The organism is Curtobacterium sp. BRB10, from assembly GCF_031844325.1.
In the GTDB taxonomy this organism is placed as follows: Bacteria; Actinomycetota; Actinomycetes; order Actinomycetales; family Microbacteriaceae; genus Curtobacterium; species Curtobacterium poinsettiae_A.
The window spans coordinates 340,459-395,451 of sequence record NZ_JAUZVA010000005.1 but is presented as its reverse complement, the minus strand read 5'-3'; the positions used below and the strand labels follow the sequence as shown (position 1 = coordinate 395,451).

Annotated in this window: 62 protein-coding genes and 1 pseudogene (1 of these 63 only partly in view); 32 read left to right on the top strand and 31 right to left on the bottom strand. The window is 67.5% G+C overall.

All coding sequences use genetic code 11. The features are described 5' to 3' along the window. Positions 1-574: the 5' portion of a TetR/AcrR family transcriptional regulator gene (locus tag Q9R26_RS13425; RefSeq protein ID WP_262137019.1), read on the bottom strand. 29 nt of this gene lie to the left of the window's left edge; the window shows 574 of its 603 coding nt (coding positions 1-574); its start codon is at positions 572-574; the stop codon falls past the left edge of the window. A gap of 154 nt (positions 575-728) precedes the next feature. Between Q9R26_RS13425 and Q9R26_RS13420 the strand changes: the two genes are divergently transcribed. The 4 genes from Q9R26_RS13420 (at position 729) to Q9R26_RS13405 (ending at position 4,693) form a co-directional block, all read left to right on the top strand. Beyond that, a complete protein-coding gene (locus Q9R26_RS13420; RefSeq protein ID WP_311227532.1) occupies positions 729-1,673 on the top strand; it encodes a chlorophyllase/cutinase-like alpha/beta fold protein in 945 nt (314 codons plus the stop codon). After that, positions 1,670-2,647: an SDR family NAD(P)-dependent oxidoreductase gene (locus Q9R26_RS13415; protein ID WP_311227531.1), complete on the top strand. Its 978-nt coding sequence runs from the start codon at positions 1,670-1,672 to the stop codon at positions 2,645-2,647. Before Q9R26_RS13420 ends, Q9R26_RS13415 begins: the two co-directional genes overlap by 4 nt. 70 nt (positions 2,648-2,717) lie before the next feature. Next, on the top strand, positions 2,718-3,173 hold the full coding sequence (locus Q9R26_RS13410) for a GNAT family N-acetyltransferase (RefSeq protein WP_259580498.1): 456 nt from the start codon (positions 2,718-2,720) through the stop codon (positions 3,171-3,173). A 53-nt stretch (positions 3,174-3,226) separates the two neighbouring features. Continuing rightward, the gene (locus Q9R26_RS13405; RefSeq protein WP_311227530.1) at positions 3,227-4,693 is read left to right on the top strand and encodes an SDR family NAD(P)-dependent oxidoreductase; all 1,467 of its coding nucleotides are present in this window, start codon (positions 3,227-3,229) and stop codon (positions 4,691-4,693) included. A gap of 25 nt (positions 4,694-4,718) precedes the next feature. On the opposite strand, the gene Q9R26_RS13400 is transcribed toward Q9R26_RS13405, so the two are convergent. From Q9R26_RS13400 to Q9R26_RS13365, 8 genes are all read right to left on the bottom strand, one after another. Further along, positions 4,719-5,177 (bottom strand): MarR family winged helix-turn-helix transcriptional regulator, encoded by a 459-nt coding sequence (locus tag Q9R26_RS13400; protein WP_209133201.1) that lies wholly within the window; start codon positions 5,175-5,177, stop codon positions 4,719-4,721. Continuing rightward, on the bottom strand, positions 5,174-6,433 hold the full coding sequence (locus Q9R26_RS13395; protein WP_311227529.1) for an FAD-dependent monooxygenase: 1,260 nt from the start codon (positions 6,431-6,433) through the stop codon (positions 5,174-5,176). The genes Q9R26_RS13400 and Q9R26_RS13395 overlap by 4 nt, the downstream gene beginning before the upstream one ends. Before the next feature lie 608 nt (positions 6,434-7,041). Further along, the gene (locus Q9R26_RS13390) at positions 7,042-8,028 is read right to left on the bottom strand and encodes a RelA/SpoT domain-containing protein (RefSeq protein WP_311227528.1); all 987 of its coding nucleotides are present in this window, start codon (positions 8,026-8,028) and stop codon (positions 7,042-7,044) included. Between the two features lie 8 nt (positions 8,029-8,036). Beyond that, positions 8,037-9,074 carry a nucleoid-associated protein gene (locus Q9R26_RS13385; protein WP_311227527.1) on the bottom strand — a complete coding sequence of 346 codons (1,038 nt, stop codon included), beginning with the start codon at positions 9,072-9,074 and terminating at the stop codon, positions 8,037-8,039. 396 nt (positions 9,075-9,470) lie between these two features. Then, positions 9,471-10,304, bottom strand: a complete 834-nt coding sequence (locus tag Q9R26_RS13380; protein ID WP_311227526.1) for a hypothetical protein — start codon at positions 10,302-10,304, stop codon at positions 9,471-9,473. Positions 10,305-10,827: 523 nt separating this feature from the next. Beyond that, positions 10,828-12,174: a hypothetical protein gene (locus tag Q9R26_RS13375; RefSeq protein WP_311227525.1), complete on the bottom strand. Its 1,347-nt coding sequence runs from the start codon at positions 12,172-12,174 to the stop codon at positions 10,828-10,830. Positions 12,175-12,387: 213 nt separating this feature from the next. Continuing rightward, positions 12,388-12,945, bottom strand: a complete 558-nt coding sequence (locus tag Q9R26_RS13370; protein ID WP_311227524.1) for a hypothetical protein — start codon at positions 12,943-12,945, stop codon at positions 12,388-12,390. A gap of 35 nt (positions 12,946-12,980) precedes the next feature. After that, complete coding sequence (locus Q9R26_RS13365) at positions 12,981-13,781, bottom strand: hypothetical protein (protein ID WP_079238243.1); 801 nt, start codon at positions 13,779-13,781, stop codon at positions 12,981-12,983. A 408-nt stretch (positions 13,782-14,189) separates the two neighbouring features. On the opposite strand from Q9R26_RS13365, the gene Q9R26_RS13360 reads away from it, so the two are divergent. The 8 genes from Q9R26_RS13360 to Q9R26_RS13325 all read left to right on the top strand — a co-directional run bounded on the left by Q9R26_RS13360 (position 14,190) and on the right by Q9R26_RS13325 (position 19,595). Continuing rightward, positions 14,190-14,783: a hypothetical protein gene (locus Q9R26_RS13360; RefSeq protein ID WP_079238242.1), complete on the top strand. Its 594-nt coding sequence runs from the start codon at positions 14,190-14,192 to the stop codon at positions 14,781-14,783. Further along, positions 14,776-15,093 carry a hypothetical protein gene (locus Q9R26_RS13355; RefSeq protein ID WP_058741009.1) on the top strand — a complete coding sequence of 106 codons (318 nt, stop codon included), beginning with the start codon at positions 14,776-14,778 and terminating at the stop codon, positions 15,091-15,093. The genes Q9R26_RS13360 and Q9R26_RS13355 overlap by 8 nt, the downstream gene beginning before the upstream one ends. Beyond that, complete coding sequence (locus tag Q9R26_RS13350; RefSeq protein ID WP_079238241.1) at positions 15,059-16,114, top strand: hypothetical protein; 1,056 nt, start codon at positions 15,059-15,061, stop codon at positions 16,112-16,114. Before Q9R26_RS13355 ends, Q9R26_RS13350 begins: the two co-directional genes overlap by 35 nt. Beyond that, a complete protein-coding gene (locus tag Q9R26_RS13345; RefSeq protein WP_071295108.1) occupies positions 16,114-16,389 on the top strand; it encodes a hypothetical protein in 276 nt (91 codons plus the stop codon). The genes Q9R26_RS13350 and Q9R26_RS13345 overlap by 1 nt, the downstream gene beginning before the upstream one ends. A gap of 40 nt (positions 16,390-16,429) precedes the next feature. Further along, on the top strand, positions 16,430-17,293 hold the full coding sequence (locus Q9R26_RS13340) for an antitoxin VbhA family protein (RefSeq protein WP_079238240.1): 864 nt from the start codon (positions 16,430-16,432) through the stop codon (positions 17,291-17,293). Beyond that, positions 17,290-17,535, top strand: a complete 246-nt coding sequence (locus Q9R26_RS13335; RefSeq protein WP_141399070.1) for a hypothetical protein — start codon at positions 17,290-17,292, stop codon at positions 17,533-17,535. The genes Q9R26_RS13340 and Q9R26_RS13335 overlap by 4 nt, the downstream gene beginning before the upstream one ends. Continuing rightward, positions 17,535-18,563 carry a hypothetical protein gene (locus tag Q9R26_RS13330; RefSeq protein ID WP_079238238.1) on the top strand — a complete coding sequence of 343 codons (1,029 nt, stop codon included), beginning with the start codon at positions 17,535-17,537 and terminating at the stop codon, positions 18,561-18,563. The genes Q9R26_RS13335 and Q9R26_RS13330 overlap by 1 nt, the downstream gene beginning before the upstream one ends. Before the next feature lie 870 nt (positions 18,564-19,433). Further along, positions 19,434-19,595 carry a hypothetical protein gene (locus Q9R26_RS13325; RefSeq protein ID WP_158521907.1) on the top strand — a complete coding sequence of 54 codons (162 nt, stop codon included), beginning with the start codon at positions 19,434-19,436 and terminating at the stop codon, positions 19,593-19,595. A gap of 25 nt (positions 19,596-19,620) precedes the next feature. Here Q9R26_RS13325 and Q9R26_RS13320 read toward each other — a convergent pair whose 3' ends face one another. From Q9R26_RS13320 to Q9R26_RS13305, 5 genes and pseudogenes are all read right to left on the bottom strand, one after another. Further along, positions 19,621-19,887 (bottom strand): hypothetical protein, encoded by a 267-nt coding sequence (locus tag Q9R26_RS13320; protein ID WP_079238237.1) that lies wholly within the window; start codon positions 19,885-19,887, stop codon positions 19,621-19,623. Positions 19,888-20,033: 146 nt separating this feature from the next. Continuing rightward, positions 20,034-20,771 carry a hypothetical protein gene (locus Q9R26_RS13315; RefSeq protein ID WP_311227523.1) on the bottom strand — a complete coding sequence of 246 codons (738 nt, stop codon included), beginning with the start codon at positions 20,769-20,771 and terminating at the stop codon, positions 20,034-20,036. A 26-nt stretch (positions 20,772-20,797) separates the two neighbouring features. Continuing rightward, positions 20,798-21,430, bottom strand: a complete 633-nt coding sequence (locus Q9R26_RS13310) for a DedA family protein (RefSeq protein WP_079238236.1) — start codon at positions 21,428-21,430, stop codon at positions 20,798-20,800. Positions 21,431-21,646: 216 nt separating this feature from the next. Continuing rightward, a pseudogene (locus Q9R26_RS18620) lies at positions 21,647-21,697 on the bottom strand (hypothetical protein); the annotation flags it as partial. Positions 21,698-21,701: 4 nt separating this feature from the next. Next, positions 21,702-22,349 carry a hypothetical protein gene (locus Q9R26_RS13305; RefSeq protein ID WP_202818728.1) on the bottom strand — a complete coding sequence of 216 codons (648 nt, stop codon included), beginning with the start codon at positions 22,347-22,349 and terminating at the stop codon, positions 21,702-21,704. A 358-nt stretch (positions 22,350-22,707) separates the two neighbouring features. Here Q9R26_RS13305 and Q9R26_RS13300 point away from each other — a divergent pair, with 358 nt between their 5' ends. After that, on the top strand, positions 22,708-23,688 hold the full coding sequence (locus Q9R26_RS13300; RefSeq protein ID WP_158521906.1) for a HAMP domain-containing sensor histidine kinase: 981 nt from the start codon (positions 22,708-22,710) through the stop codon (positions 23,686-23,688). Beyond that, positions 23,685-24,344, top strand: a complete 660-nt coding sequence (locus tag Q9R26_RS13295; RefSeq protein ID WP_079238234.1) for a response regulator transcription factor — start codon at positions 23,685-23,687, stop codon at positions 24,342-24,344. Before Q9R26_RS13300 ends, Q9R26_RS13295 begins: the two co-directional genes overlap by 4 nt. 200 nt (positions 24,345-24,544) lie before the next feature. Here the strand turns inward: Q9R26_RS13295 and Q9R26_RS13290 are convergent, their stop codons facing one another. Then, the gene (locus tag Q9R26_RS13290) at positions 24,545-25,291 is read right to left on the bottom strand and encodes an ABC transporter permease (RefSeq protein ID WP_079238233.1); all 747 of its coding nucleotides are present in this window, start codon (positions 25,289-25,291) and stop codon (positions 24,545-24,547) included. Between the two features lie 277 nt (positions 25,292-25,568). On the opposite strand from Q9R26_RS13290, the gene Q9R26_RS13285 reads away from it, so the two are divergent. From Q9R26_RS13285 to eno, 6 genes are all read left to right on the top strand, one after another. Beyond that, entirely contained in the window at positions 25,569-26,075 is a 507-nt protein-coding gene (locus Q9R26_RS13285) for a universal stress protein (RefSeq protein ID WP_079238232.1), read from the top strand. Continuing rightward, on the top strand, positions 26,072-26,815 hold the full coding sequence (locus tag Q9R26_RS13280) for a 2,3-diphosphoglycerate-dependent phosphoglycerate mutase (RefSeq protein ID WP_079238231.1): 744 nt from the start codon (positions 26,072-26,074) through the stop codon (positions 26,813-26,815). Before Q9R26_RS13285 ends, Q9R26_RS13280 begins: the two co-directional genes overlap by 4 nt. 80 nt (positions 26,816-26,895) lie before the next feature. After that, positions 26,896-27,315, top strand: coding sequence for a CrcB family protein (locus Q9R26_RS13275; protein ID WP_246328677.1), 420 nt, complete (start codon positions 26,896-26,898; stop codon positions 27,313-27,315). Beyond that, positions 27,312-27,683 carry a CrcB family protein gene (locus Q9R26_RS13270; protein ID WP_079238230.1) on the top strand — a complete coding sequence of 124 codons (372 nt, stop codon included), beginning with the start codon at positions 27,312-27,314 and terminating at the stop codon, positions 27,681-27,683. The genes Q9R26_RS13275 and Q9R26_RS13270 overlap by 4 nt, the downstream gene beginning before the upstream one ends. A gap of 32 nt (positions 27,684-27,715) precedes the next feature. Then, positions 27,716-28,201, top strand: coding sequence for an inorganic diphosphatase (locus Q9R26_RS13265; protein WP_079238229.1), 486 nt, complete (start codon positions 27,716-27,718; stop codon positions 28,199-28,201). 136 nt (positions 28,202-28,337) lie between these two features. After that, complete coding sequence (gene eno / locus Q9R26_RS13260) at positions 28,338-29,672, top strand: phosphopyruvate hydratase (protein WP_079238228.1); 1,335 nt, start codon at positions 28,338-28,340, stop codon at positions 29,670-29,672. Here eno and Q9R26_RS13255 read toward each other — a convergent pair. Then, a complete protein-coding gene (locus Q9R26_RS13255; protein ID WP_079238227.1) occupies positions 29,657-30,583 on the bottom strand; it encodes a LysR family transcriptional regulator in 927 nt (308 codons plus the stop codon). The genes eno and Q9R26_RS13255 overlap by 16 nt on opposite strands. Positions 30,584-30,719: 136 nt before the next feature. Between Q9R26_RS13255 and Q9R26_RS13250 the strand changes: the two genes are divergently transcribed. Together Q9R26_RS13250 and Q9R26_RS13245 are read left to right on the top strand one after the other, a co-directional pair. After that, complete coding sequence (locus Q9R26_RS13250; protein WP_254700853.1) at positions 30,720-31,817, top strand: TDT family transporter; 1,098 nt, start codon at positions 30,720-30,722, stop codon at positions 31,815-31,817. Continuing rightward, positions 31,814-32,398, top strand: coding sequence for a uracil-DNA glycosylase family protein (locus Q9R26_RS13245; protein ID WP_079238225.1), 585 nt, complete (start codon positions 31,814-31,816; stop codon positions 32,396-32,398). Before Q9R26_RS13250 ends, Q9R26_RS13245 begins: the two co-directional genes overlap by 4 nt. 139 nt (positions 32,399-32,537) lie before the next feature. On the opposite strand, the gene Q9R26_RS13240 is transcribed toward Q9R26_RS13245, so the two are convergent. The 10 genes from Q9R26_RS13240 to Q9R26_RS13195 form a co-directional block, all read right to left on the bottom strand. Then, positions 32,538-33,176 (bottom strand): cation diffusion facilitator family transporter, encoded by a 639-nt coding sequence (locus Q9R26_RS13240; protein ID WP_079238224.1) that lies wholly within the window; start codon positions 33,174-33,176, stop codon positions 32,538-32,540. Continuing rightward, complete coding sequence (locus Q9R26_RS13235) at positions 33,173-33,520, bottom strand: helix-turn-helix transcriptional regulator (protein ID WP_079238223.1); 348 nt, start codon at positions 33,518-33,520, stop codon at positions 33,173-33,175. The genes Q9R26_RS13240 and Q9R26_RS13235 overlap by 4 nt, the downstream gene beginning before the upstream one ends. A gap of 131 nt (positions 33,521-33,651) precedes the next feature. Beyond that, the gene (locus Q9R26_RS13230) at positions 33,652-34,389 is read right to left on the bottom strand and encodes a cytochrome c biogenesis CcdA family protein (protein WP_099051938.1); all 738 of its coding nucleotides are present in this window, start codon (positions 34,387-34,389) and stop codon (positions 33,652-33,654) included. After that, positions 34,386-34,877: a signal peptidase II gene (locus tag Q9R26_RS13225; RefSeq protein WP_158521905.1), complete on the bottom strand. Its 492-nt coding sequence runs from the start codon at positions 34,875-34,877 to the stop codon at positions 34,386-34,388. The genes Q9R26_RS13230 and Q9R26_RS13225 overlap by 4 nt, the downstream gene beginning before the upstream one ends. A 20-nt stretch (positions 34,878-34,897) precedes the next feature. After that, positions 34,898-35,512, bottom strand: a complete 615-nt coding sequence (locus Q9R26_RS13220; protein ID WP_079238222.1) for a cadmium resistance transporter — start codon at positions 35,510-35,512, stop codon at positions 34,898-34,900. A 198-nt stretch (positions 35,513-35,710) separates the two neighbouring features. After that, the gene (locus Q9R26_RS13215) at positions 35,711-36,517 is read right to left on the bottom strand and encodes a M23 family metallopeptidase (protein WP_123937981.1); all 807 of its coding nucleotides are present in this window, start codon (positions 36,515-36,517) and stop codon (positions 35,711-35,713) included. A 269-nt stretch (positions 36,518-36,786) separates the two neighbouring features. Next, entirely contained in the window at positions 36,787-37,392 is a 606-nt protein-coding gene (locus Q9R26_RS13210) for a DUF305 domain-containing protein (protein ID WP_079238220.1), read from the bottom strand. A gap of 103 nt (positions 37,393-37,495) precedes the next feature. After that, on the bottom strand, positions 37,496-37,939 hold the full coding sequence (locus Q9R26_RS13205; protein WP_096897504.1) for a hypothetical protein: 444 nt from the start codon (positions 37,937-37,939) through the stop codon (positions 37,496-37,498). Between the two features lie 95 nt (positions 37,940-38,034). Beyond that, the gene (locus Q9R26_RS13200; RefSeq protein ID WP_079238218.1) at positions 38,035-38,349 is read right to left on the bottom strand and encodes a metal-sensitive transcriptional regulator; all 315 of its coding nucleotides are present in this window, start codon (positions 38,347-38,349) and stop codon (positions 38,035-38,037) included. Between the two features lie 38 nt (positions 38,350-38,387). Next, entirely contained in the window at positions 38,388-39,065 is a 678-nt protein-coding gene (locus Q9R26_RS13195) for a hypothetical protein (RefSeq protein ID WP_123937983.1), read from the bottom strand. Between the two features lie 92 nt (positions 39,066-39,157). On the opposite strand from Q9R26_RS13195, the gene Q9R26_RS13190 reads away from it, so the two are divergent. The 4 genes from Q9R26_RS13190 to Q9R26_RS13175 are packed head-to-tail and all read left to right on the top strand — an operon-like array spanning position 39,158 to position 42,478. Continuing rightward, a complete protein-coding gene (locus tag Q9R26_RS13190) occupies positions 39,158-39,415 on the top strand; it encodes a heavy-metal-associated domain-containing protein (protein ID WP_243648838.1) in 258 nt (85 codons plus the stop codon). Beyond that, the gene (locus tag Q9R26_RS13185) at positions 39,412-41,613 is read left to right on the top strand and encodes a cation-translocating P-type ATPase (RefSeq protein ID WP_079238216.1); all 2,202 of its coding nucleotides are present in this window, start codon (positions 39,412-39,414) and stop codon (positions 41,611-41,613) included. The genes Q9R26_RS13190 and Q9R26_RS13185 overlap by 4 nt, the downstream gene beginning before the upstream one ends. Before the next feature lie 31 nt (positions 41,614-41,644). Then, positions 41,645-42,121, top strand: a complete 477-nt coding sequence (locus Q9R26_RS13180) for a DUF4396 domain-containing protein (protein WP_202818786.1) — start codon at positions 41,645-41,647, stop codon at positions 42,119-42,121. Between the two features lie 39 nt (positions 42,122-42,160). Beyond that, positions 42,161-42,478: a thioredoxin family protein gene (locus tag Q9R26_RS13175; protein WP_311227522.1), complete on the top strand. Its 318-nt coding sequence runs from the start codon at positions 42,161-42,163 to the stop codon at positions 42,476-42,478. Positions 42,479-42,615: 137 nt separating this feature from the next. Here Q9R26_RS13175 and Q9R26_RS13170 read toward each other — a convergent pair whose 3' ends face one another. Genes Q9R26_RS13170 through Q9R26_RS13155 form a run of 4 tightly spaced genes read right to left on the bottom strand, consistent with a single transcriptional unit; the run spans position 42,616 to position 47,229 of the window. Further along, entirely contained in the window at positions 42,616-43,980 is a 1,365-nt protein-coding gene (locus Q9R26_RS13170) for an FAD-dependent oxidoreductase (protein WP_079238214.1), read from the bottom strand. Positions 43,981-44,000: 20 nt separating this feature from the next. After that, positions 44,001-44,417 (bottom strand): arsenate reductase ArsC, encoded by a 417-nt coding sequence (locus tag Q9R26_RS13165; RefSeq protein ID WP_079238213.1) that lies wholly within the window; start codon positions 44,415-44,417, stop codon positions 44,001-44,003. 20 nt (positions 44,418-44,437) lie between these two features. Continuing rightward, complete coding sequence (locus Q9R26_RS13160) at positions 44,438-45,835, bottom strand: arsenic transporter (protein ID WP_079239172.1); 1,398 nt, start codon at positions 45,833-45,835, stop codon at positions 44,438-44,440. 5 nt (positions 45,836-45,840) lie between these two features. After that, entirely contained in the window at positions 45,841-47,229 is a 1,389-nt protein-coding gene (locus Q9R26_RS13155) for an FAD-dependent oxidoreductase (protein WP_311227521.1), read from the bottom strand. A gap of 116 nt (positions 47,230-47,345) precedes the next feature. Here Q9R26_RS13155 and Q9R26_RS13150 point away from each other — a divergent pair, with 116 nt between their 5' ends. Next, complete coding sequence (locus tag Q9R26_RS13150) at positions 47,346-47,699, top strand: metalloregulator ArsR/SmtB family transcription factor (RefSeq protein ID WP_079238211.1); 354 nt, start codon at positions 47,346-47,348, stop codon at positions 47,697-47,699. 15 nt (positions 47,700-47,714) lie between these two features. Here Q9R26_RS13150 and Q9R26_RS13145 read toward each other — a convergent pair whose 3' ends face one another. Further along, the gene (locus tag Q9R26_RS13145) at positions 47,715-48,146 is read right to left on the bottom strand and encodes a MerR family transcriptional regulator (protein WP_079238210.1); all 432 of its coding nucleotides are present in this window, start codon (positions 48,144-48,146) and stop codon (positions 47,715-47,717) included. Positions 48,147-48,232: 86 nt separating this feature from the next. On the opposite strand from Q9R26_RS13145, the gene Q9R26_RS13140 reads away from it, so the two are divergent. From Q9R26_RS13140 to Q9R26_RS13120, 5 genes are all read left to right on the top strand, one after another. After that, a complete protein-coding gene (locus Q9R26_RS13140; protein ID WP_079239171.1) occupies positions 48,233-49,189 on the top strand; it encodes a bile acid:sodium symporter in 957 nt (318 codons plus the stop codon). A gap of 385 nt (positions 49,190-49,574) precedes the next feature. Then, positions 49,575-49,802, top strand: coding sequence for a hypothetical protein (locus Q9R26_RS13135; protein WP_079238209.1), 228 nt, complete (start codon positions 49,575-49,577; stop codon positions 49,800-49,802). Positions 49,803-49,922: 120 nt separating this feature from the next. Continuing rightward, positions 49,923-51,287: a Mu transposase C-terminal domain-containing protein gene (locus tag Q9R26_RS13130; RefSeq protein WP_145954456.1), complete on the top strand. Its 1,365-nt coding sequence runs from the start codon at positions 49,923-49,925 to the stop codon at positions 51,285-51,287. Then, positions 51,284-52,096, top strand: a complete 813-nt coding sequence (locus Q9R26_RS13125; protein WP_079238208.1) for an AAA family ATPase — start codon at positions 51,284-51,286, stop codon at positions 52,094-52,096. Before Q9R26_RS13130 ends, Q9R26_RS13125 begins: the two co-directional genes overlap by 4 nt. A gap of 335 nt (positions 52,097-52,431) precedes the next feature. Further along, the gene (locus tag Q9R26_RS13120; protein ID WP_111042541.1) at positions 52,432-54,915 is read left to right on the top strand and encodes a DEAD/DEAH box helicase family protein; all 2,484 of its coding nucleotides are present in this window, start codon (positions 52,432-52,434) and stop codon (positions 54,913-54,915) included. The last annotated feature ends 78 nt before the right edge of the window (positions 54,916-54,993 follow it).

The following is a 54,993-nucleotide window of genomic DNA, read 5'->3' as shown; positions in this document are numbered from 1 at the left end:
CCTGCCGCAGCCCGGTGACCAGGAGCGTCACGATCGTCCGGACGTCGTAGTCGGGGTCCTCGGGGCTCCACGCCACCAGGTCGCCGACGGCCCGGAGCAGCTGGTAGGGCGGGGTCGGCGCTGCCACCTCACCGGACTCCCGCGCGGCGTCGAGCAGCCGTCCGAGCACGGGCACGAGCTCGTCGACGAACAGGGTGTGCAGCGCCGTGAACCCGTCGGCGTCGCCCTCCCAGACGCGCGCCAGACCGTGCTTGGTTCCGAGGAAGTCGACGAACTGGTGCACCCAGCGCAGCAGGGCGGCGAACGGTGTCGGCTCGGAGTCGAGCAGCGCCGGCCCCGCGTCGACCAGGGCCTCGATCTGGTGCCGGTAGACGGCGACGACCAGGTCCGAACGGGTCGGGAAGTGCCGGTAGAGCGTGCCCACCCCGACACCGGCGGCGGCGGCGACCTCGCGCACCGGTGCTCCGACGCCCGAGGCCGTGAAGACCGCGGCAGCGGCGTCGAGGATCGTGCGCTCGTTGCGCTCGACGTCGCGACGGCGACGCGGCACGGGGTCGGTCGACGGGGTGCTCATGCATCGATCATCGCACGCCACCGACGCGATGCGGAACAGCGATCCGCTTTCTCTTGCAATCCGGATCGTTGTTCCGTATCGTTCCGGAACGTCGCTCCGTTTCGAGTGACAGTCGCTCCGTCCGAGGGCGACACCGCTTTCAGGAAAGGCCCCCATGGCACCCACAGCACCTCGACCGCAGGTCATCAGCGTGCGCCCCGTCACGCTCTCGGCCCCTACACGCGGTCAGGACCTCGAGGTCCGCATCACCGCACCGACGACCGGCACGGACCTGCCCGTCATCGTCTTCGCCCACGGCTTCGGCCAGTCCATGACCGGCGGCGACCCGCTGGTCGACCACTGGACCGCGAACGGCTTCGTCGTCGTCCAGCCGACGTTCCTCGACGCGAAGGCCTACGGACTGACGCTCGACGACCCGCGGTACCCGACCATCTGGCAGACACGGGTCGACGACCTCGAGTGGGTGCTCGACGACCTCGACCAGATCATCGACGCGGTCCCCGGCCTCACCGGACGCGTCGACACCGCGCGCATCGCGGCGGTCGGACACTCGTGGGGCGGACAGTCCGTGGGCATGCTGCTCGGGGCCCGCGTCCTGGACGCCGACGGACGGCCGGGTGAGGACCGCACCGACCACCGCCTGCGTGCCGGGGTCCTGCTGTCCACCACGGGGATCGCGCGCGGCGACCTCGTGCCGTTCGCGCAGGAGCACTTCGCGTTCATGAGCCCCGACTTCAGCCGACTGCACACCCCGTCGCTCGTCGTCGCCGGCGATCACGACCAGTCCCAGCTCTCGACGCGAGGCCCGGACTGGTTCACCGACGTCTACCACCTGAGCCCCGGTGCGCGGCACCTGGTGACCGTCCACGGCGGGGAGCACCTGCTCGGCGGGATCCAGGACTACGAGTCGACCGCCACCACGGACGAGAGCCCCGAGCGTGTGGACCTCGTCCGCCGCACCACGACGGCGTTCCTCCGCACCGAGCTCGGCCTCGACCCCGACGCGTGGTCGGCGATCGCCGACGCCGTCGGCTCTGCTGCCGCCGTCGGCTCTGCTGCCGCCGTCGGCCACATCGAATCGAAGGAGCACCACTCGTGATCACCGACCAGCACCCCCTGCCCACTCCGTTCACCGCCGCTTCCACCGCCGCCGACGTCCTGCACGGCGTCGACCTGACCGGCCGGAACGTCGTCGTGACCGGCGGACACAGCCGGCTCGGACGCGAGACCAGCCGCGCCCTCGCGGCGGTCGGCGCCGACGTCACCGTCGCGTCCCGTGACGTCGACCGGGCATCGGCAGCCGTCGCCGACATCCCGGGCATCCACGTCGAGGCCCTCGACCTCACCGACCCGGCGTCGGTCGATGCCTTCGCCACGCGCTGGTCGGCCTCCGGCCGCCCGCTGCACATCCTCGTGAACAGTGCCGCGATGCTCTTCACCCCGGACCGCCGGCTCGACGGGCGCGGCAACGAGCTGGCGTTCTCGACGACGCACCTCGGGCACTTCCAGCTCACGCGGGCGCTCCTCCCCGCCCTCCTGGAGGCCCGTGGTGCGCGGGTCCTGACCGTCACCTCCGGCGCTGCCCGGTTCGGCGAGATCCGGTGGGACGACCTGACGTTCGCCCGCGGGTACGACCCGGTCACCGCCTACGGGCAGTCGAAGCGGGCGAACGTCCTGTTCACGGTGGAGCTCGACAGCCGGTACGCCGACCAGGGCATCCGTGCCTTCGCCGCGCACCCGGGCGTCATCATCGGGCCCGGCCCCCACGACCCGACGGTGCTCGCGTCGTACCGCGAGCAGGGGCTGGTCGACGACCACGGGGTGACCGTCATCGACCCCGAGGTCGGCAAGAAGACCGTCGAGCAGGGCGCAGCGACGCTCGTGTTCGGTGCCGCGAGCCCGCTGCTCGACGGCGTCGGCGGGGTCTACCTGAAGGACAGCGACGTCGCCGTGATCGACGACCGGGTCCTACCCCTCACCGCGGACCGCATCCCGTCGGACGCGAACTCGGCGATGCTCGACGCCGACGATGCCCGGCGACTGTGGGAGGTCAGCGAGGGACTCCTGGCCTGATCGTGGTCGGCCGGGGGCCTCGTCTGCTCATCGTCCTCGTCGTCCTCGTCGTCCTCGCTACTGTGTGACGGTGCTGACCGTGCGGATCGAGAGCCCCCGGCAGGACGACGTCCTGCACCTGCTGCAGCAGGGCGACGACTACGGACTGAGCCTCTACGCGGCCGAGAACTACCACGCCCTGGACGTCGACGACCTGGACCGGCCCGACGTCACGTTCCTGGTGGCGCGCGAGGACGGTACCGCCCTCGGCACGGTGGCGCTCGTCGACGCCGGTGACGGCACCGGCGAGGTCAAACGCATGTTCGTGAGCGACGCCGCGCGCGGGCTCGGCGTGGGGACGCGGCTGCTCGACGCCCTGCACGACCGCGCCCGTGCGGTCGGCATCGGGACCGTCCGGCTCGAGACCGGCCTGCCGCAGGCCGCGGCCATCGCGCTGTACCGGAAGGCCGGGTACGCGGACATCCCGCGGTTCGGCCCGTACGTCGACGACCCGACGAGCGTCTGCATGGAGCGGCAGCTCGTCTGATCGGCGCGCAGCAGCTCGTCTGATCGGCCCTCGGTCCCGACGTAGGATCGCGTGTGAGCTCCGAGCACCCCGAACCCAGCGGCATCGACCCCGACGACCTGAGCGTCGCGCTCCGGGTGCTCGAGCAGCTGCCGTCGATCGACGAGACGCATCCGGACTTCATCCGGGTCCGCCAGGCCACCGCGAAGATGTTCAAGGCGGTCAAGCGTGCGCACCGTCTCGAGAAGCGCAGCGTCATCGCCGAGGCCGACCGCCGGGTGATCGCCGCCACCGCCACAGGTGCCGCCGACCGGATCGACGACGAGACCCGCGGCGTCCCGATCAGCGCCTCGACCGCGTCGACGACCGCCGGCACGCTGCTGAAATCGCGGCCCTGCTACATGTGCAAGCAGCACTACACGGTCGTCGACGCGTTCTACCACCAGCTCTGCCCGGCGTGCGCCCGCATGAGCCACGCGAAGCGCGACGCCCGGACGGACCTGACCGGCAAGCGGGCGCTGCTCACCGGCGGCCGCGCGAAGATCGGCATGTACATCGCCCTCCGGCTGCTGCGCGACGGCGCCCACACCACCATCACCACGCGGTTCCCCCGCGACGCCGTACGCCGGTTCGCGAGCCTGCCCGACGCCGCCGACTGGATGGACCGGTTGAAGGTCGTCGGCATCGACCTGCGCGACCCCGCGCAGGTGATCGGACTCGCCGAGGACGTCGCCGCATCCGGTCCCCTCGACATCCTGATCAACAACGCCACGCAGACCGTGCGACGATCGCGCGGGGCCTACCAGCCGCTGGTCGACGCGGAACTCGCGCCGTTGCCCGACGGTCCGCTGCCCGAACTCGTGACCTTCGGGCACACGAACGACCAGCACCCGCTGGCGCTCGCCCGCTCGGTGGCCGCGCACCCGATCCTCGCTGCCGCCGCTGCCCGAGCCGACGAACTGACGGAACAGGCGATGGCACCGGGATCGAGCTCGCTCGAACGGCTCGCCCTGGGCACCGCGATCGACGCCGGCGGCCTGGTCCCCGACCTGCACGACGAGAACTCGTGGACGCAAGCCGTCGACGAGGTCGACCCGCTCGAGATGCTCGAGGTCCAGCTGGCCAACACCACGGCACCGTTCATCCTGATCTCGAAGCTCCGCCCCGCGATGGCCGCGAGCACGGGACGCCGCACCTACGTGGTGAACGTCAGTGCCATGGAAGGCGTGTTCGGCCGCGCCTACAAGGGGCCGGGACACCCGCACACGAACATGGCGAAGGCCGCCGTGAACATGCTCACCCGCACGAGTGCACAGGAGATGTTCGAGACCGACGACATCCTGATGACGAGCGTCGACACCGGCTGGATCACCGACGAACGGCCGCACCCCACGAAGGTCCGGCTCGCGGAAGAGGGCTTCCACGCGCCGCTCGACCTGGTCGACGGGGCGGCCCGTGTCTACGACCCGATCGTCCGGGGCGAAGCGGGCGAGGACGTGTTCGGCGTCTTCCTGAAGGACTACGCGCCCAGTTCGTGGTGACGGGCGGCTGACCGGACCGGTCCCGTCAGCGCTCGGGCGCGGCCGTCTCCTGCGGCAGGACCGCGGCGAACCGCAGCAGGAAGTCCCGCACCACCGTCAGCGTTGCGTCGTCGTACGAAGCGAGCGCCGCGTCCAGTTCTGCGGCGCGAGCCCCGAGGAACCCGCTACTGCGCTCTCGGGTCAGCTCGGTGACGCGGAGGGTAACGATCCGGCGGTCCGTGCTCTCACGGCTCCGCTCGATCAACCCGCGCTCCTCGAGTCGGTTGACCAACGCGTTCGCCGCACCCGAGGTCATCCCGATCCGCCGGGCGAGACGCGTGCCGGTCATCGGCTCGCCCTCGTTCTCGGCCCAGAGGATCTCCCCCAGCGCGACGCCGTCCGACGTCGGCAGCTCCATCCACGCCGCGAAGTGCAACGCCGACTCCTGGTACCGGACGGCGTAGTGGCGGAGCGCCTCGAGGGTCTGGGAGCGCAGGTCGGTCATGCGACCGATTCTCCCGCGTTCGGTGCCCCCTGCAGTGTCGGGTAGTGCGGCAGGACGGGGACGTGCTTCTCGCTCGTCAGCAGGTACTTCTGGGCGAAACCGCGGACCGGACCGAGGGACGCAACCCGGAACACCGTCCGCATCGCGCGGACTCCGGCCGTCGACGACGGGTGCAGCAGGCGTGCACCGCCGCGGGGCAGGCCCTGGGCGCTGTCGGCGTACCCGCGGAGCAGGTCCTCGTAGCGCACGAAGGCGTCCGCGATCGCGAAGCCCGTGCCGGGCTCGATCGTCCGTGCCAGTTCCCCGGCCAGGATGTGTGCGCCGACCAGAGACAGTGTGGTGCCCATGCCGGTCGGCCCGGAGCCCCAGGCAGCGTCACCGAGCAGGGCGATCCGGCCCTTGCTCCACCGCGACACGACGACCTGCTCCATCCGCTGCGTGTAGAACTCGTCGGGCCGCTCGGTGAACCCGTCGAGGATCCGCTCGGTCTGCCACCCCGCTCCCCGGAAGCGCTCGCGCAGGATCCGCAGCTGCACGTCGACGGGGAGCTGCTCGAAGCCCATCGGCTCCGACTCGAACGACATGCTCGCCCGGATCGTCCCCTCGTTGTCCGGGCGGATCGACGCCACACGTCCACGCGGTGCCGTGTACCAGTCCCAGTGGTCGGTGTCGCTGCTGATCCGCTCGATGGTGCCGTACGTGATGCTGACACCGAAGTCGCGGTACTCGGTCTCGTCGGCGAACAGGATCCGGCGGCTCCGCGAGCTCCTGCCCTCGGCGACGACGACCAGGTCGAACCGCTCCGGAGCGCCGCTGTCGTACCGGACGTCCACCCCGGTGTCGTCCTGCTCGGCCCCGGTGATGAAGTCCCCGTAGCGGCGCTCGATCGTGTCCGGCAACGCATCGACGAGGATCCCGGCGAACGTCCCGCGCAGGATCTCGATCTCGGCGGTCGGGCCGTCCTGCCCCTCGGCCTTCGGGAACGTGGCGTACGGGGTGCCGTGCTCGTCCACGTACCGGGTACCCGCTTCGCCGGTGAGGTGCCGCATGACGGTCCCGCGCAGGCCCATCCGCTCGAGGACCTCACGCCCGAGGCCCCGGACGTCGATGTTCTGGCCGGTGGTCCGCTGCTCCGGTGACCGCTCGAGCAGTGTGACGTCGAACCCCGAGCGGTCGAGTCCACACGCGAGTGCAGGGCCGGCGATGCTCGCTCCGGTGATCAGGACGCGCGGGCGGTGGTGTGGCGTGGTCGCCATGAGTGGTCCTCTGCTCGTGGGGCGGCAAGTACCGCCCGATGACGAGCATACCTTCACTGTGATATCTCTTCGCAGAGAAGACAATTGACCTGGGAGACGTCACCTCGAGACGGGGGCCGACCGCATCCTCAGGCTTGGAGCTGCCGCCCCGTGACCCTCGACGCGCCATCGACGAATCCTTCGAAGAGTGCACGAGCCGACAGGTCCCCCCCCGATGTCGAGGTGCGTCGGAACGGTTCCCCGCTCGTCGGACACCATGAGCTCGGCGTCGCCCGAATCCCGTACGAGCAAGTCGTAGGCGACCAGATCGGACTCCACCAACAGGTGGGTGCTTCGGTTGTCCCGGTCCTCGGGGGAGCGCCGCAGCTCGGTGGTCACGGCGTCGGCCTCGAGCTGCGCCATCAGGAGCGAACCCCAGCGGTGGAAGTCTTCCGAGATCGACACTGCGCGCACCCCTTCTGCTCCCACGGCGACAGAGGAGCCCGCTTCCCCGCCCGCGAGGTGTTCGGCTTATTCGCGGATGCCAGTGGTGGCGCGGATCGCGGATCCCAGAACGACCGGCGTTCCACGGGTTTCGGGGATCTGTTCCACGGGCCCTCGGCCTTGGCTCACTCCGGCAGGGTCACGCCGTAGGCAGCACACGTGCGCCGGACGATTCCCTGGTACTCAGTGTCGCGCATGACGTCAGCGAGAGCGTACGGCGCAGCGACCGCGCGTTCGAGGACTGCCAGTACCTCCGGCAGGTTGAACAGCCAGTCTCTACTGTCCAGGTAGTCCTGCCGCCTAGGAGACCTTTCCGCCAGGAGCGACTCGAGCCGCTCCCTCTCCGACGCGACGAAGGCTCGAACCTGATCCGCTGCTTCCCGAGGATCAACGTCGAGATACAGAGCGAACAGCACGGCGGCGAGTTCGAGGTCAGCTGGCGGCACGCCATACTCTCCAACGAGCCCCTCGTACATGCCTTCGAGTAGCTCGTAGAACCGAGCTGGGCGGTATGCCGCCTGCTTGCGGCGCTTCCGAAACATCCGCTGCACGTCGTCGTCAAACATCTCTACCAGCACCGTCAGTCGGGCGATGACACGTCGCATCCGCTTGGGTGGTTCGACGAGCCCCTTGTAGAGCAGCTTGTGCGACACCACTGACCAGGCGTCTTCCGCACGGGTCCGTATTTGGATCTCGGCGAGCACTTTGCCTCCGGTGCTGTCGCTGAACAGGTTCGACGACACGAGGAAGTGCGTCCCCGAGTAGTACAAGCGCTCCGCATCACCTGACTTGACGTCACGTTCAACCAAGTCCCAGGGCCCGGCCGCGAGTGCACGATCAACCGCACGAACGTCGGCACGCGTGGACGTGACGATTCGCACTCCCACCTTGTCCGTAATCGAGGCCCAGCTACGCGGGGCACCCCCGCTGCCCCGCGCCTTCACGACGAGGCTTCTGATGTCCTTCACGCGCGATGAGACAACTGCGTCCAGCACCTCGCTGGGAATCAAGCTACGCGCAGTGCGCTCGTACGCAGCCTTTGCGAGCTCCAAGGTCTCCTGCGAGTCCCTGTAAATGGAAGCAATGTCTTCGTTTCCCTGCTGTTCAATCACGGGCGTGATCAGCGGCTCGGAGGGCGACGGAAGCTGTAATCGTCCAGCTCGCCTTTGACAATGATCCGCGGCCCGAGATCGGAATCGTTCTCCGTAGTGATCGTCCCATTCTCCAGGGCCTCTGACGAGGCGCTAAGAGTGACACCGGTCGACGTTTTCAGCCGAAGGCCTCCAATCTGTGCCTTGACTAGGCGAGTGTCCTTCGCAAAAGTCGTCGAGGCGACTTGGGACGGCAGAGTGGCGGCGAACGCGTCTCTGTCCTCCGCATCCAAGAACGAGCTGATGAACTGAGCCGGGCTTATGGTCTGCGCTGGGGATTCAAGCACCGCAACGGCGGCGGTTCCGTATCGCATCCGCTTTTCGGCTGGGAGGTCGGCTCGATTGACCAGTGCCTCTAGAGCATCCACGAATTCCTTCATTTGCACTTCGGCACGATGGGTGAGGTCGCAACCGAGAAAACGCTGGAGGAAGTAGTCAGCGAAAGACGCTCCGTTCTGCTTGTCGACCATCAAACCGCGAACCTTCCGATCGTGGTCAAGGTGGAAGAACGCAATTTTATACACCCGCGAGTTCTGTCCCATGATCAGTTCCGTCAGGTGCTCGACCTCGAAAACCGCCGCTCCCTGTGACATCTCATGACGAAGCCGAACGCCTTCCTGATGCTCCGCCTTCAAGATCACGAAGCGCTGTCCGGAGGAGACTGTGGCGAGCGAGGCCATGAAGACGCCGGCTGGACTCCCGCCGGTTTGAGTGCGGTGCAACCAATCAGCGATCTCGCGAGAGTTCTCGGCGAGGAGGGTGTCGTCCTCCAGCACCTGGCGGACAAGGTCCGGTACGGGGCTGTCGTAGTGACCCTCGACGATCGAGCGAGCGTTGTTGCCGAGCGCTGGCGCGAGCATCTCCTCACGAACGAAGCGATCGGTGTCCGAATTGAGGGGCGTCGGAGCGGCAGACCAGACGACACCGGGTTCGCCTTCTCGGAACCGCCCCCGTGGTAGTTCATGCAACATCGTCGAGTTCAGCGTGATGGGTTCAAACCCGGCCATAGAGCACCCTTCCCTGGGACAGTTCAAAGTTGATGATATGGCAGCTTTACGGCGCTTTGCCTCGGCACTCCTGACGCATCGCCCATCGGGGCCTCAGCCGGTCCAGTTCGTCCCGGCGGACCGAGCCGCTCTCTGTGCCGGCCGATCGTGTGGCCCTGGCTGAAGACGATTCAGACGGCACCGAAACACTCACTTCTCCGCCTTCGCGAATACCCGAAGCCGGGTCCATCACGCTCCGTGCGGCCAGACGTCGCGTTCGAGAAGCCCCATCGCGGCGGCCGCGCGACAAGCCGCCACACGTAGAAGTTCAGGTGAACGCGCGCCGGGAAGCAAGGCTCGAATCGGTCTGAACGGCGTGCCGCCGCCGAGGACGAACGTGCTCGCGCTGCGGACGCTTCAAACGTTGCTGGCCGTTCGCCGACGGAACAGACCAACGATAGTCGCGATGGCTGCCACGATGCCGCCAAAAATCGTCACTCCGCGACCGATTCCCTCCCAGTCCGCCCCCTTCAGCATGGTCGCCGCGTCCGGGGAGGTAACGAGGCCCACGGCGAGGAGTCCCGCCGTTATCGCCCACAGTGCTAACGCTGGCAGCTGCACCCGGTCGCGCGGGAGCCGTGCCGGCGCTTCACCGTGAACACGAATCGGGCCCGCGACGTACGTCGCTGCGACCACCGTCTCGATATAGTTGTCGAACCATGTCAGAGTTGGAGTCTGATTTCCGCTCTGTAACCGCATCGCGCGGATCGCTGCTAGTGCTTCGACTTGCTCATCCCAAGCTCGGGCAGCGGTGCGCACGGAGATTGCGGTTAGGCGCCTGCCATATCTGTGTCGAAGAACTCGCTCGATGTCGCGAGTGCCGTCCAACGCGAACCGCTCGATGGTGTCAGCGTGCTCACAATGCAACCGCGCGCGGAAAATCTGTGCCTCCGCCGCAGCGATCGTGCGGTACAGCCGCCACGGGAACGGCGCCCGGCTGGTCCAAGCGGTGGCCTGAGCGGACACCGTTGTGACCGCCATTGACAGCAGTCCGATCAACAGGAATGAGGGTACCCACCAGTAGAGCCGCGTCGACGTGACCGCGCCGATGAAACTCGTCCCAAGAAGTGTCATACCGAGGGCCGCTGTCAGCCCGCCACACCACCAGGCCGCATTGAACCAGCGACGATTCCCCGCGTGCGCCGCGTCCGCTACGGCGGACCAGCGCTGCGCGAACAGCTCCCACGCCACAGACGCCCGCCGAGGGCTTTCCCCAGCGTGAACTCTCCGCAGACCTCCCGAACGACGCCGGTACCGACGGTGCAGGCGCTCGAGTCGCCTGACCCGGCGTCTCACGCGGGCGCTGCCCGCCCGCTCCTCGCCGAACGTAGGGCGCACCGCCACCGACTGCGCGCCGGACCATCCAATGAGCAGCGCTAGGAACCAAAGGCACGCTGCATCAAAGGTACCGATAGCGACAGCTTCAAAGAGCGGCGACTGCGACATACATCCCCCGTAATGCGATGGAATCTTCGCGCTGCCCACCAGCACGCAGGCCGACCGTAGCGGAATCCGAAGCAAACCAGGAATCAGGGCACCGACGATGACTTTGCAAGCACGGACCTTCACCGGGCGGAGTCGACTGAGCAGAACAGGCCTGATCGCAGATCGTCACGTGCGTAGGTTCGCGAATGCCTCTGACACCCGGCGACGCTCGACCGCGGTAAGCGTCGGATTGACGAGCGACTCGATCTCGCTCCAGCGCGCGCCGTCGTCAGATTGCGGGCGCTGCTCGCACAGGCGGAGCATCTGAACGGCTCCAATCGGGCGGAAGCTCTGGCGCCGTCATAGCGTCCACCCATCGCTGGTCACCGTCCCCCGGCCAGGAGATGGGAGCGGCGGGCCCTGTGTAGACCCACTCGCTCCGCCAACCTGAACCGCCGATGGCGAGCACCCACCCGCTCGGAAGAACACGCCAAGCGCGCCATCGCTGATCGTCTGGGGCAGCTTGCACTGTGATGCCGTGATCCGCTGGAAGCCCGTGCTTCGAGGCATCCACGATGATGTCCGTCAGACCATCCGCATCACTCCAGTAGCGACGGCCGTTTCCTTCGTATCGTCCCATCTCGCAAACACTGACCCACCGCAGACGCTCCTTTGTCTCGTGAAACTCTCGCCGGTCGAGCTGCGCGCCGTTCGCGTCCACACCGGCAAGCCCCGTGTTCGCGACGAGCATCGCGACGCGCTGAATCTCTACTTCGTCTTGCTTGCGAACCTCGCGGCGAAACGTGCGCATGAAGGACGAGGTCTCGCGGAACGAGCGCGACTCCGCGACCTGGTTGTACCTCCCAATGAATCGCGAAGCGAGCTTCACGCTCAATCGGAGCCCCATGAATACGGCAATACGCACTCGAATCGGCAATCGCGTCACACTCGAGACTAGACGCAACCGCACAAATAGCGTCTCGGCCGCCATGAGGAAAGCGGCGACGTAAAAGAAGGGAAGCAGGAGCGCCGGCAGCCAGACGCCGAGTAGGAAGGAACGGAGGAGGCCGATCCAGTCGAGCGTGTCTCGGTCTCGAAGGACCGCGGCGGTGGTCCAGAGGACGAGACCCACGCCGATCATCGAAAGCAGGCCGCCAGTGAGCTTGCGCACTGATGCCCATTCCCGCTTTGTTGCAGCCACGCTGTTGAGCATGACCAGAGCGGTCGCTACGACCTGAAGCAGGAGTTCCCCGACCAACGGCAACGGCTCGACGTTCACGTAGAATTCAAGAAGAGCCACGAAGCCCAGCGCATCGAGCGCCAACCGGCGCACAATAGCTCCGCCGGTCTCCGCCTTCGGTATCCGGAACATCATCGGGATGGCGAAAGTCAGCGTAATGATGATCGAGTCCTTCAGCAGACTTGAATCCCACAACGTAACGAGCGAGCCTAAGCGGAGGCAGACCGCGATCCAGCACAAGAGCGCAAGAAAACTGACTACGAGTTTCCAACGCAAGGCCCGGGCGATCGAACTCAATCCTTCGTGGAGAGCACTACGCGTCGCGGGCCAGGAAAGCAGCGCGATGAGCGCGGCCCCGAGCAGAATGAGCGAAGCAATTTCGCGGGTTGTGAGCAATTACCCCCCTTTCGAGCAAGCGTACTTTGAGCCGCCGACATCTCGAGGTCCGTGGATCCGCTGGGTCGAGGAGTCCGCGACTAGCCGATAACGCTCATTCGGTCAACCGGACAGTGGCCGCATGCACAGGGTCCAGCGCGCCCACACCGGCAATCGGGTTCATCGAGCGTGGGACGGTTCGAGGCGCAGCCTTTCCCGGTCCGTCGTTGGCGGTTACTCGTGGACGCGGGTGCTGAGGACGACGCGCTCGTCTTGGTCGAGATCCCAGAGCATGGTCGCGGTATGACCTGCGGCTTGCTCGTAGGCGAGGAGGAGGACCGCGTCGGCGGCGGTGCGGCACCAGCGCATAGACGACTGGGCGAAGATCGGGTCGTTTGGGTCAGGTAGGGCGGGGTCGCTCTCGAAGCGGTCTCGCTGCTCCCGGAGGATCCGGGGGCTCGTGGTGCCGGTGAGCCACAGCATGTCAGCGAGATGCTGCGTCAGGGTGATGGGCAGCGACCTGCCGGCCGCGGGTGGATCCTTCAACTGAGTGCGCTCGACGCGGGACGTCGCAAGCTGGCGATCTCTGGTCGATCTCACCGCCATTGGAACCGAGGTCGGTGCAGCAGCTGGAGGACCACCACAAGAGCAGACGTCTCCTCCTTTCAATCTTGCACTCTCAGCTGGAGGAACCAGGACCGGGCCGTAACGCTTCGCCGGCATGACGAAGCGCCGCTCACCAATGGTGAGCGGCGCTTCGACGGCCCGGCGCGGCTGGCCGACAGCGGCCACACCGTTACCGCAGGCGGTCGTCGCTGGCGACAGGCTCAGTCGAGGAGGTCAGGGTCGAGGAGGCTCGGCTCAGACTCGGACGCGTCGCGCTTCATGATGATCAGCTCGATGACCCAGGGCGCGTGTCGGAACGCCGTCGCCGGTCGCTGGTCGTACCAGCCGGGCTTGTAGTTCGACTCGCGGGAGCCGGTCGGGTTGTCCGCAGCGTGCGACGGGGTCGCGTCGAGCTGGACGCGCTGGCTGACACCCGGCAGGTAGCTCCACTGACGCGGCGTAGACCCGTCCGTGGCCCAGTGGTCAACGCTCTGCTGGTCGGCGTTCTGCTGCTCGATGAGGTTCCGCGTGGAGCGCCGCTGGGCACCCTCGAGGTGGTCGTACTTGCGGGTGGGCGGGAGCATCGCGGCGGGGACACGGTGCGCGTACCCGAAGCAGTTCGGGTCGTTCGGCGCGGGCGTCGGGGCCGGCTGCAGCGCATCTCCGTCCAGGTTGGTCTCCCCCACGGTGCGGGGCGTGGCGACGGGCCATCCGTCGCAGTGCCAGCGCACCAGGACGTTGCTGACCTGGATGTCGGCCTCCAGCACGCGGCTGCGGTGCAGCTCCGTCTTGTCCGACTGCGACGCATCGGTCGGGGTGAACGTGGCGTCCACCGCGTAGGTGTCGACGAACTGGCGGCGCCAGGCACGGATCATCGGGCAGGTGAACTCCTGCCGGCCTCGGCGGCCGGCTCGGCGGAGGGCGATGCGCAGCTGCTGCAGCTCCTCGACGCTGTGGATGTGGTGCGTCGCCTGCGTGCAGGTCGTGATGGGGGTGTTGCTGATGGTGAGGTTGCGGTCCATGGTGGTGTCCTTCAGGTCGGAGCGAGGCGGTTGCTCGCTTGCGCCACCCCTATGCGAGCTCGTGCTTGCGAGCGGGGCGCCGACACTGTTCGCGGACCTGATTTGGGACTCTAAGAGCCGTTTTGCCCCTCGTTCGTGGGCCAGAATGTTGCCTGTTCGGCGTTTTCTGACCCCCGGAGTGGGGAGTCCGGGCTGGGAGTTCGGACTGGGACTCAGGAGTCGCTGAAGCGCGTGGCGGCGACGGGTTTTCCTGCTGGTGGACTCGGCGCCGTTCGAACGGCCCCATGAGTGGCGCGGGCCTCGTAGCGTGCGCAACATGCGTCGCATCGCGAGTCACACCAGGAGTGCCATCACCAGTCCGACCGGGCGTCCCGAGAGGACTGCCGAGACCGGTGACGGGTCTGCTTCGTGAATGGCAGCCCCGACGAGACGGCGCTGACCGCGAAGCAGCGTCAGCAGCTCGCCGCGATTCGTGGCATGGCGCGCATCCCGTTATCGGACCTGCGCGACCAGAGTCCCCCGAACCTCCAGGCCCTCTACGCCGAACTGCAGGACGGCCAGGCGCTGATCCCGGGCCTGAAGATGGGGCTCGGTGCTCTCACCGTCCAGCGTTGGGATCCCGCTTACGCGGCCAAGGGTTGGACGCTGTACGGTGCGGACCTCACGCTCGACATGGGGCACCCGTTCGGGTCGATGTTCTACCGCAACGACACCGACGGCCGTGTGCTGCGCATCGGTGTGAAGTGGCACCCGCCGGTGCAGCAACTCGAGTTCCCTGCCCTGCACCCATCGAAGCCGGAGCTCACGTCTGACTGCACGGCTGAGGAGGTCGCCGCGGTCGTGTTGGACGCGCGGAGTCGGATCGGGACTCTTGTCGCGATCAACGCGCAAATCGGGTCGTTCGTAGCCACCGAAGAGTCAGAGAACGCCATCCTCGACGCATCAGGGCTCGGGCTCGAGCGGCTCTCCGAAGACGACCCACGGTTGGCTGGCGATGCCTGAGCGTGGGGCGGCGCTGCGATTCGAGCCGGTGCCGTTGCGGCTGCTGTCGTTGTCGGCGCAGTTCGACGCCGGGATCTGGCCGACGTTGGCCGGAATGACGTTCACGAACTCCACCGGGCCGAAGATCCTGCAGCGGACCGTCAACGTCCGCACCAGCGAAGACGGGTGGGTGTTCACGCTCCTGAACGGAACACCATTGTCGGATCCTGCGGACCCGCTGCGTGAGGCAGCGACTCAAGTGATGGACGCACTGTCGAAGCTTCGTGCGGTGGGGCGTGGTCCTGAAGCGGCTGGTGCGGCTGATGTCTGACCGGCAGTGGGTGCGGACCATCCGGCATGAGCAGTCGATGCTGTCGCTGCCGTTCGGGCTTGGCTACACGATCGACATCACCGAGACCCTCACCGCCCTCGCTGCTGCCGGGCTGACCGCACGCGTGGAGACGTTCGACCGGCTCCGATTCGACGACGGCCGCACGGCGCTTCTCGCCACCCCGGACCCGACCACCACCGTCACCGACGGCGACGGCGGCGAGGGCCGGGTGGATGATGTGATCCTCCTGCCCGGCGGGTCCGAGGGCGGGGTGCTGTCACTGGTGCGCCGATACCCCGACCTGGTGGTCGTGAACGGGAAACGCGGGCGGGTGTGGGCTGACGGGCGGCAGCTGTCCGGCACGTCGATGCAACGGGAAGCGACCCCAGGGTGGCGGACCGTGTTCGCGATCGCCCGCGCCATCGCCATCCACGGCGGGGGTTCTCAGTCAATCGCGGACCGCATCGGCATTCCACTTGATGTTGTGCGTGCCGCGATGCCTGCTCTCGGGACACACGTGTTCTTCACGCCGATCGGGTGGGAAGCAGCCGATCGCGCCGCCCTGTGCGATTGGGCGCTGGCGGCCTACCCCGGTGTCGGTGGAATCCGGACCTGCTGGCGCCGCGACACCACCATCGACGAGCAGGCGGACCAGCTGATTGCGTTGGGTGGGGTGATGTCGGACCGGTGGGCGGCGCAGCAGTCCGGCGTACTCGTCCCGCCAGACCGATTGACCGCGTTCTTCGCCGAGCATCCCGACATGCAGGCGCTCGGCTACGAGCCCGCCACTATGAATGAGGCGACAGTGTCGGTCGTCATCCCGCAGGACACCACCGTCCTGACCGGCGCTGAGGGGTGCTGCGCGGACGACTTCATCACCGCGCACGTTCTCTACGAAGACAGCTGGGTGGCCGCGAACACGGATGCGGTGAACGGGCTGCGGCAGCTGCTGCACTTCAAGTCGGACCTTGCCCATGACCTTCGCTGGCACCCCGGCAGCGGTGAGGGCAGGGAGGGCTGATGCTGCAACTGCTGTCACTGACGTTGGCGTACGACGACACCCGATTCTTCGGCTCCGTCATGTTCACCGACCCCACCCACCCGGACGACAATCCCGCCGCGGTCCTGGTGGACCACACGGATGAACCGCCCTGGTTCCGGCTCACCAACGTGGACCCGGACGGGCAGGATCGTTCGGTCCCGGCGATGGTCGAGGCGGAACGCATCATGCGGTTCCTCCTCCGCTACACGCCCGAACGCATCGGCCGCACTCCCGCCGACTTCCCCCAGCCCTGATCCGCTCTGCTCACGCCCGTCCCTTTGGAGGTAGTTGCTGATGATGCATCTGGTGTCCCTGCATCTCTCGAACGACCGGATCCTCTCGGGGCATGTCCTCCTCGAGGACACCGAGAACCCGGACGCACACCTGGCGCAGATCCTTGTCCGCGCCGTGGATGTCGAGCCGGGGTATGAGCTCTACGACAGGACCAACACGGTCCTGTCGGACCTGACGGTGCCGGCGGTGCGGGAAGCGAACCGTATCGTGCAGACCCTCCTCATCCCCGCCTCCGAGATCGCGAAGCGGGAGAAAGCCGTTCGGGCGGTGATCCACTCCGGCTACTTGGAAGGGTCCCCCGACGACATGCCCTGGCAGTCGCAGCTGTGGATGTACGCCCGCGGTGAAGTCACCCGCGAGCAGCTCAGCGCCTACGCCGACGAAGGCAGACAGATCCCCCGTGCCCCCGACCACGGTGCTGTTGGTCCGGCGGACGTTCCCGAGGACTGGTGGCAGACCACACAGGCCCGAATCCGCCGGAACCTCCTGAACACGACCCTCACCGAACCCGAAGTCGCTGCGGCCCTGCAGGTCAGCATTGACGAGGTCGGGGAGCTGTTCGAGTCGTGCCGGCTGACGAGCTTCGACCTCGATGGCGAAGAACGCATCCCGGACTGGCAACTCGTGAAGCCCGCCCTCCCCGAGTTCGGCGACCCGTCCTCGCTGCTGCCAGGCCTTGACGTCCTCTACGCGGCAGCCCCGCAGCCGCTCCTCGACGCGGCAGCAATGACGGAGTTCATCACCACACCCTTGGACTTCCTCGCCGTCGACGACCGGATCCTGACCCCGCTCGACTGGATGCGGGAAGGCCGACCGCTGACGACGATCATCGCCCTGTTCCGCGGACGACGGTGGCGACCTTGACCAACCGGCCGGACCTGTTCCTCCTCAACGTCTCCTACGACGTCACCGGGGTGCACGGGCACGTGTTCTTCCGCGACCCGCCTAGCAGCGAGCTGCGGCAGGTCATCATCCGCAGCACCGACACCGGCAACATCTGCGAACCAGTACACGGGGACACCCGCGACGGGTGGGAACCGTTCCTCGAAGAAACCCGCTGGCTGATCGCCATCACCCGGCCCGACACCCCGGGAGAACAAAGCTGATGGGACTGAGGCTCGAATGGGTCGCCGCCGCATACGCCGGCCGGCCGCGGATCACGATGCCGTATGGGCTCGGTGACACCACCGACCTCACCGACACCCTCACCGTCCTGAAACTCGCTGGGCTTCGCGCGGTCGTGGAGACGCACGACACAATCCGCCTCCCCGACGGCCGCCGAGCACGCTTCCCGACCCTCACCCAACGCCCCCGCAACGACGACCCGACTGATGCGGAACTGCTCCTGCTGGCCCCGCGGACCGTGACTGCGACGCAGATCGCGCTCGCGGAGCAGACGGCGACGGTGCTGCTGGTCGACGTCGACCGGCGCCGCGTCTGGATCGACGGCAGACAAGCCCTCGGGACGAAGGAACGATGGAAGGACGCCGCCCCCATCTACGTCACCTTCGCCGTCGCACGGCTGCTCGCCGTCAACGGCTCCACCTTCGACAAGCTCGTGCAGGCCGGACTCACTGCCGGACAGGTAGATGACGCGCTCGCACGCCTCGGGAAGCGCGTGCACCGCACGGACATCGGGTGGGAGTCACGGCAGGTCGGTGGCCTCGTGGACTTCGCTATCGCCTGCTATCCAGGACCGGGCGGCGTCAGGACACGATGGACGTCCGACCTGCCGCTGGCCGAGCAGGCGGAACGGCTCATAGGTGCGGGCTGTCGCATCTCCGGGCGCGCCATCTCCGCCCGGCCCGGCTACCCCGCCATCAGTAGACGGGAGATGCCGTACCGGCTCGTCGCGTTCACCGAGGAAGAAGTTGACATGGCCGCGCTCGGGTTCGAACCCGACACGATCGGCTTCGCCGGCACCGAACTCATCCGGCCAGCGGACCCCGCGATCTTCCTCACCGCGGCCGCCGCCGGCTACACGGACCGCACCGACGACATCATCACCGCGAACACGATTCTCCGCGCCGACTACCGCAACGCCGACGACACAGCGTCCCTCGAGGAGGTGCGGAACCGGCTGCAGTTCCTCGCCGACATCGGCTACGACCTCCGCCACAACCTGCCCAACTGACGAGGACGCAGGGGAGTGCTCCTCGGTCAGCAACCGAGCACCGTCTCACTTCTGCGCGCCCGCAGACAAGTCCGACACGCGACTTTGAGTGGATCCGACACGCCGAGACGAAGATTCCACACTTGTGGATCGAGCGCGTCCACGGGTGTGGGGAAGTGTCGGTGGTCGGCCGTGGATGCTTGATGTTCCGGGATTACCCGAACTGTTCAGACTGTGGAAGACGTTGTGGAGAACTACACGGCTGTAACACTTCCATCAGACACAAGTGCGGCAGGGCAGTGGTCCGTCGTAGGATCGAGTTGAGGCCGAACACAGTTTCGAGCCTCGTAACGCAAGAACCTCCAGTCGATTCCGACTGGAGGCGCCAGCGGGACTGCATTCCGGATCTAGCTTGCCGGCACGGATCGGAAATCAGCCCTTACCACGAAAGTCAGGAACATGTCAACTCCCGCCCCTCATGGCTATCAGTTTAGGCCCCAACTGCCCACTTTGGCCAACATCCGTGCGCGCCTTGGGCGTGTCGAGTTGCGGATCTTGAAGCCCTCGCGATCCGTGATCACTGTGTCGCCTGACCTGCGAGCGATCATCGACTTGATGAAGTTCGCGGTTGCAGCCTACGTGGCTATCCGCTACAGCGTCGGGCTGTAACTGTCAAGTACCGAACGGTCTCGACTCCTCAGAGTCGAGGCCGTTCGGTGTCTACAGAGACGTGGCCGCGAACCACACGACATCAAGGACATCCACATGGACATCATCGGCGAGATCGCCAGCAGCGCCCGACCGCGGTAGGTCACCGTGGGCCACTTGTCAGCCGCCCGTCTGAAGGTTCACGCTCTGCGGGCCAATCGTCTACCCGCGGAGTGCGCTCCGATGCAGCAGCGCCGACTGGCGCATCTGCGGTCTGGCCATCACACGCTCCCCCGAGCCGACTCCCGCAGCGGCGACGACGCGGCCTCGCTCGAAGAAGTACGGAACTGGCTGCTGTTCGCCGCCGACACCAGCTACGACCTCCGCTACAACCTGCCCAGCTGACGAAGACCAATCGATTAGGTGGAAGTCACATCACCTTGCCATGGTGCTTCCCCGAACTGCGCCACACCCAGGCGGCGAGCTTGGTCTCGCCGCGACCGGCTTCCACCCAGACGGCGTCCCGAGTCAGGCGGTACGCATGGGCGTCACTTCGACGAATCAGGCGGTCGGGCAACTGGAACCACGCATGCACCGGCAACGACTTCGGCAGTTCGCGCATCTCCGTGCCACGGGCATCCTCCTTGAGCGAGAACGGCGAGCCGGGCAACCAACGATCCGAACGGAGACGACCCATGACCGCGACAGTAGGAGGCCGCACCTACGTTCGCATCCCGGGCCCTCATCGAGAACATCCCCGGGACCAGTCATGTGAGCAGCTTCGCTTTGTGTCGTCCTTCTGCCTTCGCTTTGTGTCGTGACCGCGTCCCGGTAGCTGGTGAATCAGCGGACAGTTCCGGCGGATGGTGCTGGCTGCGTCGAGTTCTTCCAACTCACCGTGAAGGCAATGGCAATGGCAATGAGGAGGACCGCGCTGACGAGTCCGGTGCCCGCGTCGAGGCCGCCTCGAGAGTGTGGGACGGCGATGTAGTCGGCGAAGGATGCGCCGATCGGTCGGGTGAGGACGTACGCGGTCCAGAACGCTGTGACAGGGCCGAGGACCGCTGTTGCCCGTGCGAGGACGACGACGATCATCGCGGCAACGAACACGAGGCCGCCGCTGAGGTAGCCGAGGTGGAAGGTGCTGGCGGCGAGGTCTCCGGCGGCGGTCCCCATTGCGAACGTGGTGATCACGGCGGCCCAGTAGAACAGTTGCCGGGGGATGCTGGTGATGGTGTGCACGTCGACCGTTCCCTCGACGCGACGCCACAAGACAAAGACGGCGACGAGCCCGGCGAGGAACACGGGCGTCGACACCGCGTAGGGGACGCCGAGCGCGACGTGGGTGACGTCGGCGACCATCGTGCCAAAGACTCCCACCATGGAAACGGTGCCCCAGTACAACCAGGGCCGGTATCGGTCCGCCCGCAGCTGGACGATGAGGATCACCGCGAAGAGGACCGCGGTGATCAGCACGGTCGGGACGGGGGCGAAGCGTGTGACGAGGAAGTCGGAGAGTGCTTCACCCATCCCGGTGGTGAGGACCTTGATCAGCCAGAACGATGCGGTGGGTTTCGGCACCCGGTTCAGCTCGCCTCGCGTGGTGTTCACTGCTCGCGAGCCGTCCGCTCAGCGGATGCGGGCGCGGATGCGGACGTGTCTCGGTTCTTCCGAGCGACGTGGCGGCGGAGTGCGCCGATGACGATCGGGAGGATCGAGACCAGGATGATGACGAACATCAGCGCGTCGATGTTGTGAGCGATGAGCGGGATGCCGCCGAGGAGCACACCGACAACGGTCAGGCCGCAGGCCCAGGAGATCGCGCCGATGAGGTTGAAGAGCAGGAACCGGCGGTAGTGCATCTGCGCGGTGCCGGCGGCGAGGGGGACGTAGGTGCGGACGATCGGGACGAACCGGCCGAGGACCAGGCTGAGGCCGCCCCACTTGGTGAAGAACGCCTCCGCTTCGTCGAGTCGAGCGGTGGTGAGGATGCGGGCGTCTTCCTTGAACAGGCGTCGCCCGAAGCGCTTCCCGATCCAGTAGCCGACCTGGTCGCCGGCGATCGCGGCGATCGCGGCGACGATGGCGACCTGCCACGGTGTCACACCGAGCGTGCTGCTGATGATCGCTGCGGTGACGAGGAGCGAGTCTCCGGGCAGGAAGGGGAACAGGACCCCGGACTCGATGAAGATCAGCAGCGCGATCCCGGCGAGGACGAACGGGCCGAACGCATGCAGCACGGAGGCTGCGTCGAACGACGCTCACTGCGAGCGGAACGGTGTGGAGCACGAGGTGCCTTTCACGGGACGGGCTGGTGCAGCCGCCGTTCGAGTCGACGGCGGCACCAGCGAACGGGGTCAGACGGTGAGTCGGCTCCGCTGCGCGGGTTCCTCGCGGCGGAGCCGGATCACGAGGAAGCTGATGATCGCGGCGATGACGACGAAGAACACGACGCTCGTGGTGACGGTCCCGATCCCGAGTCCGCCGTCCTTCGTGGACGCGGACAGCAGGTCACCGGTGGACGCGCCCGAGGGGACGGGTGAGGATGTATGCGATCCAGAAGCACAGGACAGGACCGCGACGGCCGATGAACCAGACCGCAGCGGTCAGGGCGATAGCGCCGGCGAAGAGCAGCAGGGACGGGAAGTACCCCAGGCCGGTCTGCTCGGCGATCAGGTCACCGGCAGCGGTACCGAGTGCGAACGTGAACAGGATCGCGAGCCAGTAGAACGCTTCGCGGCGGACCGTGTCGATGCTGTGGATCGACAGGGTGCCCTCGACGCGGTACCAGATCGCGAACACGACCAGCAGGGCGACGCCGAAGACGGTGGTGCTGACGGCCAGGGGGATGCCGAGGCCGTCGGTGAGGTTGTCGGTGACGCAGGTGCCAACGATGCTGATCAGCACCACGGTGATCCAGTACAGCGGCGGCCGGTAGCTGCGGGCACGGAACTGCAGCACCAGGAACACGGCCAGCGCGGCCGCCATGATCAGCGTTGTCAGCGGTAAGCCCAGACCGACGGTGTCGCTGAGGAGGTCAGCCGCGGTCTCGCCGACGGTGGTCGCGAGGACCTTGATGATCCAGAACGACGCGGTCGGATCAGGCACCTTGTTCGAGCGGCTCCGGGTTGGCATCGGCGCTGCGGGCGAGTGGGACATGGCGTTCTCCTCGTCGGGACGGGCCGTGCCGCGGTGTGCGGGACCGGCGATGCTCCGACGGTAGAAAGCGGCGCGCAAGACTCCACCAAGAATCACGCCTGACTGGTGGGGAGATCGGTTTCTTGGCCGTTCCTTGACCAGCGGCGGTGAGGATCCGTGCACCGGTGTTGCCATGAGTGAGGCAGGATCGAGCCAACACGGCGACGCCGGAACGCACCCCCTCGCGTTCCGGCGTCGCTTGTCCGGAAGGGGTCTCATGTCGGCAGGATGGCGGTCAACGGTCGCAGACAAGCTGGCTCGATGGTCGTTCCGGTCGAGTCCTGAGACCGACCCGGACCGGTTGACCTACCGACGGTCGGTGGTCGGGATTGCGCTCCGCGTCGCGGTCGTGTCAGCGGCGCTGGTGATCGCGATCATCGTCCTCGTCGTGACGTACGTGTTGTGGCAGCTGACACCGAACCAGCTCCACGAACGCCCCGGGCCGACCGACATCCACATCTACCTCGACACCATCGACCTGAGCATCGCGGTCATCGGCGTCGGTGGTCTCGCGATCATCCTCGCCGGCATCGCAGCATGGGTCATCGCCCGTCGAGCAGTGCGGCCGATCGCGGAAGCGGCACGGATGCAGCGCACCTTCGTCGCGGACGCCAGCCACGAGCTCCGCACCCCGTTGACGGTGCTCCATGCACGCGTGCAACGTCTGCAACGCATGACCCCGGCGCACGATCGGCGGCGCCCGGTCGTCGACGAGCTGCGTGGCGACACGCAGATCTTGATCAACATCGTCAACGACCTCCTCGAAGCAGCTGCAGGGTCGGGTGGCTCGGACGGCGCCGCTGACCTGAGGGCCGCGATGGAAGCCGTGCACCGCGACATGGACGTCCTCGCAACTGAACGGCAGGTGCACCTCGATGTCGACCCGGTCGACGCGGTGGTGCAGGTGTCGGAGACCCAGCTGCACCGCTGCCTGATTGCCTTGTCCGACAACGCCATCGGCCACACCCGGGCCGGTGGCAGCGTTCACATCACCGCGGTGACTAACGGTGGTCGCGTGACGATCCGCGTCGCGGACGAGGGCCCCGGCGTGGTCGGTATCGAGCCAGCACGGGTCTTCGACCGGTTCGCTCACGGCACCCCCGTCGAAGCGACCACGACAACCAGCACCCGCACGGGGTACGGCATCGGGTTGGCGTTGGTCCGCGACATCGCCGTCAGAGCCGGCGGCGACGCCGTCGTCGTCGTCGAGCACACCGATAGCAGCGGGACGGTCTTCGCACTCCGTCTCCCGATCACAGACGACCGCGCACCGGAACACGATCGGGAGGCCCGCGCATGATGCCGCGACTGCTGCTCGTCGAGGACGACCCCCGACTCGGGCCGCTGGTCGCGGACGAGCTGGCCGAGCAGTGGACCGTCACGCTCTGCGCCGACGGGGAATCCGCGCTCGAGACCGCAGACGCGGAGTACTTCGACGTCATGGTCATCGACCGTCGACTCCCGGGCATCGACAGCACCACGGTGATCGCGACCCTCCGACAGCGACGCATCAGCACCCCCGTGCTGATGCTCACCGCCCTTAGCGAGGTCCACGACCGTGTCTCCGGGCTGGACGCCGGCGCCAACGACTACCTCGTCAAGCCGTTCGACTTCGACGAACTCACCGCCCGGCTCCGCGCGCTCACCCGCGACTACACCGGCACCGGCACCAGCGTCGAGATCGGCGGGTGGGCGTTCTACCCCGAGGACCACAGCATCACCTCCCCCTACGCGGGACGGGTGATGCTCACCGAGAAGGAAACCGCGTTGCTCCGGCTGCTCGCGGGCGAACCATCCCGCGCGTTCACCCGGCAGCATCTGCTGTCCGCGGTGTTCGACAACGGCGAGCAGCTCGGCACGGTCGACACGTACGTCCACTACATCCGCCGGAAGACCGACCGCGACCTCATCACCACCATCCGCGGCGTCGGATACCGGCTCGGCACACCAGTCTGAGGCCACCGCTCAGTCATCGAAGAGGCCCTCGCGCTCAGCTTCCGAGGCCACTGCGAGTACAGCAGCTCCAACCGAACCGACGATCACCAGCAGCACGACGACCACTGCGCACACCAACCACACGCCCACGGGGAACCACCTCCGAGGCCACCCTCGCCGCTGCACACCAAGGAACGACCAAGTCTCAGCCTCAGCCCATGTCAGTGCGCTGACGTGGTGGGCCTGGTCGCGACTGGTGCCAACCACTGCGTCAGGCACACCGCGGTGCACGATCCGGCGGCCATGATCGCGGCGAGCACCACGATCTGGAACCGGCCGGCGTCCAGCGGCGACAACCCGCCGAACACCGCTCCGACAAACGCGCCGGGCAACGTCACCAACCCGGTCGTCTTGGTCTGATCTACCGTCGGCACGAGCGCCGCGCTGACCGCCCGACGCACCAGCCGTTCCGTCGCACGTCGAGGTGACGCTCCAAGCGCGAGCCACCCCTCGACCTCGTCCCACTGATCGGCCACGAGCTCCCGGAACCGCCGGCCGCTGATGGTCGCAATCGTCATCGCGTTTCCGATCACGATCCCACCGATGGCGAGGGCGTACCGAGGGCTGAACTCGACCGCACCCGTGCCGAAGACGACGCTGCCGGTCACCAGGACGCCGCACGCCATGGACACCGCCACCGGAAGTGCCATCGTGGACACGCTGCCGAGTCGACGCGCGGCAGTCACCACAGCGACGGAGAACATCATTAGGAGTGCCGCCCCGATCAGCAGCGGCGATCGGATGATTCCACTCAGCACCAGGCTGATCGCCGCCAGCTGTGCCGCGCCACGCACGATCGCGACGGCCGGCGCCCATGGCACTTCCGCCCGCGCCAGGACCAGCACCGCAGACGCGACCCCAAGGAGCAGCACTACACCGAGCAGCGCGTGCGTCAGCTGATCAGCCACGCGTGCTCCGAACACTCACGTCTGAACTGTAGGCCTCTGGCTCCGCGGCCCTTGCGGCACGACTGACCCCGACCGACCCTCCCACCGGTGTCCGATAGCCGATCCGGCGCGGTGGAAGGGGCGGGAAATCGGCGCGGCGGTGCATTCGATTCGGGTGCATACTGGTGGTGTCTTCGGACCCGGCAGTGGGGCTTGCCGGACCCAACTTCGACACTCGTCGACAACAGTCCCTATCTCAGCTGGTCGCGCTTCTGCGCGCCTGAGGTAGGGAGAAGACATGGGACAAGCAGTACCGACCGGCGCGGTCGTCGTCGGCGTGCGGGCCGGGCAGGTGCGTGACGTTGTGACGGTCGCGGCGCAGATCGCTGAACGCTTCACGGTTCCCCTTGTGTGCGTGACCGTCGACCCAGCGCTCCTGTCAGCCGGGAATCGAGCGGACGGGTCCGAGATCATCGAGCCGATCGATCCGGACTCGGCAGACGCCGGGCCGGCGGATCTTCCCGAAACTGACCGGGCCGTCATCGAGCAGATCGCCGCTGCTCGGTCGGTTCACGCCTCGGTGCTGGCGAAGGTCGGCGATCCCGCACGCGCGCTGGCCGCGGTCGCCGAGGAACGCGACGCGGTGATGATCGTCGTCGGCACCCAAACCGGTCGCCGGCGGATCACGGAGTTCTTCAACGGCTCGGTCGCGGCGCGACTCGCGCATCAGCAGCACCGTCCCGTCCTCGTGGTCCCCGTGAACCCCGTGGGGTTCGATGAACCGCTCCCGTGGGATGCGTCATGACGGGTGCACTGGTGCTCCTTCGGCATGGGGAGAGCACCGCGAACCAGGCCGGGACCTTCACGGGCCTGCTCGACGTGCTCCTCACCGCTCGCGGTGAGGAGCAGGCTCGACAGGCCGGTCGGCTTCTTGCCGTGCACCACGTGATCCCGGACCTGATCCTCACGTCGACGTTGCAGCGCGCCGTCCACACCGCGGACCTCGTCAGCGACGTCCTCGGTCGGGACATCCCGACCACCGCGGTGTGGGAGTTGAACGAGCGGAACTTCGGCGCGCTCACCGGGATGACCAAGGCGGCATCCCTCGCTGCGCTTGGGGACGCCGAGTACCTGCGGCTGCGCCGTTCCCGAGACGGCCGACCAGCACCGATGCCACTCCGGCAATGGCTCACCCTTCGTCGGAGCCCAGCCCTGCGGGGTCTTCCGCGGGCGGCGGTCCGGCGAACGCAATCATTCGCCGACGTCATCACCCGCATCCGCCCAGTGCTGCGCGACCGGCTCCTACCCGCGGTGGCGGCGGGGCGGACGGTGTTGGTCGTCGCGCACGGGAACTCGTTGCGGGCGCTCTGCGCCTGCATCGATGACCTGTCGGATGCGGAGCTGGCGGAGCTGAACCTGCCCACCGGGCAGCCCTTGCTGTACCGGCCGACTGGCGCCGGTTCGTTGCAGCCGCGGGGTGGGGAGTACCTCGACCCTGCAGCACATCACGCCGCGGCTCTCGTCGCGGCAGAAGGCGGAACATGACCACCCGAACGGACACCCCGATACTCGATGATCAGCTCCCATCCGACCCCGACGTCGATGTTTCCGATCCGCGACCGGTCATGCGGCCCGTGCACTTGCGGTGGCGCTACCTTGGCCTCGTCGCGCTCGGCGGTGCCGTCGGCACCGCGCTCCGCGACGTCATCAGCGGCCTCCTCCCCGCAGATGGTGGGGTGAGCTGGTCGATCTTCTGGATCAACATCACCGGCGCACTGCTGCTCGGTGTGCTCCTGGAAGCGCTCGCGCACCGCGGGCCCGACCAGGGCCGCCGTCGCGTCCTGCGGCTCCTCCTCGGCACGGGGGTCCTCGGTGGGTTCACTACCTACAGCACACTCGCCGAGTCCACCGCCGCGCTGTTCCTGGGCGGGCATGGCCTCGCCGGCACCGGGTACGCGCTCCTGACCGTCTTGTCTGGTGCGATCGCGACCGCCTGCGGGCTCGTCGTCGTGTCTTGGTTCCGTCCGCGGGAGGTGCGCGCATGAGCCCGCTCCTGGTCCTCGCCGTCGCGGCCGGTGGTGGGGTCGGCGCTGCCGGACGGTTCCTTCTCGACGGCCTGATCAACACGGGCCGGCAGTTCCGGCTCCCGGTCGGGACGTTGACGATCAACATCACCGGGTCGCTGCTACTCGGGATCATCGTCGGCGCTGCTACACACCTCGGCGCGGTGCCGGTCGCGGTCCTCGGGACCGGGGTGATGGGCGGCTACACCACATTCAGCACCGCCAGCTTCGAGACCGTCCGCCTCGCCCGCGGCGGCCGGATCAACGCCGCCGCCGTCAATGGTCTCGGGATGCTCGTCGTCTCCGTCGCCGCAGCGACCGCCGGCATCCTCCTCGGCGGTCTGCTGTGACCGCCACCCCACATCCTGAAACGGACCTCCCCATGCAGTTCGACGTCACGATCGAGATCCCCCGCGGCAGCGGCAACAAGTACGAAGTCGACCACACCACCGGCCGGATCCGGCTCGACCGGGCCGTGTTCACCAGCATGGTGTTCCCCCAGGACTACGGCTCCATCGACAACACCCTCGGCGAGGACGGCGACCCCCTCGACGCGCTCGTGCTCCTACCCCGCCCCACGTTCCCCGGCGTCGTGATCGACGTCCGCCCGGTTGGGATGCTCCGCATGGTCGACGAGAACGGCGGCGACGACAAGATCCTCGCCGTCCCCGCCGGCGACGACCGGTTCGAAGACCTGCAGGACATCAGCGACGTCCCGGAGCACACCCTCATCGAGATCGAGCACTTCTTCTCCCACTACAAGGAGATCGAACACGGCAAGCACGTCACCACCAACGGGTGGGCCAACCGTCCTGCTGCCGAAGCCGTTATCCGCACCGCACAGGAAGCCCACACCCGACACCCGTGATCCACGGGCCCCTTGACCGCCGCGGGGAGGCACTGGCGCTGAGTGATCGCCAGCAGGTCGTCCCCTCCGCCTCCCCGCGGCTTTCCCTTCCATCCGCACGACCACGACGCATGACCCGACCAGAAGGAGCGTCACCATGAACGACTACATCAGCGGCATCCACCACCACGGAGCCCACCAGGGCGAGTACGTCACCCACCACGACCACCCCGTCACCATCGACGCCGTCCACAGCACCCGCATCCTCGACTCCCGCGGCTACCCGACCGTCCGCGTCCTGCTCGAACTCGACGACGGCCGCACCGTCACCGGCGACGCCCCCGCGGGCGCATCCACCGGTGCCCACGAAGCCATCGAGCTCCGCGACGGCGGAACAGCGTTCGGCGGCCGCGACATCACCCAGGCGCTCCACCTGATCAACACCGACATTGCGGGCCTCCTCACAGGGCGATCGTGGTCCGCAATCGGACAGGTCGACGCCGCCCTCGCCGAACTCGACGGCACCACCGGGTACCGCCGGCTCGGCGCGAACAGCGTCGTCGCAACCTCCATCGCCGCATCCCGGGCGCTCGCACACGCCGCGGGCCTCCCGCTCTGGCAGTGGATCGCCGAGATCACCGGCTCGACGCCGCGGATGCCGGTCCCGCACTTCAACGTTCTCAACGGCGGCGCGCACGCAGCGAACAAGCTCGACTTCCAGGAGTTCATGATCGCCCCCGTCAACGCCTCATCGATGGCCGACGCTGTCCGCATCGGCGCGGACGTGTACCACGCCCTCGCGGGCCTGGTGCGGGACCGGTTCGGTAGCCTCGGCCTCGGCGACGAGGGCGGCTTCGCACCATCGATCGCTGCACCCGAGGAAGCGCTCGACCTGCTGGTCACCGCGATCCGCGCCGCAGGCTACGAGCCGGGCGTCGACCAGGTGGCGATCGCCCTCGATCCGGCCGCGAACGAGTTCTCCCTCGGAGACGGCTCGTATCGGATGCTCGACGACAGCCTCGACCGGGACGGGTTGGTCGACTACTACCGGCAGCTCATCGACACGTACCCGATCCGCAGCATCGAAGACGGGTGCGCTGAGGACGACTATGACGGGTTCCGCCGCATGCAGGCGGCGCTCGGTGACCGGATCCAGAACGTCGGCGACGACCTCTACGTCACCGACCCCCAACGCATCCGCGACGGCGGCGAGCAACACCTGACGAACGCGGCACTGATCAAGCCGAACCAGATCGGCACCGTCTCCCAGACCCTCGGCGCGATCGCCACCGCCACCAGCATCGGGATGGCCAGCATGGTGTCGCACCGTTCCGGGGAGACCACGGACACGTTCATCGCCGACCTCGTCGTCGGGACCGGCACTGGGCAGATCAAGTCCGGCGCACCCGCCCGCGGCGAACGGGTCGCGAAGTACAACCGGCTCACCGAGATCGCCGAGCAGCACCCGGATCTGCCCTACGGACTGATCTGACCACCGGCACTCGAGCTGCGAGCGGTGTCCAAAAACGCCGTGACAGCAGGCCCGGGGTGGCCCGACCAGATCGCACGCAGCGACCGGATCAGCGGCGGGCCGAGCAGCGGCACTCGGACGAGGGCACCGTCGGCGAGGTCCCTGCCGACGGTGCGGAGACTCATCACCGCCGGAGCGATGCCCGCTCGAGCGTTGGCCCGGATGATGCCCGTCGTCTCCAGTACCGCCGCTGGCGGAACGAGGGTGCGGCCCGCATCGTCGAGCCACGCCTCGACCGTGGCGCGGGTGCCGGACCCTTCCTCACGGAGCAGTAGCGGCGTCTCCGCGAGGTCATCCGCGGTGATGCTCGAAGCCCGCGCCCACGGATGGTGCGGAGCGACGACAACCACGAGTTCGTCCTCGTCGACCACCAGAGAGGAGAGGTCAGGTGGCGCAGCAGGGGTCTCCGTGAATCCGACGTCGGCAGCGCCGGAGCGAACAAGGTCGATCACAGCGGTGGAGTTGCCCGCGATCAATCGGACCGGCGCATCGGGCGCGGCAGCACGGTGGGTGAGCAACCATCCAGGCAGCAAGAGTTCGGCGATCGTCTGCGACGCTGCGACCACGAGGGATCCCGCCGGTTCTCGAAGCGCGACAAGTCCTGCTTCGAGCCGCTGCGACGCCTCCAACACCGGAACGGCCAGACCGAGCACCACCCGGCCGGCGTCGGTCAAAGCTGTCCCGGATGCTCTCCGGTGCGCCAGCGGCTGACCGATCGCCTGCTCCGCGGCACGCAGTCGCGCAGACACCGCCTGCTGTGTCACCCCCAACACTTCGGCCGCGCGGGTCAACGAACCGGTTTCCGCGACGCGGACGAGGACCTCGAGAGTGTCGAGGTCCAGGGTCCGGTCGGTCAGCCGTCGCAGTGCCACAAGCAAACATTGTGCCCCGCCAACGAGTTCGCCGTTCCCGAACCATGGGAAACACGCGCACGCTGGGTGCATGTCCGCTCACCTCGCCCATGCACCCGCACCCGCACGTTCCGAGCATGGTGTGCAAGAACGGCGGTTGTTCCGGGAGTTGGAGCGGCCCGGGCTGATCGTGTCGAACCTGACCCCGAACTGGTTCGCATCGATCATGGGGACCGGGATCGTCGCCGTCGCGGCTGCGTCGTTGCCGCTGCAGTTCCCAGGTCTGCGCACTGCGGCGACGGTCGTATGGGCGATCGCCGCGGTCCTGCTCGTCGCCCTCACGATCGCGACGGTGCTGCACTGGATCCGCTACCGGAGCACCGCAGCGAAGCACCACCTGCACCCGGTCATCTCCCACTTCTACGGGGCACCGCCGATGGCGTTCCTCACCGTTGGTGCCGGAACGATCCTGCTCGGCAAGGACTGGATCGGCCTCCCGGCTGCCGTCACCGTCGACTGGGTGCTCTGGAGCATCGGCACCATCGGAGGACTGCTCACGGCAGTGCTCGTGCCGTACCTGGCGTTCACCCGCCACGAGAACACGCCCGACTCCGCGTTCGGCGGTTGGCTGATGCCGATCGTCCCGCCGATGGTGTCCGCCTCCACCGGTGCGCTCCTGCTGCCGTACGCTCCCGCCGGGCAGGCGCGGGAGACGCTGCTGTGGTCCTGCTACGGCTTCTTCGGCCTCAGCCTCATCACGTCGCTGGTGGTGATCACGCTGATCTGGAACCGTCTCGCGCAGCACAAGGTCGGCGCCGCGGGCATGGTCCCGACTCTGTGGATCGTCCTCGGGCCGGTCGGACAGTCGATCACCGCCGTGAACCTCCTCGCATCGAACGCCCCCACCGTTGTCGATGCGAGTACCGCGCATGCCCTGCTGGTCGTGGCGCTGGTGTACGGGTTCGCGATGCTCGGCTTCGCGCTGCTGTGGACCGTCATCGCCCTCGCGATCACCATCCGCACTGCCCGAGAGCACTTGCCGTTCAGCCTGACCTGGTGGTCCTTCACGTTCCCCGTCGGGACCTGCGTCACCGGCCTGAACGGCCTGGCCCTGCACTCCGGACTCACCGTCGTCGCCGTCCTCGCAGTTGTCTACTACGTCGGCCTCGTCGCCGCGTGGATCACCGTTGCCGTCCGCACCTTCCACGGCTCCGTCATCCGAGGCACCCTCCTGGCACCGCCACAGCCGGCGTGAGCACCGCCGAGGAGCTCGCGGACGAGCTCGCGGACGTTCGATCGCTGAACGCCCTCGCCGAGACATGGCGCACCGCACCGGACGGCTCGCGACGGTTCGTCCCGAGCTTCGACCCACGATCCGGCGGCACATCAAGCCGCGTGCTGGTCCTCATGCAGTCGCCCGGCCCGCAGACCATTGCCGCCGCGCACGCGGCGGTCTGCAGCGAGGACAACCCGGGCCCGACCGCGGCCGCGTTCCGCGCAGCCCGCATCGAGTCCGGACTCGCACGCAACGAGTACCTCCGCTGGAACCTCATCCCCTGGGAAGTCCCCGGCCGCGTACGACCTGCGGACATCGACGAGGGGCGACGCGCCCTCGGAGCTTTGCTCGAGGCGCTCCCCGTGCTCGACGCCATCGTCACTTACGGGACCGTTGCCCTTGACGGAGTCATGCGGCATCTCACCCTGGACGAGCACCCCAGACTCATACCCGTCATCGCGGCGCCACACCCCTCTCCCGCCAACGGCCGCCACCGCGCGGAACAACAACGACGTTCCGTGCAAGCACTCCAGCTTGCCGCACTGAAGCGACCGGTGTAGCGAATACGAACGATTCCGCTACAACCGTCCGTTCCGACGGAACGCCAGGGTGTGTGAGCAGCCCAGTCATCTGAGTGTGAGCAGCTGCGCTTGGTGTCGGCTTTTGGGCGGCATTCGGTGTCGCTATGAGGCGGTCGCTTTAGTCGTCATCGTCGTCTTCCACGAGTTCGCCTTCCCACGCCTCGCGTCCTTCGTGGATGGCGAAGAGGGCGATGACGAATCCTGCAACGGGGTCGAGCCAGGCTGCGCCGGTGAGGGTGTAGAGGAGGAGTCCGATGAGGGTCGCGACGCTGAGGAGGACACAGATTCGAGTTTCTGCCGCGTCGGCGAGGATGAGCGGGTCGTCGAGCTTCTTGCCGACTCGGGTCTTGAGTGCGGCGAGGACCGGCATGACGATGATCGAGAGGACCAGCAGCACGATGCTGACCGGGGAGGTCTCCGGTGTTTCGTGGGTGATCAGGCTGCGGATGCCATCGATCACGACGTAGGCGGCGAGGAGGAAGAACGTCACGGCGACGAACTTCAACGTGCGTCGCTCCTTACCCTCGTCCGCTTCGCCGTGGCGGAGCCTGGCGGCGAGGCGGATGCCCACCAGCACGGCGACGATCGATTCGATTCCGGAGTCGATACCGAACCCGATGACGGAAACGAGTCCCGCGGCGATCCCAGCCGTGATGGCGACGATTCCTTCGAGGACGTTGTATGCGACGGTGAACTGCGCGAGGCGGAGCCCTCGTCGGGTGAGCTGCTCCGTTTCGGTTTCGGTGAGCGTGCTCATTCGCCAGCCCTCGCGTCCGAGCCATAGGTGCCGCAGAGATCGACTTGGTAGCCGGTGGCCTGCAGCAGTGTCTCCGCGGACTCGAGGAGGTCCATCAACTCCGGACGGGCGAGGCTGTAGAACACTTGCCGGCCCTGCGCCCGCCCCTCCACGAGTGCGCAGTCGCGAAGGCACGCGACGTGCTCGGAGAGGGTCGATTGGGCAAGACCGAGCTCCGCGACGAGGTCGCTCACGCGAGCTTCCCCGTGGCGGAGTCGGCGCAGGATGCGCAGCCGGGTCGGGTCTGCGAGAGAGTGGAACAGCGATACCGCGGCAAGATCGCCCCGCGCTTCTACGATCGGCATATGCCGATGATATCGGCGTAGCGCGGTTCGTGCGTTCAAGGTCGGCCATTGGTTCTGGGGCGGTGCTTGCTCGATCGTGACCATGGGGATGCCGCCGTCGACCATGCGTTGCAGCGGGCTGCACCTGGGTGTTAGAGGAGCGTGACGTACTGGCCGATGTGTGCGCCGACCGTGTACATCAGCGATGACCACAGTCCGGTGACCATGAGGACACCGATGAGGATCAGCGTGCCACCACCGATCAGGTTCACGGTCCGTAGGTGCCGTTTAACGCGGCTGATCGCGGTGGTGGCCCAGGTGGTTCCAAGGGCGAGGAGGAGGAAGGGGATGCCGAGTCCGAGGCAGTAGGCGATGCCGAGCAGGACGCCGTTCCAGGTGCTCGCGGCTTGCAGGCTCAGCAGGTTGATCGCGGTGAGGGTCGGGCCAAGGCAGGGGGTCCAGCCGAGCCCGAACACGATCCCGAGCAGGGGTGCGCCGGCGATGCCGGTGGCCGGTTTCCATCGTGGTTTGAGGGTGCGCTGCAGGATCCCGAAGCGGCCGATGAACACGAGTCCCATGATGATGACGAAGCCGCCGAGGATCTGCGTGAGCAGGTCGCGCCAGCGGATCAGCCAGAAGCCGGCGGCGCCGAATGCGGCGGCGTAGGCGACGAAGATGACGGTGAAGCCGAGGATGAACAGGAGCACGCCCAGGGTGAGCGTGCTGCGGCGGCGTTGCTCTGCGACACCGCCGATGAAGCCGAGGTACCCGGGGACGAGTGGGAGGACGCATGGTGAGAGGAAGGACACCAGCCCGGCCAGGAGTGCGACCGGCACGGCGATCAGGAGCTGTCCGCTGAGGATCGCTTCCGCGAAGGGGTTCCCGTTCACGCTGATCGCTCCGTGGGCGCGGGCTCGTCCTTGTGCCTGCCCGGCATCAGGAAGCGGATCGCGAATCCGGCGATCCCCAGGGTGGCGAAGATGTCGGCGACGTTGAAGATGGCGAACCAGTCGATGTTGATGAAGTCGACGACTTCGCCGGTGAGTGGCCCGGACTCGGCGCGGGTGATGCGGTCCCAGAGGTTGCCTGCGGCGCCGCCGACGGCGACGCTCATCAGCCCAGTGGCGAGCATGTCGGCGCCGCGCACGGCGCGCACGACTGCCCACGTTGCCAGGCACAACGTCAGGGCGATGATGCCGAGTGCGAGCGGCGGCCCCATCTCGCTGCCGAGGCTGAAAGCGACGCCTGGGTTGAACACGAGCTGGAGGGTCGCACCCGGAGCCAGCTCAATTGTGCGCGACGGGCCGAGGCCGGACAGTGCCCACGCTTTGGTGAGCTGGTCGATGGTGAGCGCGGCCGCGGCGATCAGCAGCACCACGACCACTCGGATGCTTGCTCTCACGAGAGCACGTCGATGAGGCGCACGATCACGCCGGACTCGATCAGGATGTAGAGGCCCAGGCCCGTGAACACGGCGGGCACGAGCCAGTGCTCGATCTTCTCGAGGGCTTCCGTGACGGTCTTGTTCGTCCCCACGAAGCGAGCCACGAGGCACCACACCGCGACGAGCACGAGGAACACCGCAATCGTGACCACGGTGTCCGGGATCGGGGTCGTCCGGAACACCGGCGTGTAGAGGGAGATGTTGTCGGCGCCGTTGGCGATGGTGATCCCGGCGACTCCGAGGACCCCGCCGGCGCGCACTGCCGAGTCGTCGTCATCGTCGTCGTCATCACCGCGTCGTCGCAGAGCACGGACCAACCCCACCAGACCAATACCCAGGGGGATGAGCCCCAGCAGTCCCACCCACTTGTCCGGAACGATGGTGAGCCCCGCAGCAGTGAGGACACTGATCGCGACGAGGGCGATGAAGCCGGCGTACTGACCGACGACGACCTTCCACCCCGGCAACGTTCCACGCGTCGATGCAAGGAACAGAACCGTCAGGACCACGACGTCATCGATGTTGGTGGCAGCAAAGAGACCCACCGCCGCCGCAATCGTGCCGATCATCGGTTCGACTCAACAAGCGGCGGCCGAGACACGGGAACCATCATCCGGCAAGTGATCGTCATACGCCGATCATATCGGTATCGACCGATGATCGGCGACGTGCAGCCGGCCGGCTCTCCACAACGCTGCCGCCGGCCCGGAGGCGATCGTCGGCGCGCGATCGGATGGTTGCCGCGGAGCGGGCTGAGTGGGCGCCGCTCACAAGGTGCGCCCGGCATTCGTTGTAAGCCAGGCAATGGGGTCGATTGGGGTGCTGCTGCCGAGCATGACCTGCAGGTGCAGGTGGGCGCCGGTGCTGGCGCCGGTGTTGCCGACGAGGCCGACGAGCTGCCCGACGGCGACGCTCTGCCCGGCATGCAGCGGTGACGAGCCGAAGATCATGTGCGCGTAGAGGGTGGAGATGGTCTGACCGTCGATCTGATGGTCGATGATGACGTACTGGCCGTACTCCGGGTGGGTGCCCGAGATTCGGACGGTGCCGGCGGCGACGGCGCCGATGGGGGTGCCGGCGCCGGGGGTGATGTCGGCGCCCTGGTGGATCGACGAGCACGCCGCGCACGGGGCGAGGCGGGGGCCGAACGGGGAGCTGACCCGGATGCTGCCGGCGACGGGCCAGCGGATATCGCCGGCGCCGGTGTTCACGATCGTCCCGGTGGGCGCGACTGCAGCCGTGCTACCTGCCGCTGCTGTGGCGCTGTTCGTGGTGCTGGTGGTCGTCTTGGTGATCACGGGCTTCACGGCGGGCTTGGTGACGGTGTAGCCGTCCCGGTCAACGGTCACGGTCAGCCCGGTCGCGGTGAAGCTCTGCCCGGTAGCGGACGGGGTGCCGCCGGGCACGGTGACGGCGGGGCCGGTAGATGCCTGCGCGGGAAGCGCCGCGGCGGTGAACAGCGCCATCGCCGCAGCAGCACCGGTCAGCGGAATCGCCGCCAGCGCCCGGGATCGGAACGTCCGCGTCGGAGCCGGCGCGGCCACCGTCACGGCGGGCAGCGGCGGCCGACTCACGACAGCGGGGGTCCGGCGGATGCGGGGCGTCCGCGGAGCGGGGGGTGTGGCGCGTTCTGCGGCGAGGGCTTCGCGGCGCGTCAGCGGCGTTGCAGTGGGGGTGTGGGGGTGCTGCTGGGGCACAGGCAGGCTCCAAGAAAGACGGCGGACGGGGATGAGCACGTCAGAAGAAACAGGGCCGCTCGGCGGGGTGCTCGAGCGGGAGAGGGGGAAAGCCGGTCGCGGATCGCGGCAGGGAGGGGGGACACCGCCGCGACCCACGGCCGGGGTCACATCGACGCGAGCATGTCCTTCATCTGGCTGATCTGCTCGGTCTGGCTCGACACGATCGACTTCGCCATCGCGACCGCGTCGGTGTTCTTGCCCTTATCGACTTCGGTCTTCGCCATGTCGACAGCGCTGGTGTGGTGCTCGACCATCTGCTGCAGGAACAGCTTCCCGGCGTCCGCCGGGGAGGCACTGTCGAGGGCGTTCATATCGGCGTCGGACATCATCCCGCCCGACATGGAGGAGTGATCCATCCCGGACATGCTCGACATCTCCGTGGGCTCGCCCCAGGCCTTCAACCAGCCGGTCATCGTCTTGATCTCCGGTGCCTGCTCGGCCTTGATTTGCTTCGCGAGCGTGACGACGTCGGGGTCCACGTCGGAGCCCTTGGCGAGGAGCATGTCGCTCATCTCGATGGCCTGCTTGTGGTGCGGCAGCATCCCCTGCGTGAACGTCACGTCCTGGTCATTGTGCGTCGACGAGGACGACGAGGACGACGAGGAGGAGTTGTCCGAGGAGCCGGCGTTGTTGGTGGAGCATCCGGCGAGGGTGAGGCCGATGGTGAGGGCGGCGGTGGCCGCGAGGGTGCGCGTGATGGTGGTGTTCATGGATCCGTTCCCGTGATGCGTCAGGTGTTCCGGGCAGGCGAATACCTGCCCGTGTTCTGGGCATGCGAGAGCTTCCGAAGGGAGCGCTCCCGCCGGGGATGGATCAGATACGGATGATCTGCAGCGCCGTCAGTGATGGCGGCTTGGGTGCCGCGACGCGGCGTGCGACACGGTCCCCGAGGGCGAGGAGGCGTGCGAGGACGTAGAGGACCCCGCCGTTCCGGGTGCGCAGAAGCGCCCACGCGAACAGGGCGATCGTCAGCGCGCAGGCCATCCCCATCAGGGAGCACATCAGCGCGCACAGGCCGCCATCGCAGCCAGCATCACTGAGCACGCTCACCACCGCGCCAGCCGGCGCGGCAGCGTGCTCGGCTGCGTCGCTGTGGGTGTGCTCGGCCGTCATGGCGGTCATGGCGTGCTCGCCGGTGGTCGCGTGGCCGAGCATGCTGTGCATCAGGACCGTGAACCCGACCAGCAGCAGCAACGCCAGCACCGCCGTGGCCTGCAGCAGCAGGCGGCGGCGCGTGGTGTTCGCGGTGGTGAGCATGCGGATCCGTACTGATGACTGGTCGGGGTGCGGGTTCTATGGTGCAGGACGAGCGCTGAGAGGACAACCGCCCCGTCTGGCGGGCGGAGAGCTGGTTAGGCGCGCACGAGGCGGGCGATCGCGTCGGAGGCTTCCTTCAGCTTCACCGCCGCCTCGTCGCCGCCTTCGGCGACGGCGTCGGTGACGCAGTGCGCGAGGTGGTCATCCAGCAGGCCGAGCGCGACGGATTGCAGCGCCTTCGTCATCGCGGACACCTGGGTGAGGATGTCGATGCAGTACTGCTCCTCATCGACCATCCGCTGCAGGCCGCGGGCTTGCCCCTCGATGCGGCGCAACCGTTTGAGGTAGTCCTCCTTCGCGGTGATGTACCCGTGGTGGTGCTCTGCTGCGGGCGCGGTGGTGTCGGTCATGGACGCTCCTCGGGGTTCACCGATTACGGTAGCGGCGCTCATGCCGCCGTCGACCAATCGAACGGGGTCGGCGCGATCGGCGTACCGGACCCACGGGTGATGACGATGGCGATGTCCTGCTGGTCCTGCAGTTCCAGATCCGGCAGCGGCGTGGTGGTGCGGGTGCCGTTGACGAACACGGCGACGTGCCGGTCGTTCTTCCCGTCGACGTACCCGCCGACCTGCCCGTCTCGCAAGGTCACGTCCCACTCGGTAAAGAGCTGTCCGAGGGTGAACGGCTGCACCTTCGCGGACTCGACGTGCACGATGCCGGAGGTGTCGTGGGTGTGGAGTGCAGACATGCCGCCCCGCTGCACGTCGACGCCGATGTTCGCCGGCACCGCCACCGGCTCCCCGTCCACGGACACGGACAGATGCTGATGGGTGTGCAGCGCCGCACCTTCCATCCCCGCCACCTCGAGCCCGGCAGCCTTCGCCCGCGCCGCCGCATCCGCGGGGGCCGGCCACGGCGGTGCCGCCGTCGCTCCGGACGCTGTTGGCGCCGTGTCGTTGCCACGGTTCAGCGCGGCGACCGTGATCGTGGTGACCGCGGCGAGGACGACGACCACGGCGGCGCCCAGCAGCCACCACCGGCGGGTGCGACTGCGCTGCTGTTCCGCTCTGCGGTCAGCGGCTTTCCGCCGCGCCTCTTCGCGCCGATCAGTTCTGCTCGCCATCACGTCCTCTTTCCGGATGCCGGTTCGGCGGATTGGGAACACATCCGCCCGACCGGCGTTACACTCGCTACGGTACCCCCCTAGGGTACCTGATGAACGTGAACGACGAAGGGATCACCACGATGAGCGAGCAGCTGACGAACACGTACGCCATCACGGGCATGACGTGCGGGCACTGCGTGATGAGTGTCAACGAGGAACTCGCCGCCGTGCCGGACGTCACGGACGTGACGATCGACCTCAACGTCGGCGGTGTCTCCACCGCTCGGGTGACCAGCACCCGCAACCTGCCGCAGGAGGAAGTCTCCGCCGCTGTGGAGGAGGCCGGCTACACGTTGGTCGCATCATGACCACGACCAGCACCCCGCCGGTTGAGCTGACCATCGAGGGGATGACCTGCGCGTCGTGCGCGAACCGGATCGAGCGGAAGCTGAACAAGCTGCCCGGCGTGACCGCGAGCGTGAACTACGCCACCGAAAGCGCCTCCGTCACGCTCCCCGCGGACCTCGCTGTCGACGACGCGATCCGGACCATTGAAGCGGCCGGGTACGGCGCGCACCTGCCCGAACCGGCCGGCGCGGACACCGACGAGCTCGCGCCGCTGCGTCGGCGCCTGATCGTGTCCACGGTGCTCGCCGTCCCGGTGGTGGCGCTGTCGATGGTCCCGGTCCTGCAGTTCCCGGGATGGCAGTGGGCCGTTCTGGTGCTGGCGCTGCCGGTCGCTGTGTGGGGTGCGTGGCCGTTCCATCGTGCTGCCGCGATCAACGCCCGGCATGGGGCCGCGACGATGGACACCCTCGTCAGCGTCGGCGTCGCCGCCGCGACCGTGTGGTCCGTCTGGGCGCTGGTGTTCGGCGGCGCCGGGCACATCGGGATGCGGATGGCGTTCTCCTGGTTCCCGCACCCGGGCGCGGCTCCGGAGCCGTACTTCGAAGTCGCCGCCGCGGTGACGGTGTTCCTCCTCGCCGGCCGGTACTTCGAGGCCCGCGCGAAGGACCGCTCCGGCGCCGCCCTGCAGGCGCTCCTCGCCTTGGGTGCACCGACTGCCCGGGTGCTCCGAGACGGTGTCGAAACCGAGGTGCCGACCGCAGCACTACAGGTCGGGGATCGGTTCGTGGTCCGTCCGGGTGAACGCATCGCCACCGACGGAACCATCACTGATGGCACGAGCGCGATCGACACCAGCGTGATGACCGGTGAAGCGGTCCCCGTCGAGGCCGGCCCCGGCGACACTGTCACCGGTGCGACCGTGAACGTCGGCGGCCGACTCATCGTCGAAGCCACCCGCGTCGGTCACGACACGGAGCTTGCCCGCATCGGCCGGCTCGTCGTGTCCGCGCAGACCGGCAAGGCCGAGGTGCAGCGCCTCGCCGACCGGGTCTCCGCCGTGTTCGTCCCGATCGTCATGGGCCTGGCGGTGCTGACCCTCGTCGGGTGGCTGCTGCTCACCGGCGACGTGCAAGCCGCGTTCACCGCCGCCGTTGCGACCCTGGTGATCGCCTGCCCCTGCGCCCTGGGGCTGGCAACTCCGACCGCGCTGCTCGTCGGCACCGGACGTGGCTCCCAGCTCGGGATCCTCATCCGCGGACCCCAGGTCCTCGAGGCCACCCGCCGGATCGACACCGTCGTGCTCGATAAGACCGGCACCGTCACCACCGGCAAGATGAGCGTCCACCAGGTGACCGCCGTCGGTGGGGAAACCGACACCCGGGTGCTCGCCCTCGCCGCCGCCGCGGAAGCAGGATCCGAACACCCGATCGCCCGCGCCATCACCGCAGCCGCCACCGACCACCCCACCGCGGAATCGTTCCAGTCCACCGCCGGGCTCGGCGTCCAAGCCGTCGTCGACGGCACCCTCGTGTTCGTCGGCCGACCCGCCTGGTTGGCCGAACAGTGGGCCATCAGCATCCCCGAAGCGGTCACGGACGCGGTCCGGACCGCAGAGCGGGGCGGCGCGACCGCGGTCGTTGTCGCATGGGACGGCGCAGCCCGCGGCGTCATCAGCGTCGCGGACACCATCGCGCCGACTAGCCCGGACGCGATCCGTCGCCTGCACGACATGGGGCTGCGCACGATCATGCTCACCGGCGACGCTAAAGACGTCGCCCGGACGGTCGCCGCCGAGGTCGGCATCGACGACGTCGAAGCTGAGGTGCGACCCGAAGACAAGTACCGGACCGTCATCCGGCTGCAGCAGCAGGGCCGGTCCGTGGCGATGATCGGCGACGGCGTCAACGATGCCGCCGCTCTCGCCGCCGCGGATCTTGGGATCGCGATGGGTAGCGGCACCGACGCGGCCATGGAAGCCGCCGACATCACCCTCATCCGAGCGGACCTGAGCGCCGCGGCGGACGCGATCGCGCTCGCCCGCCGCACCCTCGGCACGATCAAGGTGAACCTGTTCTGGGCCTTCGCCTACAACGTTGCCGCGATCCCGCTCGCGATGGCGGGACTGCTGAACCCGATGATCGCCGGCGCAGCCATGGCCCTGTCGTCGGTTTTCGTCGTCAGCAACAGCCTTCGACTCCGCACCTTCCACACTCGATAGGAGCGACATGGACACCCACGAACACCACAGCATGACCGACCACGACAGCCACCAGAACCACGGCGGTCATGCGCCGACGACGTGGTCGATGGCCGCGCAAGCAACACTGCACTGCCTCACGGGCTGCGCCATCGGTGAAGTGCTCGGCATGGTCATCGGCACCGCGACCGGTCTGCACAACACCGGCACGATCATCCTGTCGATCGTCCTCGCGTTCATCTTCGGCTACGCCCTCACCATGCGCGGGGTGATCCGGTCCGGGCTGAGCTTTTCCGCCGCGTTCAAGGTCGCCCTCGCCGCCGATACTGTCTCCATCGCCGTGATGGAGATCATCGATAACACCGTCATCGTCGCGGTTCCCGGCGCCATGGACGCGCAACTGAACAACTGGCTGTTCTGGGGGTCGCTCGCGTTCTCCCTGGCGGTGGCATTCGTCGTCACCACCCCCATCAACCGTTGGATGATCAGTCGCGGCCTCGGCCACGCCGTCGTCCACGGCCACCACTGACACCAGCACCCCACCGAGCACCCGAACCAGCGCTCAGAGATGAACATCACGATGCAGATCACCCTGCAGTACTTCGATGGCTGCCCAAACTGGCAGATCACGGAAGAACGCCTCGCCACGATCGCGGCCGAACGCTCCGACGTCACGGTGACGCGGCAGTTCATCGCAACCCAAGCCGAGGCAGAAGCCTGGGACTTCCACGGCTCCCCGTCGGTGCTGATCGACGGCGCTGCACTATTCCCCACACCGGACGGACCGCCCGGTCTGTCATGCCGGATGTACCTCACTCCTGACGGGCTCGCGGGCTCCCCAACCCTCGGCCAGCTCCGCGACGCGATCGCCGAACACGCCAACTGACCCGAGGCGAGGGCTCTCGCCAGTCATCGGGATGGGAGCCCTCGCCCCTCGGCTCAGCTGCGTCCCGGCGTGAGCCCTGGAGCCTCCGTGGTTAGCGTGAGCCCTGGAGCCTCCGTGGTTGTTAGAAGGATCCCCAGTCAGGACGCCGTACAGCAGCTCGACGCTGCGGGCTCTGCCGGAGATGGAACCGCCGGAGCGGCGCAGCAGGAGGAGGATCCGCCAACATCGGTGCTGCACACCCCGGTCGCCGGGAGGACGAGCTGCACCAGCCGGGCAGCGTCGCGGTCGCCAGCAAGCTCCGCGGCAATGGAACGGACTTGCTCGTACCCGGTGAGGAGCAGGAACGTGGGTGCGCGGCCATAGGACTTCATGCCGGCGATGAAGAAGTTCGGCTCCGGATGCGCGAGCTCAGCGACGCCGTGCGGGGGCACGGACCCGCAGGAGTGCAGGTTCGGGTCGATCAGCGGTGCGAGGGCTCGGGGTGCTTCAACGATGTCGTCGAGACCGAGCCGTATCTCGCGGAGCATGTCGAGGTCGGGCCGGAACCCGGTCGCGTTCACGATCACGTCGACGGTCACCGCGAACGGCGCTCCAGCGCGGCGGCCGGTGACGGTGACCTGGTCGCCGTCGGGTCGGACGTCGTCGATCTCGTACGAGGCGATCTGCTGCACCTGCCCGGACTCGACGAGCCCGTGGACGGTGGAGCCGAGCTGACCGCGGGCGGCGAGCCCGTCCGCGGCCTCGGCGCCGAGCCGGGCTGTGCCGGCGTTCCGGACAGCCCACAGCACGTGGGTACCCGGCGCGGTCTTGGCGAGGCTGGCGAGCTTGATGAGCGTGTTCGCTGCGGAGTGGCCGGCACCAACGACGAGGACCCGCTTCCCCGAGAACCGGGCCCGGTCGGCGCCGAGGACGTCAGGCAGTGCGTGGACGACCCGGGCGCCGAGGTCCGCGACGGGTGCGAGCCCGGCGGCAGCGAGGGGGTTCGGGGACGTGTAGGTGCCCGAGGTGTCGACGACCGCACGCGCGCTCACGTCGTGCGCGCCGTCGGCGGTGTGGAGGCGGAGCAGGAACGGGGTGTCGGCGCGGCCGGTGGAGCGGGTGCGGTCCTTGCCCTGCCGTGACACCGCCTCCACCCGGGTGCCGTAGCGGATCACCGGTGCGAGCTGTGGGGTCGCTGCCAGGGGCGCCAGGTACGTGTCGACGAGGTCCTGGCCAGTGGGCAACGACGCCGCTCGAGGCGCTTCCCAGCCGGTGGCTTCCAGGAGACGCTGCGCGGCAGGGTCAATGACGTACTGCCACGGGGAGAACAGACGCGTGTGCCCCCAAGCGCGGACGCTCGTCCCAACCGTCGGGCCAGCTTCGTAGACGACGACGTCGAGGCCGCGCTCGAGGAGGTGCGCGGCGGCAGCGAGCCCGACGGGGCCGGCCCCGATGACCGCAACGGGGAGTCCGGTGAGGCGGTCCGCGGCGGTGCGGGGTGGGACGGTGAGGGTGAGCGTCATGGTCTGCGGCTTCCTGGTCGTTACGCGGTTGCTTCGGTGGGCAGCAGCTCGGCGAGGAGCGTCTGGACGCGGTGCTTGATGTCGTCCCGGATGGGGCGGACGTCCTCGATGCCGCGGCCCGCCGGGTCGGTGAGGTCCCAGTCCTCGTACCGCTTGCCGGGGAAGATCGGGCAGGCATCGCCGCAGCCCATCGTGATGACGGCGTCGGAGTCGCGGACGGCGTCGGTGGTGAGGATCTTCGGCTGGTTGCCGGCGATGTCGATGCCCTCTTCGGCCATCGCCTGGATCGCGATCGGGTTGATCTGGTCCTTCGGCTCGGAGCCGGCGGAGAGGACCTCGACGCGGTCGCCACCGAGGGCCTGGGCGTAGCCGGCGGCCATCTGGGAGCGTCCGGCGTTGTGGACACAGACGAACAGGATCGTGGGCTTGTCACTCATGGGTGTGTGTCTTTCCGGGTTCAGTGGATGAGGGTGAGCCAGCCGGCGAGGGCGGCGAGGGTGACGGCGAGGACGGGAATGGTGAGGACGATGCCGGTGCGGAAGTACTGCCCCCACCCGATGTGGATGCCCTTCTTCTCCAGCACGTGCAACCACAGCAGGGTCGCGAGGGAGCCGATGGGGGTGATCTTCGGGCCGAGGTCGGAGCCGATGACGTTGGCGTAGACCATCACCTCGTACGTGAGCCCGGTCGCGCCGGCACCGCCGATGGCGAGGGCGGCGATGAGGACGGTGGGCATGTTGTTCATCAGGGACGCGAGGATCGCGATGGTGAACCCGACGCCGAGCGCGGTGACGAGGACCCCGTGGTCACCGAACACGTCGAACAGCGTCGCGAGGTGGTCGGTGAGGCCCTGGTTCTGGAGGCCGTAGACGACGAGGTACATGCCGATGGAGAACAGCACGATCTGCCACGGCGCCTCCCGGATCGTCTTCCACACCGGAATCACCCGCCCCGAAGGAGCACCCGGCCCGGTGCTGCCTGCGCTGACGGTGGCAGTACCGCCGGTCGTGACCAGAACCGGTGCGGCCTGGGCGCGGGCGAAGAGGAACGCGGGCTGCCGTGCGGCGACGAGCACGATGATGACGGCTCCGACGCCGGCGACGGCCGCGAGCGGGACGCCGAGCGGGTCGGCGGCGAAGTAGCCGACCAGCAGCAGCGCCAGGACGACCCAGCCAGCGCGGAACGTCGCACGGTCCGTGATCGCCGCGGCGGGGCTGGTGAGGGCGAGAACGTCGTACCGCTTCGGGATGCTCCTGCCGAAGTAGAGCAGCAGCATCCCGAGGGAAGCAAGGACGGAGACGATGCCGACGGGGATCATGACGGCGGCGTACTCGGCGAAGCCGAGGTGGAAGTAGTCGGCGGAGACGATGTTGACCAGGTTCGACACCACCAGCGGCAGGCTGCCGGTGTCGGCGATGAACCCCGTGGCGAGGATGAACCCGAGCGCCGCCTTCCGCGGCATGTTCAGTGCTCGGAGCATCCCGACGACGATCGGGGTGAGGATCAGCGCGGCCCCGTCGTTGGCGAACACCGCCGCGATGACGGCACCGAGGCCGACGATCAGGACGAACAGCAGCCGTCCGTTGCCGCGGCCCCAGCGGGCGACGTGCAGGGCCGCCCACTCGAAGAACCCGGCCTCGTCGAGGATCAACGAGATCAGCACCACCGCGACGAACGTCAGCGTCGCGTTCCACACGATCCCGACCACTGTCGGGACGTCGGAGAGGCCGACGACGGTGGTGGCGAGGGCGATGACGGCGCCGATGAGCGCGGTGTAGCCGATCGGGAAGCCCTTGGGCTGCCAGATCACCACCACGAGCGTCGCGACGAAGATCGCCGCCGCGACCACAGCCATCACCATCAGGCGCTCACCCCGGCCTGGTTCGCTGCAGCGGCGGCGCGTTCCCAGCCCTGCGCGGCGACCTGCACGGCGTCCCACGGGGACCCGAGCGGCGGCGTGTAGCTGAGGTCGAGGTCGATGACGTCGTCCACGGTGAGTTCCGCGTGGAGGGCGGTGGCGAACGTGTCGATGCGCTTGCTGATCTCCGCGGTCCGCTGACCGACGATCTGCGCGCCGAGGAGCCGACCGGTGGCCTGGTCGCCGGTGACGCTGATCGTCAGCGGGACGGCGCCCGGGTAGTACCGCTTGTGGTCATCCGCGACCGTCACCCGCGTCAGCGGCGACACGTCCAGAGGGCCGGTCTCGTGCTGGCGGAGGCCGGTGCGGGCGGCAACGAGGTCGAACACCTTCACCACTTGCGTCCCCACGGAGCCGGCGAAGACCCTGCTGCCGCCGAGCATGTTCTCCCCGGCGACGCGACCCTGCTTGTGCGCGGTCGTACCGAGCGGCAACCAGGTTGTGCCGAGGAGGCGGTGGTGCGTCACGACGCAGTCACCTGCCGCCCACACGTGCGGCATCCCGGTGCGCATGGACTCGTCGACCACGATCGCGCCAGCCTGCCCGAGCCGTGCCCCAGCGGCGACCGCAAGGCCCGTGGCCGGGCGGACACCGACACAGACCACGACGAGCGCGAACGTGCCCTCCGCGTCACCGGACGTGGAGGTCGTGGCGACGCGCCACTGCCCACCGCCTGCCGGGGTAATCCCGGTGACGGTCAACCCCGTCAGGACGGTTGCGCCGTGTCGGCGGACCTCGGCGGTCGCGAGGGAACCGAGTTCGGGGTCGAGGGTGGAGAGCACTTCCGGGCCGCGCTGGATCAGCGTCGTGTCGAAGCCACGGGCGACGAGCCCTTCGGTCATCTCCAGGCCGATGTACCCGGCGCCGACTACTGCCACTCGGCTCCCCGCCGGCAGCAGCTCGAGGGCAGCGACGACCTGCTCGGCGTCAGTCATCGAGTGCAGCAGGTGGATGCCCGGTTCCCCGAACGGCACCCCGGCCGGACGCACCGGTTCAGCACCAGTGCCGATCAGCAGCTGGTCGTAGGAGATCTCCTCATCCCCGGCGGGACTGGTCACGGTGAGGCGGCGGCGGTCGACGTCGACTGCGGAAGCCCAGGTGGAGGAGCGGACGGTCATGCCGGCGGCTTCGAGGTCCGAGCGGGTGCGGTGCGCGAGGGACGCTTCCGTGGCGACGTCGCTGGAGACCCAGTACGGGATGCCGCAGATGGAGAAGTTCGGGAACTCGTCGGCGAGGACCACCGTCACATCGGTGGTCGGGTCGAGTTCGCGGGCGCGGAGCGCTGCGGCGATGCCGGCGTCGCTGCCGCCGACGGCGAGGAGGTGAGTCATCAGGCTGGTCCTTCACGGATCGAGCGGGAGCCGAGGGCCGGCGCGTACATCGAAGCACGTCGATATCGATGAGTGCAAATATAGACGCGTGTCAAAGTCCGTGGGAGGATGAGCCCATGACGATCGAACTGCTTCCCATCCAGGACGTCACCGCGTGCTGCTCGCCCGTCACCACCGAGGCGATGGACCAGGCGTCCGCGGAGGTCCTCGCGAAGTCGCTCAAGGCGATCGCCGACCCGGCACGACTCCGGCTGATCTCGATGGTCGCCGCTCACGAGGGCGCGGAAGCGTGCGTCTGCGACCTGCAGGAACCGCTCGGGCTGTCCCAGCCGACCGTGTCACACCACCTCAAGGTGCTCGTCGACGCCGGGATCCTCCACCGCGAGAAGCGCGGCACCTGGGCCTACTTCTCACTCGTCCCCGGCGCGCTCGACACCCTCGCCGGCCTCATCACCGCACCGACGCGCTAACCCTCGGCCGCGCGGTTACCTTCTCCGGGGACGCCGAGCAGTTGCCCCGATGCCGTCGGCGATGACGCACTGCGTGCTGCAGTGCTCGTCACGGTCCGGGCATCCGGCGAAGTCCTGATCCGCTTGCGCCAACCGCCCGCGGAGCTGTTGCAGGCGAGCGATCTTGTCGTCGATCTCCTGAAGACGTCGAGCGAGGACGGGCCGCATGGTGTCGCGGACGTCCGTGCAGGATCGGGGGTCAACCGTGACGAGGTGCTCGGCGACGTCGACGAGGGAGAGGCCGAGCTCTTTGCTCGCCTGGATGAACCCGACCCGCTCGATCGCGGCGTCGTCGTAATCGCGGTACCCGTTCTCGAGCCGGCGGCTGCCGATCAGGCCAAGGGACTCGTAGTACCGCAGCGTGGTCGCAGCGACACCGGTTCTGCGGCTGGCTTCCGAGATGCGCACGTCAGCAGCGTACGGCTTGACCTTCCAGCGCACTGGAACGCCCCCGATGCGGCCGGAGCGTTCCGGTGAAGCGGCTCGTCTCCGCGATGGAGGATCACCAGATCCTGCTCTACCTGGCCGCGATCGCCATCGGCGCCGGAGCAGGACTAGTGCTGCCCGGAGCGGAGCACCTCGAGGTCGGTATCAACCCCGTCCTCGGCCTCCTGCTCTACGCGACGTTCCTCGGGGTGCCATTCGCCGCGATCGGACGAGCGGTCCGAGATGTTCGCTTCCTCGGCACAGTCCTCGTGCTGAACTTCGTCGTCGTGCCGGTCGTGGTGTTCGTCCTGTCCAGGTTCGTTGCCGGCGACCCGCCACTGCTCTTCGGCGTGCTGCTGGTGCTGCTGACACCCTGCATCGACCACGTCATCGTGTTCTCCGGCCTCGCCGGCGGTGCGTCCGCGCGACTCCTCGCGGCGGCACCCCTCCTGATGCTGGTGCAGATCCTGCTGCTCCCCGTCTACCTGCTGCTGTTCATCGGCCCCACTGGGGTCGCCGCAGTCGAGATCGGACCGTTCGTCGAAGCGTTCCTCGTCCTGATCGTCCTGCCGCTGGTCGCGGCCGCGGCGACGCAGGCACTCGCGAAGCGGGCGAGGATCGGCCAGCGTGTCGAGGGGCTGATGCAGGGCCTAATGGTGCCCCTGATGATGGCGACCCTGTTCGTTGTCGTCGCCTCACAAGCGGGAGCGGTCGCCGAGAACGTCAGCCGACTCATCCTGCTGGTACCCATCTACGGGGCGTTCCTGGTGGTGATGGCCGTGCTCGGGATGATCGCCGGCAAGATCACCAGGCTCGACGTCCCCAGCCGGCGCGCGCTGGTGTTCAGCGGCGCAACGCGGAACTCCCTCGTCGTCCTCCCGCTTGCGCTCGCACTCCCACCAGACCTCGGGCTCGCACCGGTCGTCGTGGTAACCCAGACGCTCGTCGAGCTCGTCGGCATGATCATCTACGTCCGCGCCGTGCCCGCACTGATTCCGACCGCAGTGGAACCGACGCAGCGGTAGCTCGGGAAGGGTTGCACACGGTCCACTCCTCGTGTCAGAATCGTCCTGCGTTCATAGTGCGCGCCTGCAGCCGGTCCTCTGGATCGGCTTTTTTCATGCCCGGTCGCTCCGCTACTGTGGGATCGCTCGGTACGCGTCTGCCCGGAACCTCCCGGGTGTCGCATCCGCTCTGTACGCTGACACTCAAGACAGCACGATGCTGTCTCCGGCCGGCCCTCTCGGGACCGGCTTTTTTCATGTCCTGATCTGACTCGGGCATCCGTGGGAAGCGCTCGTCGCTCCTGCCATCCGCCGCCGCGCCCTTCGTTGCGCGTCGGTGCCCTCATGCCCCCACTCGAAGCCGGGTGGGTTCTGGCCGCATCTGGCCAATCCCGAAGGAGGCATCATGCCCATCACCGACACGGTGGACATGCTGATGGCCTCCGGTGGTACCGCTGCCCTGACCGGCGTCATCGCCGTCGTCGGTGGCGTGCTCGGTGTCGTCCTGCCCAAGCAGGTCGTCGCACTGATCCAGCACGTCATCGATGTCATCGACGACCGCACGCTGGCCAAGGATCCCGAGCGTGCTCGCATCGTCGCAGAACTGCGTCGAGCACGCCGCGGGCAGAAGTAACCGCCGGTTCAAAAAGCCGTCCCTCGTTCGGCCAGGAGAACTCTGTCTATCGGATGTACCATAAACCTCCGATTCCGCTACAACAGACCTGAACTCTGGCAGCGCGACCTTCGGAACGGCGTGTCTTGTAACGGCGCCATCCCGCTCGCCACCCTCGCCCGCACCACGGGCGTCGCCGAACGCACCCTGCAACGCTGGCTCGCCCGCTACCGAACCGGCGGATACCCGGCTCTCGCCGACGGCACCCGCACCGATCACGGCGCCCGACGGACGGCACCGGAACTGGTGCGCCTGATCGAGGGGCTCGCGCTCACCAAGCCACGACCCTCGATCGCCACGATTCACCGCCAGGTCGACAACCACTGCACCAAACGAGGTCTCTCCGCGCCGTCGTACTCCGTTGTGCGGTCGATCGTGAACGGGCTTGATCCCGGGATGATGACGCTCGCGCTCGAGGGGCCCGCGTCATATCGGGACAAGCACGAACTGTTGCTCCGACGTCGTGCGGATCGCCCCAACGCGATCTGGCAGGCGGACCACACGATGCTCGACCTGCTCATCGTCGGACCCGACGGCAAGCCGGAACGGCCGTGGTTGACGGTGATCCTCGACGACTACTCCCGTGCGGTCTGCGGGTACATGGTGTTCCTCGGCGCCCCATCCGCCGCGAACACCGCGCTCGCGCTCCGGCAAGCGATCTGGCACAAGCCGGAACCAGACTGGCCCGTCTGCGGGATCCCAGACGTGCTCTACACGGACCACGGGTCCGACTTCACCAGCCACCGAATCGGCGACACCGCCGCCGTGCTGCACCTCCGCATCATCCACTCGCAGGTTGCTCGACCACAGGGCCGCGGGAAGATCGAGCGGTTCTTCGGCACCATCAACACCGAGCTGCTCCCAACGCTCCCCGGCCACCTCGCGCCCGGATCCTCCGCGCCGACGCCGGCGCTAGATCTCGCCGGTGTCGACAGTGCCATGAACACGTTCATCCGCCGCTACAACGCCCGCACCCACCGCGAGCTCCGGAAGAGCCCACTGGAAGCGTGGATCGCAGACGGGTGGCTGCCACGACTGCCGGACTCCCTCGAGCAGCTCGATGGGTTCCTGCTCACCGTCCCAACCACGCGCGTCGTGCAACGAGACGGCATCCACTTCGAAGGGCTCCGCTACACCGCAACCACCCTCGCACCCTTCGTGGGCAGCACCGTCAGCGTCCGGTACGACCCCCGCGACGTCACCGAGATCCGCGTCTTCCACCGCGACGCGTTCCTCTGCACCGCCATCAGCACCCAGCACCAGACCGAGACGATCAGCCTCAAACAGATCCAAGCCGCCCGGAACGCGCAACGCAGAGCCCTGCGCGGGCAGATCCGCGAACGCATCGCGATCGTCCGCCCCACGCCCGATGATCACACCCCACCAGCACCCGCACCCGCACCGGATCAACGGCGACTGAAGACCTACGAGGAGGACCGGTCATGACGAGCCAGTTCATCATCACGAAGGAACACCGCCGGTTCGCGGAGTTCGCGGATGCCGTTCGGAAGCAGAACACCATCGGCGTCTGCTTCGGCCCCGCTGGCGTCGGTAAGACCCTTTCCGCACGCCGCTACGCCCACTGGGACAGCATCGGCCCATTCATCGCCAGATGGGCCGCACGCAGTGAAGACGACACCAAGATCTACGCCGCCGCACACCGTGCCCGCACGGTCTTCTACACGCCCGAGGTCTCCGCCACGATGCGAGCCCTGCAGGACGACCTCCGGCACGACATGCTCCGCACCGAACACTGCATCGAGGAACACCTCATCCTCCACGGCCGCCACTTCGACCACGCACACGGCCCCAACCCGTCCCTGCTCGAGCTGATCATCATCGACGAGTCCGAACGCCTCACCGGCAACGCCGTCGAGTGGCTCCGTGACCAGTACGACCGCACCGGCATCGCGATGATCCTCATCGGCATGCCCGGCATCGAGAAGCAGTTCAGCCACTACCCGCAGCTCTACAGCCGCCTTGGATTCGCCCACCAGTACCGTCCGCTCGGCCACGACGAGCTGCTCTTCGTCCTCGAACGTCAATGGCGCAAGCTCGGCAAGACGCTCGACCCCGACGACTTCACCGACGCCCAAGCCATCGCCGCCGTCGAACGCATCACCCGAGGCAACTTCCGACTCCTCGAACGCCTACTCCCACAGATCCAACGCGTCCTGAAGATCAACGAGCTCGACGTCATCACCAACGACGTCGTCGAAGCCGCCCGCAGCACCCTCGTCATCGGCACCACCTAACCCGACACCGACCGCAGCGAAAACGACGACACAGAGCGAGGCTGCTCACACATCTGAGACAGACAGAACTGCGTCAAGGACAGGCTCTGACCACTCGTCCGTTGAAGGACCGGCTATCGAGACGATGGTTCGTGCTTCGGGAGCATTGAGTGGGCCCACCGCGTTTAGGCGACCTCGGCAGCTATCGGAGAGCGCAAGCACGGTGGCAGTGCGCAGGTTGACGGCCGCATCGGCGGGGATGAGCGATTCTCGACACTTCGCTAGAGTGTGCATGGGGACGGCCGCCGTGGCCGGAGGCAGGAAGCTGCACACCCCGCGAGCGATGGAGCAGGCCGATGGTGGACTTCGGAGCAATGCTGGCGAGCGGGGCGGATGACGCTCCTATCGAGCCGCGGGAACTGCATAGTCAGTTGACCAAAGCGCCAGGCTACGGGTACCTCCGCGACGTTCAGGGGCAGGTGTTATCGAAGTGGCACGAGCGCCGCGACGATCGCGATATCATCATCAAAGTCAATACCGGCGGCGGCAAGACTATCGATGGCCTCATCATTCTTCAGAGCTACCTGAACGCCAACGCCGGCCCCGCGCTCTTCGTAGCCCCCAGTGACTACCTCGTGACGCAGGTCATCGCAGAGGCAGAGAAAATCGGCATCGCCGTCACAACAAACGTCGACGGCGCGTCCTACCTCAACAGCGAAGCCATCGGCATCATCAACGCACACAAACTCGTCAACGGTCGGACGGTATTTTCAGACCGTCGGCCCACGCGACCCCGCGTCCCCATCGGAGCGGTGGTCATCGACGACGTGCACGCTGCCATCGCCACGACACGAGAAAAGCTGTCGCTGACCGTGCCTCGCAGCAACGCTGCATTCATGCCGCTTCTGGAGCTGTTCGTGGAGGATTTGAAGACGCAGTCCTCGGACTCGTACCTCGACGTGCGCGACGACCGGCGAGGCGCTCCAGTGCGCGTGCCGTTCTGGGCGTGGCGGTCAAAAGTCGAGCAGGTACGAGAGCTCCTCCGCCTACAAACAGGCGAGAAACAGGACCTGTTCTACGACTGGCCGGCAGTTGCCGAAGTCTTGCCCCTGTGCCGTGCCGCCTTCGCAAACCATGAATTGACGATCACGCCGCACTGCCCGCCCATCGACCACGTGACGTCGTTCATGGAAGCGAAGCACCGCGTGTTCCTCACAGCGACGCTCGCCGACGACAGCGTCCTCGTCACCGACTTCGGCGCCGCTCCAGCCAGCGTTCAATCACCGATCACCCCACTGACCGCTGGTGATATCGGAGAGCGAATGATCCTCGCCCCACAAGAGATCAATCCTGCACTCTCCGCGGAGGAGATCCGCTCCCAGATTGTCGATCTCAGCAAAATGGTCAACACCGTAGTCCTCGTGCCCAGCACCCCATGGGCAGAGAAGTGGAAAGCCCACGCAGCAATAGTCGCGACGAAGGACGATATCGAAGATGCCGTGAAGAAGCTCCGCGGCAGGAAGCACATCGGGCTGGTCGTGCTGGTCAATCGGTATGACGGGATCGACCTCCCCGACGATGCTTGTCGCGTGCTGGTACTCGACGGGTTACCCGAGGCGTTTAGCCCCGAAGACCGCATCAGCTCTACCCTCACGCGCTCCAGTTCAGGAATTGACGACCGCCAGGTGCAACGCATCGAGCAGGGCATGGGCCGCGGCGTGCGTAGCAACGAGGACCACTGCGTGGTGTTCCTCCTCGGGCCCCGACTCGCACAACTGACCGTGGACCCACGCACCGTGACGCGTTTCAGTCCTGCGACCCAGCAACAGCTCAAGCTCTCCAGGCAGGTCGCCTCGAACATGGATAACCTCCCGATGAGTGGCATCATCAAAACGGTCAAACAAGCGCTATCACGGGACAAGAGCTGGGTCGAACTCGCACTCAGGACACTACGCAACATCGCACCTGCGCCCGGCCACGTCTCCGATGCTGCGGTGGCAGAGCGTGAGGCCTACGCACTGGCCCAAAACGGCAACCTCGTCGCCGCGCGCGACCGCATCGGCAGCGCCGCCGAGGCGGAACAGGATGAGGCGTCCGCAGGCAGGCTCCTGGAGCTGCAAGCGACCTACGCCGATATGACCAACCCTGAACTTGGCCAGCAGATCCTCACGCAAGCTCGCGCCCTGAATACCAATGTCACCAAGCCCCTGGCCGGACTGACATTCGTCGCTCTAGAGGCTCACTCTCCGCAAGCAGCGACATGCGCGCGCCGTCTCGGGCAGAAGTACTCGACCGCCGCAGGACTTCGCCTCGACGTAGAGTCCATCATCGAGGACCTCGTCTTCGATGAATACCGCACAGACCAGACCGAAGAGGCGTTGCGACGCTGCGGCGAATTCATCGGGCTCGGGTCTCAGCGCCCCGAGCACGATACGAACACCGGTCCTGACAATCTCTGGGCACTTGGTGATAACGAGTTCTGGGTCATCGAAGCGAAAACAGGAGCTAAAAGCGCCGCGATCGCGAAACGCGACATGGGACAGCTCGCGACCTCCATGCTGTGGTTCGGCAAGCGTTACGACCCCGCCGCACGGCCAGTGCCGATCATGGTGCATCGCGCTGTCGCTGCCTACTCGGATGCAACTCCAGTAACAGGGATGCGCATCATCACGGGAAGGGGCTTAGGTGAACTCGCGGCGGCACTGCGCGCTTTCGCGACCGCGCTGGCCGAAGGCGTCTGGACAGACCCGCAAGCGGTCGCCAAGTTGCTCGAAGGGCACGGGCTTTCCGCCAGCAAACTGGTCGACTTCACGACACCACAGCGTGGTGTCAAGAATTGACCGCGCTGTCGCTGCAGGGGCCGTTCACTCTGCCTCAGCCGACCGTCCCACCCCGGGCGCTTGCCGACGCAGGGATCC

Bases quoted from the DNA above. Each gene is read 5' to 3' on its own strand.
- Q9R26_RS13235 (WP_079238223.1), bottom strand. From the start codon at position 33,520: ATGCCGATCGTAGAAGCGCGGGGCGATCTTGCCGCGGTATCGCTGTTC.
- Q9R26_RS13120 (WP_111042541.1), top strand. From the start codon at position 52,432: ATGGTGGACTTCGGAGCAATGCTGGCGAGCGGGGCGGATGACGCTCCT.
- Q9R26_RS13275 (WP_246328677.1), top strand. From the start codon at position 26,896: ATGCGGCCCGTGCACTTGCGGTGGCGCTACCTTGGCCTCGTCGCGCTC.
- Q9R26_RS13305 (WP_202818728.1), bottom strand. From the start codon at position 22,349: ATGTCCCACTCGCCCGCAGCGCCGATGCCAACCCGGAGCCGCTCGAAC.
- Q9R26_RS13280 (WP_079238231.1), top strand. From the start codon at position 26,072: ATGACGGGTGCACTGGTGCTCCTTCGGCATGGGGAGAGCACCGCGAAC.
- Q9R26_RS13365 (WP_079238243.1), bottom strand. From the start codon at position 13,781: ATGGACCGCAACCTCACCATCAGCAACACCCCCATCACGACCTGCACG.
- Q9R26_RS13355 (WP_058741009.1), top strand. From the start codon at position 14,776: ATGCCTGAGCGTGGGGCGGCGCTGCGATTCGAGCCGGTGCCGTTGCGG.
- Q9R26_RS13155 (WP_311227521.1), bottom strand. From the start codon at position 47,229: ATGACTCACCTCCTCGCCGTCGGCGGCAGCGACGCCGGCATCGCCGCA.
- Q9R26_RS13295 (WP_079238234.1), top strand. From the start codon at position 23,685: ATGATGCCGCGACTGCTGCTCGTCGAGGACGACCCCCGACTCGGGCCG.
- Q9R26_RS13190 (WP_243648838.1), top strand. From the start codon at position 39,158: ATGAACGTGAACGACGAAGGGATCACCACGATGAGCGAGCAGCTGACG.
- Q9R26_RS13320 (WP_079238237.1), bottom strand. From the start codon at position 19,887: ATGGGTCGTCTCCGTTCGGATCGTTGGTTGCCCGGCTCGCCGTTCTCG.
- Q9R26_RS13200 (WP_079238218.1), bottom strand. From the start codon at position 38,349: ATGACCGACACCACCGCGCCCGCAGCAGAGCACCACCACGGGTACATC.
- Q9R26_RS13285 (WP_079238232.1), top strand. From the start codon at position 25,569: ATGGGACAAGCAGTACCGACCGGCGCGGTCGTCGTCGGCGTGCGGGCC.
- Q9R26_RS13180 (WP_202818786.1), top strand. From the start codon at position 41,645: ATGACCGACCACGACAGCCACCAGAACCACGGCGGTCATGCGCCGACG.
- Q9R26_RS13165 (WP_079238213.1), bottom strand. From the start codon at position 44,417: ATGAGTGACAAGCCCACGATCCTGTTCGTCTGTGTCCACAACGCCGGA.
- Q9R26_RS13240 (WP_079238224.1), bottom strand. From the start codon at position 33,176: ATGAGCACGCTCACCGAAACCGAAACGGAGCAGCTCACCCGACGAGGG.
- Q9R26_RS13265 (WP_079238229.1), top strand. From the start codon at position 27,716: ATGCAGTTCGACGTCACGATCGAGATCCCCCGCGGCAGCGGCAACAAG.
- Q9R26_RS13220 (WP_079238222.1), bottom strand. From the start codon at position 35,512: ATGATCGGCACGATTGCGGCGGCGGTGGGTCTCTTTGCTGCCACCAAC.
- Q9R26_RS13420 (WP_311227532.1), top strand. From the start codon at position 729: ATGGCACCCACAGCACCTCGACCGCAGGTCATCAGCGTGCGCCCCGTC.
- Q9R26_RS13395 (WP_311227529.1), bottom strand. From the start codon at position 6,433: ATGGCGACCACGCCACACCACCGCCCGCGCGTCCTGATCACCGGAGCG.
- Q9R26_RS13140 (WP_079239171.1), top strand. From the start codon at position 48,233: ATGGAGGATCACCAGATCCTGCTCTACCTGGCCGCGATCGCCATCGGC.
- Q9R26_RS13170 (WP_079238214.1), bottom strand. From the start codon at position 43,980: ATGACGCTCACCCTCACCGTCCCACCCCGCACCGCCGCGGACCGCCTC.
- Q9R26_RS13340 (WP_079238240.1), top strand. From the start codon at position 16,430: ATGATGCATCTGGTGTCCCTGCATCTCTCGAACGACCGGATCCTCTCG.
- Q9R26_RS13330 (WP_079238238.1), top strand. From the start codon at position 17,535: ATGGGACTGAGGCTCGAATGGGTCGCCGCCGCATACGCCGGCCGGCCG.
- Q9R26_RS13400 (WP_209133201.1), bottom strand. From the start codon at position 5,177: ATGACCGACCTGCGCTCCCAGACCCTCGAGGCGCTCCGCCACTACGCC.
- eno (WP_079238228.1), top strand. From the start codon at position 28,338: ATGAACGACTACATCAGCGGCATCCACCACCACGGAGCCCACCAGGGC.
- Q9R26_RS13185 (WP_079238216.1), top strand. From the start codon at position 39,412: ATGACCACGACCAGCACCCCGCCGGTTGAGCTGACCATCGAGGGGATG.
- Q9R26_RS13270 (WP_079238230.1), top strand. From the start codon at position 27,312: ATGAGCCCGCTCCTGGTCCTCGCCGTCGCGGCCGGTGGTGGGGTCGGC.
- Q9R26_RS13325 (WP_158521907.1), top strand. From the start codon at position 19,434: ATGCAGCAGCGCCGACTGGCGCATCTGCGGTCTGGCCATCACACGCTC.
- Q9R26_RS13345 (WP_071295108.1), top strand. From the start codon at position 16,114: ATGCTGCAACTGCTGTCACTGACGTTGGCGTACGACGACACCCGATTC.
- Q9R26_RS13385 (WP_311227527.1), bottom strand. From the start codon at position 9,074: ATGGCCGGGTTTGAACCCATCACGCTGAACTCGACGATGTTGCATGAA.
- Q9R26_RS13210 (WP_079238220.1), bottom strand. From the start codon at position 37,392: ATGAACACCACCATCACGCGCACCCTCGCGGCCACCGCCGCCCTCACC.
- Q9R26_RS13125 (WP_079238208.1), top strand. From the start codon at position 51,284: ATGACGAGCCAGTTCATCATCACGAAGGAACACCGCCGGTTCGCGGAG.
- Q9R26_RS13135 (WP_079238209.1), top strand. From the start codon at position 49,575: ATGCCCATCACCGACACGGTGGACATGCTGATGGCCTCCGGTGGTACC.
- Q9R26_RS13195 (WP_123937983.1), bottom strand. From the start codon at position 39,065: ATGGCGAGCAGAACTGATCGGCGCGAAGAGGCGCGGCGGAAAGCCGCT.
- Q9R26_RS13160 (WP_079239172.1), bottom strand. From the start codon at position 45,835: ATGGCTGTGGTCGCGGCGGCGATCTTCGTCGCGACGCTCGTGGTGGTG.
- Q9R26_RS13150 (WP_079238211.1), top strand. From the start codon at position 47,346: ATGACGATCGAACTGCTTCCCATCCAGGACGTCACCGCGTGCTGCTCG.
- Q9R26_RS13175 (WP_311227522.1), top strand. From the start codon at position 42,161: ATGAACATCACGATGCAGATCACCCTGCAGTACTTCGATGGCTGCCCA.
- Q9R26_RS13205 (WP_096897504.1), bottom strand. From the start codon at position 37,939: ATGCTCACCACCGCGAACACCACGCGCCGCCGCCTGCTGCTGCAGGCC.